Below are 57671 nucleotides of genomic sequence, written 5' to 3' on the forward strand. Positions count from 1 at the left end.
GTTTGGTAGAGAGCGGCGATTCCGTTATCTTCCTCAACTTCCGTCCTGACCGTGCGATCCAGTTGTCGCAAGTATTCACCAACCAGGATTTCCGCGGTTTCGATCGTGGTCCGAAGTTCCCTGTAGGCTTGCACTTTGTATGCTTGACTTTGTTCAGTGAGACTGTTGAAGGTTATGTGGCTTATTCGCCGAAGAACCTCGACAACACGCTGGGTGAAGTTCTGGTACAAAACAATAAAAAACAACTGCGTATTGCAGAAACTGAGAAATACCCGCACGTTACCTTCTTCTTCAGCGGCGGTCGTGATGTGGAGCTTCCGGGCGAAACTCGCGTACTGATCAACTCACCAAAAGTTGCAACGTATGATCTGCAACCAGAGATGAGCGCGTATGAAGTGGCTGACGCATGTGTTCGCGAGATCGAAGCAGACAAACATGACGCCATCATTCTGAACTTTGCTAACCCTGACATGGTTGGACACTCCGGTATGCTGGAGCCTACCATCAAAGCGGTTGAGGTAACAGATGAGTGCATGGGCCGTGTTGTGGATGCAGTACTTGCCAAAGGCGGCGTTGTACTGATTACTGCGGATCATGGTAACGCGGATATGGTGTTCGATGAGCAAGGACGTCCGTTCACAGCTCATACAACGAATCCAGTTCCATTCATCGTTACGGATGCCAATGTAACCCTGCGTGAAGGCGGAATCCTGGCAGATATCGCGCCAACGATCCTTGACCTGATGCAATTGCCTAAACCGGAAGAAATGACAGGTACATCCGTCATCGCTACCCGTAAATAAGTTACGCAACAACATATATGAAATTGGGAAGTTTGGAGTTTACCCCCGAACGAAGGAAGCAGAAATTGTCCGAAGAAGCAAAGCGTTCGCCTTTATCACATGATTCCAACTTATGAAAATAAGTTCAAAGGAATCAGGGGATAACAGCGATCAGAGGACGATTCTGCTGACGTAGTGGAAAAGGGAAAACACAAGTGGTCCTAATTTATAATAAATTTAAATTTAAAGGAGATTATCACAAATGACTATTATTTCTGACGTGTACGCTCGCGAAGTCCTCGACTCCCGCGGTAACCCTACAGTAGAAGTTGAAGTATACCTGGAGTCCGGCGCAATCGGACGCGCAATCGTTCCATCTGGTGCATCCACTGGTGCCCACGAAGCAGTTGAGCTTCGCGATGGCGACAAATCCCGTTACCTCGGTAAAGGCGTTCTGCAAGCTGTTAAAAACGTAAACGAAACAATCGCTCCAGAAGTTATCGGTATGGATGCATTGGATCAACTGGGTATCGACAAATTGATGATCACTTTGGATGGTACGCCAAACAAAGGTAAACTGGGTGCTAACGCAATCCTGGCTGTATCCATGGCAGTAGCTCGCGCAGCTGCTGACGCTCTGGACCTGCCATTGTACGTTTACCTGGGCGGATTCAACGCTAAAGCACTGCCAGTTCCAATGATGAACATCATCAACGGTGGTGAGCATGCTGACAACAACATCGACGTTCAAGAGTTCATGGTTCTTCCAGTTGGAGCACCAAGCTTCAAAGAAGCTCTTCGCGTAGGTGCAGAGATCTTCCACAACTTGAAATCCGTATTGAGCTCAAAAGGGTTGAACACAGCTGTAGGTGACGAAGGTGGTTTCGCACCGAACCTTGGTTCGAACGAAGAAGCAATCACTACAATCATCGAAGCTATTGAAAAAGCTGGTTACAAACCAGGCGTTGACGTATTCTTGGGTATGGACGTAGCTTCCACTGAGTTCTACAAAGATGGTAAGTACACACTTGCTGGCGAAGGTAAATCTTACACTTCCGCTGAGTATGTTGACCTTCTGGCTTCATGGGTTGAGAAATACCCAATCATCACAATCGAAGACGGTATGTCCGAAGATGACTGGGATGGTTGGAAATTGCTCACTGAGAAATTGGGCGACAAAGTACAACTCGTTGGTGATGACCTGTTCGTAACAAACACTGAGCGTCTGGGCAGAGGTATCGACGAAGGTATCGGTAACTCCATCCTGATCAAAGTTAACCAAATCGGTACATTGACTGAAACATTCGATGCAATCGAAATGGCTAAACGTGCAGGATACACAGCTGTAATTTCTCACCGTTCCGGTGAGTCCGAAGACAGCACAATCGCTGATATCGCTGTTGCAACAAACGCTGGTCAAATCAAAACGGGTGCTCCTTCCCGTACAGACCGTATCGCGAAGTACAACCAATTGCTCCGCATTGAGGATCAACTGGGTGAACTGGCTCAATACAATGGTCTTAAAGGATTCTACAACCTTAAAAAATAAGCTGGATATCCAGCTTTTACAGGCAAGCCGGGTAACCGGCTTGTCTTTTTTATTGCAACGAAGTAATGGGATACGTAATGATCACGCAGATGGTGAAATTTAGGGCATTGTATAAACTGTACTACTTGTAGTACAACCATAGCTATGTTACAATTAAAGTAACTGTTTTTATGGTGAGATGTATGCCCACATGGGTAGGAGGTGGAAAGAATGGATATTGCTTTGAAATTGCTGCTCGTTGTTTTCTCGATCGGTCTAATCACTGTAGTATTGCTGCAGCACGGGAAAAGCGCTGGTTTGGCGGGTGCCATCTCCGGTGGTGCGGAACATCTTTTCGGTAAAACGAAAGCGCGCGGATTGGATCTCTTCCTGCAACGTGCAACGGTGGTACTGGGTGCAGGATTTATGATTTTGTCTATTATTGTTACGGTGGTTTCCAAGTAAGAATTGGAACTGCTGTTCAATGAATAGCTCTAAGCTAATGGCTTAATTGATAAACCTTCGTTTCGTGTAGAAACGGGGGTTTTTTAATAAATTCTTACGCGTCCAAACTTTTCCAACAATCTAATCTATAGACTCCATGATTTTCGGTCTTCTTCTCACTTCTGGTCGGTTTTCCTTCCTTAACATGCAACACACCCCTATCATGTATGGTATGTCCCTCGCTTATTCGTTACGCGAACTCACTCCCTATAATGAATGTCATGTGTACAGAAAATTTTCGGATGTAGTCCTTTGCCAGATGCGTACAGCACGTGTATCGCATAAAATGTCTGTAGAGATCCGTGAAAGCGTGATTTTAGAGGAGCGCCCGGCAACTGTGGTTTTTTTGCGAGGTACGGATGGGCTGGATTGAATTCGTGTATACTAGGGTATGAGATAGTATGGTTGCACTACTACGCTCTTTACAACAGTGAAATTGCATTGCATGAAAATGGTAATAATTCCGATACATAAAGAGATGAGACTTGCTTACACTTTTATGTTTCCCGAGGTGAATATACTAATGATAACAGAACAACAACTGCTCGACTTCATGCGGGAAACCGCTTATAAACCTATGACTTATCAGGAGTTGGAACAGCACTTCGCTATTGAAGATGCAGCTGATTTCAAAGCCTTTTTGATTATGCTTAATACGCTGGAGGAATCCGGTAAAGTTTTGCTGACCCGTAACAATCGTTATGGCATGCCAGAGCGAATGGATTTGGTACGTGGACGTTTACAGGCTCACGCCAAAGGTTTCGCTTTCCTTATCCCTGAGGATCGGGAGCACCCGGATGTGTACATTCACGCCAATGACATGAAGAGTGCGATGAATGGTGACACGGTACTGGTTAAAGTCACATCTCAAGGACCTTCTGGCGGTCGCCTGGAGGGTGAGATCGTTCGTATTGTTACTCGTGCTGTGACACAAGTCGTGGGTGTGTTCCAAAGCCATGAGGTGTACGGATTTGTCATTCCCGATGACAAACGGATTAATCGCGATATTTTCATCCCGCGTACCAATTTTGCTGGGGCGGTTGATGGACAGAAGGTCGTGGCAAAAATCGTCAGCTATCCGGAGGGCCGTGCGGCGGCTGAGGGTGAAGTGATCGAGATTCTCGGTCATAAGGATGAGCCGGGTATTGATATTTTGTCCGTTATTCGCAAGCATCAGCTGCCTGAAGCTTTCCCGGATGAAGTGGTAGAAGAGGCGGAGAAAGCACCCGACTCCATCACGGATGAAGAGATTGTACAACAGGGTCGTCGTGATCTGCGCGGACTTAACATTGTCACGATTGATGGCGAAGATGCCAAGGATCTGGATGATGCTGTTAACGTTGAGAAGCTGCCTAACGGTAACTATCGTCTAGGTGTTCATATTGCCGACGTTGGCTATTATGTACAGGAGAATTCCAAGCTTGATCAGGAAGCCTACAACCGTGGATGCAGTGTGTATCTGGTGGATCGGGTTATTCCGATGTTGCCACAACGTCTGTCCAATGGGATCTGTAGTTTGAACCCTCAGGTAGACCGCCTGACCCTGTCTTGTGAGATGGAATTTAATGACCAGATGAAGGTTGTGAAACATGACATTTTCACAAGTGTGATCAAAACCAAAGAGCGGATGACATATTCCAACGTCCGTAAAATCCTTGAAGGTGAAGAGCCGGAATTGCTCGAGCGATATAAGGATCTGGTTGATGATTTCCATCTGATGAAAGAAATCGCCTTGAAGCTGCGTGCTATGCGTATGCGCCGTGGTGCGGTTGACTTTGATTTTGAAGAATCCAAAATCATTGTGGATGCAGAATGCAAACCGGTAGATATCGTGAAACGGGAGCGTTCGATTGCAGAGCAAATCATTGAGGAATTCATGTTGGCAGCGAACGAAACCGTGGCAGAGCATTTCCACTGGTTGAAGGTTCCGTTCATTTATCGTGTGCACGAAGATCCGGATCAGGAAAAACTGCAAAATTTCCTCGCCTTTGCGGCGAATTTTGGACACCAGGTCAAAGGACGTGGCAATGCGATTCATCCACGGGCGCTTCAATCGTTGCTTGAGGATATCAAAGAAACGAAAGAACAAACCGTGATTAGTACGATGATGCTCCGTTCCATGAAACAGGCGAAGTATGATTCTGAAATGTCAGGTCACTTTGGCCTCGCGGCGGAATTCTATAGTCACTTTACGTCTCCAATTCGTCGTTATCCCGACCTCGTCATTCACCGGGTGATTCGCGAAGTCATTGAAAATAATGGTGCTTTGCCGGAAAATCGTCAGGAGTATTTGGCAGCACGTATGGCCGATATTGCGCAGCAGTCTTCGGAACGTGAACGTGTGGCGGTAGAAGCTGAGCGGGATACGGAGAAAATGAAAAAAGCCGAGTACATGCTCGATAAAGTAGGCGAAGAGTTCGAAGGCATGATCAGCAGTGTGACCAGCTTTGGTATGTTCATTGAACTGGAGAACACGGTTGAAGGCCTGATTCGCCTGAGCGCGCTCACGGACGACTATTACCATTTTGACGATCAGCATATGGCTCTGATTGGTGAACGTACCTCGAAAGTCTTCCGCATCGGTGATGAGGTGAAGATCCGTGTGGCACGTGTAAGTATGGAAGAGTATACGATTGATTTTGAAATGGTGGATATGAAACCTCGCGCTGAACGTCCTGGCGGCTTCGGTGGCGGACGTGGCGGTAAAGGTGGGCGTCCTGGTAGCGGCGGCGGACGCGGCGGTGCCAAAGGTGGACCAGGTGGATTCAGCGGTTCACGTGGCGGCAAAGGCGGCTCATCTGCTGCAGGAGGCAACCGTGGTGGCAGATCAACGGAAGAAAGCAGCAAAGCTGGACGTGGCGGTCGCAGTGGAGCAGCGAGTGCAGGCGCAGGCTCATCCGGTGGCTACACAGGTAAAGGCGGCGGCAAGCCTAAAGGTGAGCGTCGTGCTGGTGATGCTGGCGGATCAACTGGCCGGGGCAAAGGCGCGGTGAGCTTTGGTTTCGGCTCAGGTAAAGGCGGATATAGCTCTACATCGGGTGGATCGGATACTAGTTCAACCGGTGGACAAGGAAGTGGCCTGAACAGCGGCAGCGGTCGCGGTGAAGGAAGCTTTAAGTCCGGCAAGGGCGGCGGTAAAGGTGGCAAAGGCGGAAGTGGGCGCAAAAACACTTCGCCGAGCGGCGTATTTATTGGAGAGAATGCAACTCCTGGTGGCGCTCAGGAAGGCGGAGCACCACGACGCAAGCGGAAGAAGAGCAAAGGTGCAGCTGGTAACGGCACGGCAGCTTTTGTACGGAAAAAGAAAAAATAAAGCTAACGTAACTTGAAGAGATGGATTACAATTCGTTCCTCCAGGTTAAGTGTTGGAGAAAATAGTCACTTAAGCCGGTGTGATGTTTCGCACAGTCTGAAAGTGGTGTAATGAGGAGGGGCGGCAGAGGTCGCCTCTTTCTTGATTTTAACAGCCGTACTTGCTACAATTAAGGTCTGGCACGTGGTACCTTGGTGCAACATTGGGTGCGCTGCTATAGAGCATGGTACCGGCTTATTTTACGGAGAAGGAGTGAGGACATGGGCAAGAATGATGGACAGAGTAAAGTGCTCGCACAGAATAAAAAGGCTTCCCATGACTACTTCATTGAAGATACGTATGAAGCGGGCATGGTGCTTACCGGCACGGAGATCAAATCTCTTCGTAACGGCCGTGCGAATATTGGTGATGCATTTGCCACGATTCGAAACGGTGAGATTCATATTCACAATATGCATATTAGTCCTTTTGAACAAGGGAACCGAAATAATCCGCTCGATCCGACGCGTACACGCAAGTTGTTGATGCATAAAGTGCAGATTCACAAGCTGCTCGGGCTGTCGAAACAGGATGGGTACAGCATTGTGCCACTGAAAATCTATATCCGCAATGGTTATGCAAAGCTCTTGCTTGGATTGGGTAAAGGTAAGAAGCAGTATGATAAACGGGAGACTGCCGCGAAGCGAGATGCACAACGTGATATCCAACGGGTACTGCGCGAGAAGCAGAAGGTTGCGCGTTAAGTGGAGCGCTGGGCGTGAATGCTTTACTTTTAAGTGTATAAGTTAGTTGTTGTGATGGAGTTAGGAAGATTTATGTACGAGTTAAGGAGTCTCAAGGTTTGTCCTGCAATGGGCAAGATTGAGGCTTTTTTTATTTTTAGTGGAAAGGGGATGTGGTGTGAGTTGGTGTGAAGTGTATTGTGTGGTGATTTCCTTTGATATGTGTTGAAGGGAATTCGGTAGGAGCATGGAGCTTGGCGCGTTGATGAATTTAAATTTTTAGCCTTTGCGTAGTTTGCCTGAAACGTGGGTAAGATACTTAGGTACCGTTGTTCGTGAGCCGATCTGGGTAAACTTTACTTCCGATTGGTGACGCGGTATAATATGTAGACGATTGAGCCTGTTGTATTGGATAACCTTGTACACATGCTCAGCCTGCTGGAATGTCTTCCAGCAATCTGTACTATTTCGGTGATGTGTCCTGTGTTATGATTACTCATGTAGCAGACAGGAATGCCGAGTTTGAAAGAAGCATCTTTTTACCTTGGAGGAAAAAGATGTGCAGCACCTTTGCTCCGTATTCACGGATTAATCCTGGAGCCCTTCTTCATTGAGGGGGCGTTTATGGATTCGACGGGGATAGTTCGAGCATGGGTAGCGGGTAGTGGGGACGCGTCCGCTTTATCAACGCTAAAGCCTATTAAACGGCAAACAACAAACAAACTACGCTTTCGCAGCCTAAGAAACTGTGTGCGTGCTTCTACCCTGCATCGCCCATGTGACAGGGATAGGGGCTAACTAGTAGTGGGATACGCTGTCACATCTCCGCCTGGGGTGTGCTGAAGAAGACAATCAGGCTGACCCAACGTATAGCCGGTTACGGGGCGATACTCGGGTGACATCAAAACTGTGACTACACCCGTAGAAGCTTATGTGCCGTTATCTTCGGACAGGGGTTCGACTCCCCTCGCCTCCATTATTAGTATCAGAAGAAGCACCTAGGAGGTGCTTTTTTTCTTTGTTCTTATACATGGTGGTTTGAAAAACCCTATAATTACTGGGGTTTTACCAGCAACTATAGGGCATCAGAATTATTTTGTTTGATTTAAGGTGTGGTAGCACAACGAATCAAAACTTATTTCCATTCGCTCACCATTGTTTTCTCATACATAACCTTATCATTCATAGTCAGTTGTAGACTCAGATAGATCTTTTTAGTGTCTCTGTTGATGTAAAGCTTCGAGATATACTTGCTAGCTAAAGCATGCAATAACTGTGGATTGGGCACTTCTTGATCTAGTAGACTAATAAAGGATTGATATCATATCGGATACCTGCAATATACTCCTCAGACACATGGAATTCGGACCAGTTAGCTGTTAGCCGAAGGTATGACTCTGACTTCTCCCTCAGCTCATTTTGCATCTCTGCAAGCATTTCCTGATGGTAAGGCTTTGCCTTTCCTGTAGAGATGTCATCTTCGATTAATTCTATTCGTTTTTTCAAAAATTCCAATTCGTTTTCCATAATTGTTTTCTGAGTAGTATGTTGTTGATTACTCTCGGTGTAGAATTGACGCATTTCTTCAACTAGATTATTCCCCATGAGCAGACTCATTATATGGATGCGTAGACGATTAGAGACAATCTCTTCTATCCGTTCCTTATTCCATCCAGCATATGGACAGAAGTCTTTACCTTTTCTAAGGTAACCGCCGCATACATAGTATTGTTTTTTTCCACCTTTCATTTTACTTGATGTGGAGTTACCTACCATTCGTGAACCGCACTTTTCGCATACCATAACTCCTCGTAGCCAGAAAGGGGAGGCTAGTTTGTTATCGAAAGGCTTGTGTGTCTCTCCACCGCCAGTATTTCTTTTCTTCGCGTTCTCCTGGCACTTGTTAAATATATCTTCCGATATAATTGAAGGGTGGGCATTTTCAGTAATGATCCACTCTGAACGGTCACGCCATTTCTTACCTTTGGTTTGATAATCTTGCTTATTCCAGCAACGCCGACCAACATAAGCCTCGTTAAAAATGAGGGCTCTAATTGTGCTTGATGCCCATGTTCCGCCTTTCTGGGAGGGGATTTGTCGGCGGTTTAGTTCAGAGGCGATCTTTGTGTAACCCATTCCTTCATGAGCATACTGGTTAAAGATCCATTTTACGATATCTATCTCTTCACGTGGGCCATGTATCCACACTGCCTTGGTTTTATTATTCCCTAGAGCAATATGTTCTGTACGATATCCATATGGAGGCGTACCACCATTGTTATACCCTTGCTTAGCGTTCTGCGTCATACCCTTACGTACCTCGGTAGCCAAGTTTGCGTTAAAGAACTCTGAAATGACCTCTAGCATTCCTTCCAGTAGCATGTCTTGTGGTGTCTCTGCTTCTGTCTGTTCCGTGACTGATATGACCTTCACACCACTTTGATTCAGTAATGCTTTGTAGATAACATGGTCGTCCCGCTTACGAGAAAACCGATCAAACTTATGAACAACAACCGCATCGAACGGTCTATTTGAGCGTTTAGCTAATGCTATCATCTTCTGAAACTCTGGACGGTCATCTGTCTTTGCAGATTTCCCTATTTCAATGAACTCGTTGACGATGATGTATCCGCGCTCTTGGCAATATTGCTGAATGGCTTTTACTTGAGCGGGAATAGACAGCTCCTTTTCCGCTTGACGGTCAGATGATACACGTGCATAGATGGCTATTTTCAATGATGGACAGCTCCTTCTGTAATGGTTTTTGGACATAAAAAAGCAGGTGCACCACTTGGGCACACCTGCGTTAAAATTTTGGAATAATCGTCAAAATGGTAAATTGATTAAAGTTAGTGTTCTTTGAATATCGGCCTCTGATTGAGATCGGAGGGTAAATTGAGCGGTACGTAGAATGAAGCTTTTTAGTTCAGAATATGCCTCGTCTGTGTATTCATCGTCACCATCCCGTAAACGATTGAAGTGACCCATTATCCAGCGCATAAAATATCCTGGGATAAGTATGTCGGAGATGTCCTCCCATCCAATGTTGTAATGTCCCATCTTTTCATACTTACGTAATAGCTGCTCATCACATTTCCCTTTGCATGCCCAAAATACAGCTGTATATTTATTTGGTGTGTTTGGGTTATAGTCATCGTCATTGTTATCCGCTTCTAAGAAGCAAATGATACCAGTCCGATCAGCTAATAAGTCTTTTCCACAACACTTACATTCTAGTGGTTCATACTGATAAAATAAATTGGCAGGTTCTCTGTTTGTCTGCTCCCATTCTCTATACGATATTGGAAAGTATCGCTTTGCAATTTCCCTACCCTTTGAGGAACTTAACAACATAGTTTCTATTGTAGTGGGATAAATAATGTTGAAATCAAGTAAGCTTCCAGTTTGTTTTAAGCGTTCTAGTTTGTTGTTCAGTCCAGAACTAGGTACTGTGGAATAAAACCCAATAAATCCTTGCGCACCAAATGATGTGACTCTATCAGCAATATCGGTCTCATCGCCTAGTAGAACAGATTGTCCTGAATGCGCTTTGTGTTTACAACTCACTAACCATTTGAAATCGGCGTTTCCTAATATGCCTGATCTTGTTTCATTGATGAGCAGATCTCTTCCCCCATCCTGACCACGATCAGGACCGACTAATATGGTCAATCCGATGAATTTTAAATATTCATGTGCGAACAATTCAAAAGTATCCTGTTTACCTTTTGCATCATTAGCTTGAGCAATCTCTAAAAAGTCCAGTGCGGGCAAAATGATGTCCTCCTTTTAAGCACACTTATTAATAAACACTGTAGCAAAATTATTTAAAATACTAAATACTGAGATTCTTTTTCCTTAGACTAAGTTGAGATTGAGCTCTAATCCAAAGGTCATTTTCAATTATAGCAGGATGACTATTCTCTGAAACTATCCATTCTGACTGTGGTCTATTGCGGCTGCCCATCTCCATTTTCTTATTCCATACCCTATTACCGAGATATGCTTCGTTATTGAGTATGGATAAGATGGTTGAAGGGAGCCATTTGCGACCAGTAGGGATACCTTGTTCATTAAGTATACGGGCAATCTTCTTCCCGCCCATCCCCTCAGCAGCCATGCGGAATATCTGTTTGATTACTTTCACCTCCTCATCAGGACCGAGTTCATAATTCACCTTACGTCCAGTTCTAACTAAGCGATATCCGAATGGAGCGCGGCCGCCACAGTGGAATCCCTGAATTGCGTTCTCTTTCATTCCCTTGAGTGTTTCATGCTTGAGATTGACGTTGTAGAATTCAGAGATAACCTCCAACATTCCTTCTAGAAGCATTCCGTGGGGAGTATCAGTTTCTGTGGGTTCAGATGCAGAAATGACGCTGATACCCAGCTTTTTAAGCAATGCTTTATAGATGGTGTGATCAGCGCTACTACGGCTGAATCGGTCGAACTTATGGACGAGAATAACCTGGAATTCTCTATATGGCTTTTTCGCAGCGTCAATCATGCGCAAGAAATCAGGACGATCATCGCTCTTGGCAGACTTGGCTTCATCTAAGTATTCATCGACGATTTGCCAACCACGTTCGGATGCATAGCTTTCTAGAGCTGCTCTTTGAGCTGGAATGGACAATTGGCGTTCTGATTGCTGTTCGGATGATACTCGAAGGTAAACAACTACTTTCAATTGGAACTACTCCTCTCAGCTATGGATTAAAGTAATGTTTCTGCCTATCCTCCTTTCTTTGTTCCAGCGCATCTCACCACTAGTTTCTTCGCTGTAAAGCCCTAGAAACGCAAAAAAGCCCGAATCCAGCAAGGGATTCAGGCGGGTGTGGAAAGCTATATAAATGCCATTGCGGCTTATGTTGAAGCGTGGAAACGTAAGTCTGTCAAGATCGCGTAGCGTTCATTTCAATCTTGACGGGCGGTTGTTATTGCCGACACTTATCCTATCCCCTTGCCTAATGGCTAAGGGGACGGGCAATGCTGAGTGGCGGGGTGCAGGGGTCGTGATCCCTGCGTCTCCCCCTTGGGGACGGAAGGGGGTCTTTATGTTAATCTATTCTCTTCTTCAATGAGTGGAAATAATTCGTTGATTATGGAAGCTAAGCGTTGCTGTTGTTCTTCAGTTGCAGGTGGACAATTCGATTCCTGTTCTAGCTCGATGATCTTCATCCGTTGGCGTAATTCCTCAAGTTCTTCCTTTGTTAGTTGGCTCGCTTCGATTTCCGATTTCCTCTTCTGAACTTGTTCCTTCTGTTCTTGATTGCGCTTGCGAAACTCTGACTGTCGCACGAGAAGTTCTGAGAGAACGGCCCTTAAATCCAAACTGCTGAGGAAGGTATCCCTTATGTAATTAATGTCATTAAGGAGCATTTCGGTCGTCTGAGTCTTCTTTGCAACACGGTAGTATTCGACATCAAGTTTTTCCTTCATGCCAAAGCTGTATAATTGCTTCATTTCGTATGCAATAAGTTTATGTGGGATTGAATTGGCGCTTGGATCAATTTCACGGTAGGCCATCAGTTTCTGCCTATAAAAAGTCGTCCAGATGTCACGTGCTTTTTGGTCATACGCAACGGCTTCTTTACCAATAATCCATTCATCGATGAATTTATCGCCGACGAGCTTTGATCTCTTGACTCGATGTGTTTTCGTGAGTGAGCTCGATGCAATATATCCATTCTCATGCAGGAAGTTACGGATGCGAGTGCAAGTAGTTTCCGCAGCCTTGAACTCAACCCCGTGTCTAAAAGCCAGTTCGGTATATAGTTCAACATTGAACTTTACATAGCTACCATCGCTGCAATGCATGATGTCTCGGTCACTCATTATCATCTCGATATATTCTGCACCTACGGGACTATACCGCATTCCATCTATTAATGACATTCGATAGAACCCAGAGTGAATGCATATAGTGTAATTCGCCCCCCTACCTTTACCATCTACATTGACGACTTCTGCACCCATATCCTCAAGTCGTTGTTTGCGTGCACTAGATGTCTGCTTTAAGCAGTGACCGTTGGTCCATCCAGTAAAGCTAAGGTATTGCTCATGATTCAAGGTAACTGTATCCATATAGCGTAACTCTCCTTCATATCGAAATGTAATTCCGCCTTCAGCTGTATTCATAATTCTTTCTACTAAGTGTTTGATCGTAACTTTTTGAGAATCCCCCTATATTTGCAGGTTAGTAGTATTTAGAGCTGCTTGCTATGTTACACCTATTATATAATAACCTGCATTTTGAGGGGGATTAATACTCATGCATGCATTATTTCTGTAGCTCCAGATATCTGTTTCCAATTGCTTATGCATGGGACGGTGATCATTAGAGTCTGCATGGTCGCAACAGTCGTATTCCAGATGTACAGAAATGTTTCGGGGTCTGCACCCACTTAGCGGGACTAGTTGGAAACATATCACTACCTCCTAGTATGAATGAATCAGATTTCCGAGAATATCTTAATACTAATGCTTATACATAGTGGGGTTTTATCCATTCCAAGCATTCTGGAAAATCTCTTTGTCTCTTTTATGTCCTAAGTTAATCTTGGGTTGTTCTCACGTAGGGGGTATGTGTTTTTAGCATACTGAGGATTAGCTATTTGGTAGCTAGTCCTCTTTGTATTAGCTAACTGAGAAGAGTGAATCACATATAGCCTCTCTCTTTTAATGAAACATAGCTACCATCGCCTATGATCATATGATCCAACAAGGGTATACCAATGAGATCTCCAACTTCAACCAGCCGTTTGGTAAGAACAATATCTTCTGTGGATGGCGTAGGATCGCCACTAGGGTGATTGTGAGCACAAATAACAGAGGCACTTGCCCTTTTTATAACTGAGCGAAACAATTCCCTAGGGTGAACTATGGCAGGGCTAAGACTGCCTATTGATATGATTTCTTTGGCAATCAAGCAATTCTTAGTGTTAAGAAACAAGCAAACGAATATTCCCTATTTTTTAGAGCAAGGTCATTGTGCAATACTTCATACGCGTCTTTAGGAGAGCGAATTATAGTCTTTGCCTGTCTAGGAGTGTTAAGCATCTTGACTATCTCTATTGCAGATATAATCTGGCTTGCTTTGACTTTGCCTACACCGTGTATTTCCATCAATTCTTCTTGAGTGGTATCGAGCAAATCATGTGGTGTTGAGAATCTTTTAACGAACTGATTTACGGTATTACTTTCTATGTTCTCACGCAAAGTTCTAGCGATGAATGTTCTGTACAGATGCGCATTGTGTTCCATTGATTGTTAATCCTCTGTTCAAGAATCAGGCATAGTGCTTTTCTTGCATGCATATTAGTGATCAACCTTTAGGGTCGCTGTGTGAAGCGATCCTTTTTATATCTGCTTGTCAGACTGACAATGATGTTTGGCTACTTGAGAGGGGAAGTATTTAGAAAAGTATCGGGAGACATAATAAGCAGAAAGCTGATCATCGAGTTTCCAAGATCGTTTGAAGTATACATAGAGAACTGTCCCAGCCATCTGGATGTGTCCGTTCATTACAAGTTGTCGCAGTGTAGTTATTAGGTTTTCAGGTAAACCTTTCTTATCATTCAATAGATTCACGCTCCTTTTATGGACTACTCTCACTCATCCTATTTTCTCTGTATAGCAAAAAGGCCATTCCTCTAGTTATTAGAAGAATAGCCTTTGTTTTTTGGATTTAATTTCTCTGGGATTTTCAGTCCTCTTAACGCACCGTAGGCAGTTGTTAACCTCGTTGCTCGTGAAACATATTTCTCTGGATTTTTCACTGGTAGTGGTGGCGGCCCCTCGAGTTCTATTTGTGTCTTTCGAAGAAGTGTCTTCTCAGCAATTTTCCCAAAGGGGCTTTTCCAATGATTGTTGCACCAAGTCAAAGTTTCCTCTTTCACAGTGCGATAAATCAGATTTCGATCCAGTATAGGGGAACGACATAGAAGATTACTTAGATAGTTAACTTCGTACTGTTGGCAAGATAATGGGCCTAGGTCCCATTCACGAAACTCTAGTTCACTTCCATATCCTGTTTGTCTAATCATTAGCCCATAAGTTTCAATGAGTGTGAACCCATGAAGCAACCCGTATTTTTTACTAGAGAAAGGAGGTACATAATAGTTTATAGGCTGTCTGTACAGAGTTATATTCCATTGAAGATTATCATTACTAATGTGCTCTTTTACGAACAAAATCTCCTTTTGGTTGACCATTTACTACACTCCTTCATTGTTATTTGAACTTTTAGTCTTTGAATCTCTGTCTTAGTAGTATTACGAAACATATTTTCTCTCACCTCCTTCCATGTAAAAAGCAGTTTCCCTGTGCTGAGAGAAACTGCTCTATTAAAGCTAATCATTCCAACTGAGGACAAGTTGAAGAAGTTCGAGTGCCTTTTGCTGGTCTGTTTCAGTTCTATTCTGAAGCAGTGCTAGGATTTTCGCTAATGTGTATGGAGCGGGCATATCTTCATTGCTTATTGGTTTAATGTGTTCGAATAATTCTGATATAGGCATGTCCAATGCTGTGGCGACCTTCTCAAGGCTCCGAACCGTAATGTTCTTCTCTCCTCGTTCAATCTTACCAATATAAGAAGCGTTAAGCTCGGACAACTCTGCTAGACGTTCTTGGCTTAACCCTTTACTTATACGTGATGCTCTTATTCGGGCTCCGATTACAACGAGCCAATCAGACATATTATCACCTCTAGAGCCACGTTAACGAAAAGATAAGAATGGTTCTAGGGATTATAAGAACAACAAAACATTTTAATATACCTTTTAAGGACTATAAGTGATATAAATAAGATATATGAAAGGGACCAACCTTTAGATTGATTAGAAAATAACAAATTAGAATGCTTGAGTAAGAGGAGAGGAGGAAGTATTGGAATATATGCTGTAGGGGGACTTTACTATGATAATTGCATTATTGATTGGTCTAATTTTTATAATAGGGTTATTTTTCTCTGCGAGCACAAAGAAGGAAGCGTTCAAGTATGGGTGTCTAATTATTTTCATATTATTGATTGTCATTGCTGCTGGTATATTCAGCTTACTTCTATTGTTATAGGTGACAATGGCAGGAGGGGGTGGCCGATTCTAAATGAATCAATAATTTATAATGATAAGTAACTAGGGTTGGAAAAATGTTGATTTTTAGCCTGGTAATAGAGGATTTATCACGTATACGATCATATTATGCAATTGGCCCCCCTATATTAGTCACTTGTATCGTAGAAATCCCCAATATATGATATCAACCTCGAAACGCTGTTCTAACAAGCTTTGAAAACAAATTAGCGAACATAATGTGTAATGAATTGAAAATCTATATATTATATAGGATCTGCACCTAAAAAGGAGATGTCAAAATGATAAGAAAAATTACTGCTGCATTGTTGATTACTTCTATGTTGGTAATGGGAGTATCCTCATTTTCCTCGGTTTATTCTGCAAGTCCTGTTCAGATACAATCAGCGTATACTGCTCAGGCAAATTTTGCGAAAGAGTTTCAATTAGATATCAAGACTGTCTCAAGCCCAATTTTCTATGATATCAATAATGATAATTCTGATGAGATTGTGATTACAGCTACAAGCAAAGATCAAGGGAACTGGATTATTGGTTACATAGGTATCTACACTAAAGACGGAAAGAAAGTAACATCTAAGAGTGTAGAAGGACAGAATGTTGTTGGGATTAAGAAAATTAAAAATAAATCCTATAAAAACGCGTTAGCTATAGTTTATAGTACTGGGAATGGTGGCGTGTCCGTTGATGTCACGGTACTTCAATCTGGGAAGTTGAATAAAATTTACAGTACAGGAGCACTGGTAAGAGAGGATGCCGTCATTAAGGATTCAGATAAAGACGGAAGTGATGAGATTTATGGTTTGCAATATTATGATGCTCTAGAAACGCGCTCTCTCTCCAAAGCAGATGGTATTTACGATAAGATGGTTTATAAATGGGATGTGAGCAAGAAAAAATACATTAAGGTCATCTATGGTCAGGATGGTATTGAGGATACTAAACGGAAAAAAGTAGATAGTATCACTTCTAAAACGGCTTTGAATCTTCTGCAAAATGCTCGTACAAGACAGGTGTCGATGTCGGTTCCCACTACCCTTAATAATTTCAACAAGAAGCTGGAGCCGCTTTTTACGTATAATTTCATAGCTCGAGTCAATGCAGAAGGATTGTTTTTTGATAGCGAGGGTCGCGCGACTCCCCAATATTTGGGTAGCGATGATTACACTTGGCTCCTTCCTGCTTTCAACTCGAATAAAAAAGCAACGTTCAAACTCTCATCCAATAAGCAATCAGCTACTGTGACTCAATCTATTATTGAGAATGTAGAAGGTGACTTGTATACTGTAACCTATAGTGCAACTCTGGTAAAAACAAAGTATGGTTGGAAAGTGGATGATTTTAGAGCGATCTATTAGATGAAGTATAGCTATAGAGATAGAGATATAATTCCATGGGTACCCTAAAAAGGGTACTCTATTTTTGTTGAGTTTATATTTTATGGTAGAGTATGTCTGAAACTATTGTTGTTAGCGTAAAACCCCTGAATATATTATAGAGGAATATTTGTTCTTATTATTTTAGGATTTCCAACACAACTATTGATTTCTGAGGTAAAATAGCTGTACGATGTATTGTTCAATATTGATTTAGGACTAAGGTGAGGGTAGAAATTAAATTAAATTTTATTGACTTATTCGCAGGTGCAGGTGGTCTATCGGAAGGTTTTGTCAAACGAGGATACAAGCCATTAGCACATGTAGAAATGGATAGATATGCAGCCCAGACGTTGCTTACCAGATCAATATATTGGGAACTTAAGAGTACAAACAGATATTCCATTTATCTAGATTATTTGGAAGGTACAATTACAAAGGAAGAGTTCTATTCTTACTTACCTCCAGAAATGTCTAATATAGTAATCAATGCAGAGATATCTGAGCAGACAATTGATGGGATATTTAATGTTATTGATAACAATATGAGATTACTTGGTGAAAATAAAATTGATTTGATTATTGGTGGTCCACCATGTCAAGCGTATTCACTCGTTGGACGAGCCAGAGATCCTGAAAGAAAGGAGAATGACCCCCGAAACTACCTTTATAAACAGTATATTAAATTTCTAGAAAAGTACGAACCAGACTTATTTGTATTTGAGAATGTTCCTAGTATCAAAACTGCTGGAAATGGTTCTTTCTTCCAATCTATGAAGGATGATATGCAGGCACTAGGCTATACTTTAGAGAGTGCAGTAGTCGATGCTTCTAACCACGGAGTATTACAACAAAGAAAGCGTGTGATCCTGATCGGCTGGAAAGCTGAATCAAATATGCGTTTCCCTGATATCGAGGTTGTTTTAGGTGATTATCGAGTGTCAGATTTACTTGATGATTTACCAGATCTTCTGCCAGGTGAAATTATGGAGAAATGTAACTACACAGCTAATGCAAGTGAGTATTTAATACAGAGTGGGATAAGAACAGATGACTTTGTTACACAGCATATTTCAAGACCTCATAATGAACGTGATAGAGCTATATATCGTTTAGTTATCGAAGCTTGGAAGAATCAGGGAAATTGGTTGAAATATACTGATTTACCAGCTGGGCTTAGGACACATAAAAATTTGCATTCTTTTTTGGATAGATTTAAGGTTGTTGCTGGGGATTCGGCCTATTGTCATACAATGGTTGCGCATATTTCAAAAGATGGACATTACTATATCCATCCAGACATAAAACAAATACGATCATTATCCGTTCGTGAAGCTGCGAGAATACAGTCCTTCCCAGATAATTTCTATTTTGAAGGACCTAGAACTTCCATATTCACTCAGATAGGAAATGCAGTTCCTCCGATTCTCTCTGAGAAAATCGCGATAGGGATTGAACAGCTTTTTCGAACAGCCATCAATAGTCAGCAGGGAGTAGAAGGACATGCCTAAGCCAATTTTACTGCCCCCAGGTGCAAAAAGAATGATGGAATCAATGAGGGATGTTGGTTATGACCTCCCAACATCAATTGCTGATTTGGTTGATAACAGTATAGAGGCTGGAGCAACTATGGTTGAAATTGATTTTGTTTATAATGAGGGTGATACTTATGTTCGTATATTTGATAATGGAATAGGTATGTCCAATTTTCAAATACTTGAAGCACTTCGTTATGGAACAAGGCGCCAATATGTTGCGAATTCTTTAGGGAAGTTTGGTTTTGGATTGAAAACTGCCTCATTGAGTCACTGCCGTAAATTATATGTCGCAAGCAAACAATCAAAATCTTTGTCCATTATGATGTGGGATATGGATCATGTGGAGATAGAGGATAAGTGGGAAGCCTTAGAGCTGTCCCCTAAAGAGGTAGATCCGCAGTTGTTGGTCAAATTAAAGCCAACTAGCAGCGGGACCTCAGTCATGTGGAAAGAATTAGACAGGGTATCTACTGGGAGTATCGATAAAGAAACTTTTATTTCAATGTGCCGATTTGTTGAGGAACACTTATCTGTCGTATTTCATCGATTTCTTGAACAAAAAGCTCGGCGTAAGCTCCCCTTGAAGATATTAATAAATGGGAATGAAATTTTACCATGGGATCCGTTTGCTATTACTGAACTAGAGACTAGGGCTCTTCCTGGAACAGAGATAAAGTACCAGTATAGAGATAAATCTCTTAAAGCAGTTATACAACCTTATATACTACCTCCAGAACAATTGTTCAGCAGTAAGGCAGCCCATGCTAGGGCAGCTGGTCCGAAGAAATGGAACAGAGCACAAGGATTTTACATTTATCGAAATGATCGTATTATTCAAAATGGCGGCTGGAATAGGCTGCGATCTTCTGATGAACATACCAAGCTTGCTCGAATTGCGATTGATTTTGTTTCTGAAGCGGATGAATCCTTCAAAATTGATATTGCTAAAATGGCTGTTCAAATACCAAGACAAATCAGGACGGAACTAGCTAAGTTTTCTGCAACTATAACATCAGTAGCAAACGCTATTTATCGAGCAAAGCTAGACCCAAGTAAACCTAACACACCTGTTAAATCAAAAATAACAACGCTCAAAGCCAACTTAGACCCGTACATAAGCAAAGCACAAGTAGCTACTGATAAGATTTCTGATTCAACATCTACGATAAAACCTTCTGAACATAATTCTATTATTGAAGGAGACGATCTAGTTAACAGTGTAATCACAATACTTAAGAGGGAACTAGCTGATCAACCAGAGCTTTTAAATCAAATCATTATTTATATATCAGAGGTCAGACCAGATTTGAAAATTACCTTAGGGGGATAAAGGATGAGTGTTAATAAATATGTGCGACTAGCTCGAACAATTATGGATACTTTGGGCTTAACTGCGGAAGAAGCAGTTAGAAATGAGGCTATACCACCAGAATTCAAGGAACTAGTGCGAGCTGAACTTGAAAGTGAAGTTTTTGAAGTGCGCGATTTGAATTTTGTCGAGGACAGAGCGAGAGATCATCAAGTTTGGTTACCAAGTGCTGATCGGAATCAATGGTATTACTGGCCGAGATTACGCTCGTATTTAATAGATAAAAAAGGACGTTCAATTAGTACAGCACGTTCAATTGACGATGCGACAGATAAAATTCTTGGTAAAATGGAAAACCCATTAAGACATGAGTTTGATACGCGTGCACTAGTAGTTGGTTATGTTCAAAGTGGTAAAACAGCAAATTATACTGCACTTATTGCAAAAGCTGTCGACACAGGTTACAAACTAGTTATTGTTCTGACTGGCATGCAGAATACTCTACGTTACCAAACGCAAGTACGTCTAGATAATGAACTTGTAGGTGTATTGAATAATGCATCGGTTGGGGTAGGTAGACCGTCCCCTGACAAAGAATGGAATACTTTCACAATGGCACACCCAACTTCAGGAGATTTTGAACCAGGAAATGTAAATGCTACAGCGTTGAGTTCATCTAACCCTGTTCTTATTGTTACCAAGAAGAACGGACCAGTGCTAAGGAAGCTCATCGGGTGGTTGGAAAGAACTCAAGAGCAAACAAGAAGGAACCTTCCTTGTCTAATCATCGACGATGAGGCCGATCAAGCGTCAATTAATACTGGGGGGAACAGACCACCCGAAGCTGATTGGGATGATATTCTTGAAACTGCTGACAATCAGGATTCACCTAGCACAATCAACGGATTAATTCGCCACTTGTTAGATTTATTCACTAGGAAGGCATATATAGCATATACAGCAACTCCTTTTGCGAACGTTTTAATTAATCATGAGGCTCGGGATTCAGAAGCAGGAGGCGACCTTTATCCCAATTCATTTATTACTGCATTGCCGAGACCTGATGGTTATTATGGTGCTCGTGAAATTTTTGGTACTGCTGATGGTGAGTTCCCAGCAATGGATGTTCTACGTCGAGTGGAAATAACCGAAATTCCCATGCTTGTTCCAGCACGGCGAGATGAAGTAGACGATTTTGAACCTTCTATACCAAAAAGTTTAGATAAAGCGCTAAAAGATTATATTTTAGCTGGAGCTGCTAGAATCGCCCGTGGAAATGGAGAGGAACCTACAGCAATGCTAGTCCATACTAGCTACCGAACAAGTATTCAGGTGAAAATGGCTAAGTTATTACGCGAAAAATTTGGATTCTATCGCGATGAATGGCGGTATATGAGAAACGATGATGAAGGCTTAGCTAAAGAGTTGCGTAAAACTTGGGAAGGTGACTTTACAAGAGTAACACGAACTATAGATGTACAGCTAGACATGTCCTTCGAGGAGATTCAAGAATTTATAGGTACATTTTTGGAACAAGTTACTTTTAAAGAGCTGCATGGTCAATCTGAGGATGAAATTGATTACGAGAATGATCCCCAACAGAAGATTATAGTCATTGGAGGTAATCGGCTTTCACGTGGACTAACATTGGAAGGACTACTTGTTAGTTATTATGTTAGACCAACCCCGTATTATGATACATTAATGCAAATGGGGAGGTGGTTTGGCTACAGGGAAGGATATGTAGATTTAACTCGTATATACACAACTAAATCACTGGAAGATTGCTTTAAGAGATTGGCGAGAGTAGAGGAAGATTTACACGGGGATATGGCTAAGTATGAATTTGAAAAACTAACTCCGATGGAAGTAGGAGTGCGCATTCGTGAAGATCCTTCTATGCTTGTAACCAGCCCTTTAAAGTCACAGCACTCTCAGCTAATTAATATATCCTTAGCTAATCAAACACTGCAAACGATAACATTTCAACTTGGCGATTATGACTGGTTAAAAAGCAATCTTATGGCAACCAGGGAATTCTTATCTGCATTGGGAGCGCCAACCATGATTGAAAAAACAAGTATGCCAGTGTGGTCAAGTGTGGAATCACATCACATAAAGGAATTTTTCAAACAATATAAGACAGATAAGAATGCAACCACAGTTAGAGCAGAACAACTAAGGGATTACATCGAAAAACAAAATAAATACAATGAGTTAACAACTTGGGTTGTAGCAGTTATTGGCCGTCAAAATTATAAGGACCAACTAAAAACGATTGATCTGAATATTGAAGGGATTAAAGAAATCAATTTAATTAATCGTTCAAAACTGACTAATGTTATGTCGCTTAAAGCCATTGCATCAGCTGCAGATCAGCAGATAGGATTAAACGATGTTCAGTTAGCAGAAGCAAAAGCGATCCAACAGAAACTTAATATTAAATTAGCTGAATCACAAAGATATGTTAGACCTCCTCAGGAAGGATTGTTACTTATTTACCCAATCAGTAAGTATTCGACAGCTCGTGATGATGATTCAGAAAACGAAGAAAACGGAAGAGAAGCGCTGTTTTCCGATCCTGAGTCTGCAGAACATGTCATTGGTATAGCCGTTGTATTTCCACATTCTAAAACTGCAGCAACAGTACAATATCGTGTAGGCACAGTGGGGATATTCAATAGTTGAGAAGATGGCTTTTCCTCCTAGGATTAGACATGATTTTAGTTCCGACATCATGCTATTGAAGCCAAGTGAACTGTATAAAATAAATTTTACAGATCAGTTGCTTCTCTAGATGACGAGGAGATGCTGTTGTTTCTCTGCGATTGGTAGAGTAACATTCAGAAGAATACGTTATCCTTGGTACAAAAACGAAATGAATTAAGTCCTTGCTGGATGAGACCAAGAAGTCAGTGGATCAATTTGATTCTTTTTTTGACGATGGCTGGATATTCCTCGTTAATAATGGGGGATATCCAGAATATCGACATCAGCGTAATATACAATCGGTTAAATCCCTCGCTCAACTTATATAGTCCTAGTAGTGTGACGAATGATAGTATAGTGGAAGTCCAATACCAGTGGATTAAAAATGTCGTTTTATTATAAAAATGACGTTATTATGATTCGAGAGTAGGTGAACATACCTGAAAGGGATGGCTTAAAGTGAAGTGATACTCCTTAATAAGAAATTCACTTCATATAATAAGATAAATGAACAGCTTCCTAACTTGTTTATTGGTCTTCTTAATGCAGATATGCATCCATTGAGCACTCTTACTAGAGGCAATATTCAGAAAATCCTTGGAAAAAAGCATGCTGTTCAGGCGTAAATTTAATGATTGAAATGGATGATACACCAGTCATATAGACACTCATTTTAAGCTTTCACGGGATAAACTCTCCAAACAAGATGGATTGAAATTAATTCATCCTGATTAACCTAGGCCTTTACTTCTTATAAAGTATTAGTAATTCAGTCTTTCACATCAAATATCTATTTTATCGATGCCGAAATGCTCAATATTAACGAAGTACCGCCATTGCTGGTAGAGAATATTGGCGATAAAATAATAAATTATCGAATGAGAATAGCACTATTCGTAAAAAATAGAGCTATTTCTGAAACTGACAAAATAGAGGATGGAAGTTATGAAAAAGAAAATTAAACTAAATACAAACAATTTTCCTGCTCATCCAAGTTTGCTAAAAGATCCTAATAAGCCAGATTTTCTAGATAACATAGATATTGATATAAACAAACTTGCACATCATATGTTTATAGATACGTATGATAAGAGTCCAGCATACAGTATCAATCCATTTTTCCTTCAATACCAGCAAATGTTAACAGATGATGACTATTTTAAATTTCTACCAAACGGTTATGGTAGTCACAAAGAGTCAAGGATATTTTTATCTAACCTATTGGGTAAGGCAATGTGTAGGTTGTTTTTAAGCGAATATGCTGATATAACTTATTTCGCTCACATGGATCACATGTTCGACAAGACAATGACTTACAATAGTTCACTAGGAAAAATTAGAATTGAAAGATGTCAGAAGGGTGATACACCAGATTATTTTTGTGCTACTGCTAATAAAGAACCATACTTAGCAGAAGCTAAGGGTAGAAAATCATCTATAAGTTTTAAAAACAAAGTATTTGAATCATGGAGAGATCAATTTAACAGGGTACAGGTTGTAGATAGCACTAACTCTAATTTAAAGTATGCGTTGAAGGGATACATAATTGCTACAAGATACACTGACGAGACAAAGATCCAATCATCAATACATGCCGAAGATCCATTTACACCTGGTGTGAAGGAGTATGACTATCGAATAAAAATAAGTATCGGAGAAGAAGTTGTCATCCATCATTATAGTGACATCGTCAAGATACTTGGATTCCCAATGATAGAGCGTGCTTTAAGAGAAAACCTCACTATAGAGGATTCTGAAATAGAGGTAGGTATTTGGAAATCACCTTATTTAAGTGAAATAGAATTTGTGGGTTTCTTTATACCAAGGCATGTTGATAGCCTAACATATTTCTTTCCTCCCCACTTTCATCGAATAGTTTACTATGAAGAGAATCTTCACTTTTTTGGTGTAGAAAAAAATATTTTCAAAAACATTCTTAAAATTGCCAGAGAAGGCAGAGAACACATAAAAAGAGTTGAGAAATTCCGTACTATTGATGATATCCCTGAATCAATAGTATTTCTCAGAGACGGATCAATATCTGGTCCGTCTGATTATTTCAAATTTCATAATTTTGAACTATTATGATAGTTATTTGAGTAGAAACTGTATGAATGAAATTTGGGGTGAAATATTAAAGAAAAGAGAGATTAATAGCATAAAAATGCAAGTAGACATGATGTAAGACATCCCCTTCAACGTATAATGTTTGGAGAAAATCAGGGAGATCTTCAAATTGCAGAAAATACATTGTATGCCCTTGACTTGGTGTATAAAATTAACCCCGACTGAATTAAGAGTCTCAAAAGTCGGCTGCTCAATATTAGAGATTTTTATCATGCATCCTCTGCTCTTGCTGAAATTAGGGCTTACAGTTCTTTAGTTGCTTGTGGAGTAGAAGTTGTTTGTAAGACAATTAGAATTCAACGAGTGTGCAATTAATGGAGCGTTATAAGTACCGTAAGAAATACTCAATGGGTAAACCTTACAATGATCCAGATAATAAAGAGCTCAAAGAGATGGATTGGTGAGTTGATATGGTTGCTTCAAATATTCAATGTGATGACCCTCCCCGAAGGAAATAATAAGAAGAGAGGTACTTAATATGCAATCCATCGAAAAGATCGCAGAGGTTGTTAAAAAAATGTATTTTAATTATTATGTTGTATTTAAATCAAATAACAACGATTTATTGAGTGTTAGCCCTATAGTAAATTTTACAGAATTCCGCAAGGATCAATATAAAGAGACAATGCACATGTTAGATCCCAGTTTAATTAATATTATGCCAGCTGTACACTATGCTATGCATTTACCTCGTACTGGTTTTGATGTCTTAGATTTGGATGAAGAAATGTTGTTACAATTCTATGATCAACCTAATAACATTATCCCCTTTCCTTCCGATTTTACTGGAGGGCTGGAGTCTATTGATATGCCACATGCTACTCTAATCATCTATGAAGAGGGATGTGAGGAAAGTGCTAAAATAATTGAAGCAAAATTAGGATCAGAACTTGGGATAATTGGAGCAGCTGATCTTTCTACAGAGACTTTGAAAAAGCATTGGAATTTGCTTTGGGAAGCAGTAAGGAAAGAAAATGATAAAAGTGTCATAGATTATGAAAATTTAGAACTTTATGATATTAATAAAATTGATATATTACCACTTGTGTTTTACTGGAATCAATTTAGAAGGTTGAAAGAAGTTATTAACGCGGTAAAGTTGTCCAAAGATGTTTTAAATAAAGTTGCTGCATTCCATTTTAAAACACACGCTACACTGGCAACATGGAGAGAGATGATTGATAATGCAAATGGAGATCCTCAAAATATTGTCGAGTCAAGTTATCCCTCAATATTTAAGAAAAATCTTCAAAGTGTGGGAGTACCTGTTGTTATTACAATGCCTGGTATAGCCACGCCGCAAGTTAGTCATCATGGTCGATCCAGTAAACTTCCAGATAATGAGAGTCAAATGATTAAGCTGCTAGGTACGCATAGAGCTATTGCTAGGAATGCTGTTCATATTGAATTAGACACTGTTCCAAAAAAATTGTTTGATGTCCTCAATCAGCTTGAAATTAACTGTAAGCATCCGAATGGAACAAATAGTAGATATGTATGGAGAACATTAAGGAATTTAGGAAAAATTCTATCAAATCATCTTACAAAGGTTCAAAAAGATATCATTTTGAGAGCTAGCCATATAACTGTATTTTCTGATTTTCCAATAGGATTGGCTATTTTTGAGGGGGCTTCTGCTCCGTTGAGTTGTTATAAACCAATTTCGTATAGACCGCTAACTCCTTTGACAAGGGCTTTTCAGTTTGAAATGTCCAAAAAAGGTCAATATTATATAGGCAAGAAACTAAAAGTTATTGTAGCAGAATGTTTAGAGAAGAATGATGATATAAGACCGTATTCAGATAATATTTGGTCGGAGCTTCAAAAGCTCGGTAGTCAATACGAAACTCTCGAAGTGATTTATAAAGAAACTGAAACCATCCAAGAATTAAAAATTTTTCTGAATGAGCATAGGGATGCTGGGTGTTTGATAATATCCGCCCACGGAAATTATGATACTAAAAGTAATATGGCGGGTTTATGTATAGGCGATGATGTATGGATGGCTAGTGAAAATGATTTCACGGTTCCCCCAATAGTTTTACTGAGTTCTTGCCATGTTAGTCCACGGGGAGCAGGAGCAGTGTCTGTAGCTGATTTATTTCTTCGCAATGGTGCTATGGCAGTTTTGGGTACATTTATTCCTGTGAATGTTCACAGAAATGGATTATTAATGGTTAGATTGTTTTTGTATATTGCTGAAACTCAAATAGGCATTTATAAATTTAAAACGCTAGATGAAATTTGGTCACATATTATTTCATCAAATGCAATAAACGAAATTATTGAATCTAATCCATCTTTGAAACGCTGGGCTATGCCTCGCAACCTTAGAGAAGAGTTTCCTTTAAAAGAGTTCGAACAAGTGAGAAGTGTGGGCAAGCTGAGATACCCTCATATTTATAAGGATACATTAAAGGTATTATCGGAAATGTTGAAAGGAGAAAGACTGGAAAATCATCTTAATGAAATTAAAAGTTTAGATAATTATTTTCCTGAATCTGTTTTTTACCAATTCATTGGGTACCCTGAAAATGTTCTTATAGATAATGAGGTGTTCAAGAAAGCAATGGAACCCTAAGAAACTGTGTGCGTGCTTCTACCCTGCATCGTCCATGTGACAGGGATAGGGGCTAACAAGTAGTGGGATACGCTGTCACATCTCCGCTTGGGGTGTGCTGAAGAAGACAATCAGGCTGACAGTAGGCTATTCGAGGAATAATTTAAGTTTCTTTTGCACTGACAGGAGTCTTTCTTGCTTTGCACCAAGATATGGAGGTATTATTATTTGTTCATATGTAAAAATTGCTTAAAAGATAAATTTCTTAAAGATTACCTTCGAGATTATCCCCAGAAGGGGAAATGCATCATTTGTAGAAGTGAGAGCCATACAGTTACTGATATTGAGGCAGAAGAATTTCAAAATTTATTTAAAGCTGTAGTGAGGTATCATTACGCAGAGTATCACTACAACAACCATTGGGGCGGTGCTTTTGGGATAGAAGGCATACTGCTTAATGAGAACGCTATAATTGAGCATCGATTTCATGATGAAGGAGACTCAGATTTATTATACACTCTACTTCCAAAAGATGTTTATGCCCGAGATGGAAACGGTGTTTCCCTTTATTATGGATTTGATGAATATATAAGAGGGTTATTTACTACCAGTCTTCAAAAAGAGAACTCAAAAATGATATCAACTTTTGAGAAGGAATTGAATGAAAAGAATCATTATGTGGTTGAGGAAAAAGCAAAATCATTACTTGAACCCTTAGCTAGTCAAATAGAGAATAAGATTTCTATCGGAAAAAGTTTTTACAGAGCTCGAATTGGTTTTGAGAAAAGATATGCTGACTTATTGAATCCAGAATACGATAAAATAACTTATTATTATGAACCATATAGAGAAAAAAATATTCAAGCTCCCCCACCACCAAAAGCTAGTGCAGGGCGATTGAACCGCCAAGGTGTCTCGTATCTCTACTTATCTTCTGATATAAAAACTGCAGTTAGTGAGGTTAGACCTCATCCTGGGCACCTAGTATCAGTGGGGAAATTTATTTTGTCTCGAGAGATAAGAATAGCAGATCTAGAGAGTATTAATTTACGGAAGTTCTGTACAGATGATAAAATTAAGGAATTTATATTTTTAAATAGTATTGGGAAAAAATTTTCAATGCCTATAACTCCAGAAGAAAGAGAGCAGTATCTTATAACTCAATTATTTGCAGATACTTTCCGTTTGTTGGAGTTTGATGGTATTAGATTTAAAAGTTCTGTATCTGATGGATATAATATTGTATTGTTTGATGCGAATCTTTGCAAATACACTAATGAAGAATCAGACGTGTTGTTATGTGAAGAAGTGAAATATAGCATCCGTGGAATTAATGAGGGTGTGGTTTTTGACAAAGAGGATTTTGAGGAGTACTAGTTGGTGTTACGGGGCGATACTCGGGTGACATCAAAACTGTGACTACACCCGTAGAAGCTTATGTGCCGTTATCTTCGGACAGGGGTTCGACTCCCCTCGCCTCCATTAGTAGTATCAGTGACAGCCACCATTCGGTGGCTGTTTTTGCATGTTTGGATATGTGGTGGTAGGGTAAAGCGCTTTGGCTCTAGGGCTTCGGGGTTCTCTGACGTCAATTACGATATATCTCTGATGATGTACATGGCGGTACCCTCTGTAAGTAGCAGTTTTGATGTCACCTTAGGTTGCCCCCGCAACTGGCTTCTACTTAGTTCAGCTTATTATTTTCTTCTGTTCACCTCAGGCATAGAGGAGATAGCGTATCACCTCGCTAGCAGAAAAAAACGATTTTTGAAGTTTCATAGTATCCTGTTAAGTATACCGCTGTGATTGTAGGAGATAAAGTAGGCTAATTAATGTTGAAACGGTCGTGGGTTTGGACAAGTCTCTCGCATAAAAGCGTCTTAATTCGTATAGTAGAATTTTGAAGGAAACTACACAAAGTGTTGAATTTGAGTGACCCAGAAGAGGAGATTTGATTCACATTGATGATGAGTCGGACGAAATTGCTAATGGTGCGGTTGATGTAATGGCTTATAGTCTGTTTGAATATTCACTAAGAATATATTTTGTTATAATTAAATATGGGACTAACTATTATCTCAAAGAAATGGAGTCTAATTATATGCACTTACTGGATAAAAGCCAACGTGTTCTTTTAGGGGACGAATGCCTTTGTCAGTGATTAGAGGTGAACACTTACTAGTGGAAGGTGGAGTAAGTCCGTCTTACAGTGGTTGATACAAAACTTGAAAATCAATCGTGGTCCGGATCAAAAGATGAAAGATGCTTTTGTGAAGTAGGAACTAGAAGTAATCGTTTTGCAAAACAAGACGGTGAATTTGTCACTTCCCTTTAAAAGCCTGAAACTATCTTGTGATAGGAAAACTAAACGGAACCCTTTCTTCAGATGAAATAATTCATCTTGGAGGAAGATACGTTGAGTAGAAAAACTGAAAATACAAGTTTCCGTTGTGAAAACTGTCATGCATATGTTGAACCATTAACAAACGGAAGCTTTAGAAATCATTGTCCAATTTGCTTATTTTCTAAGCACCTAGACAATAGACCAGGCGATCGTTTAAGTAGTTGTAAAGGATTAATGAAGCCCATTCAACTCGAATATTCTAGTAAAAAAGGATATCAAATTGTACATGAATGTACAGCTTGCAAAAAAATGCAGCGTAATAAAATCGCTGTTGATACGAAACAAGAAGACGATATTTTAAGCTTCATGGCATAAAATATTCCATATTAGAGTATTAGATGATGGTTAGTCCCACCCCTTTTAGATTAAGAACTGAAAGGGGGATTTCTATTGGAAATCTTTTGACCTGGATAGTGAGACAGACAAGTGTAAGTATCAACGGTAAATCGCAACGGGGTGATACAACGACAGCTGATCCACGCAGTGAGAATTTAATCTCAGGGTCTTTCATATGAAAAACTAATTTATAATGTTTAACATTAAATATCATATTGTTGATGCTAACTGAGTAAAGGAGTAGTTATTTTGGATCCGTACTTGAAAGAAGCGGGTTCTAACTTTATTGAGGGAAAATATGATGGAAACCTTCATATCTACAAAGAAACCACCAATGGTCAGTGGGAGGAAGTTATACCGCAATAGTTTGCTACAGCTTCTATCCACCACTAACCAGTGTTCTGGTTGGTGGTTTTTCTGTTTATGATATAATAAGCATAAATTTAGATTGGGGGACTCAAGATGTTTGAAAATCGAGAACAGCTCCAAGAAATTTTAAAAAAAGCAAATCAACATGCACGGAAACAAGCTAAAGAATCAGGTGCCTCTATTTATTATATAAAGAATAATAAACGCGTTCGTGAGGATGCTGCGGGTAATAAATTCGAAATTATATTTGATGCTACTGGGAAACGCCAGGAGTTTAAATATCATGAGTGAAATCAGACCAGTCATGACTGTGTTTGCGGGTACAAATGGAGCAGGGAAAAGTACACTCAGCATGCAAATGAGAGAGTGGCTTGGTGAACTTGTTGATCCAGATCAAATTGCAAGAGAGTTGAAGCCAGAGAATCCACGCAGTGCTGACCTGTCTGCTGGCAGGGAAGCTGTAAAAAGAATCCGATCACTCATTAAAAGTGGTGTAAACTTCGCTATTGAAACGACATTGTCCGGATCATTTGTTTTAAAACATATGGAAATAGCAAAAGAAAACAATTATGAAATTGTCGTTTATTATATCGGTCTTGAGGATGTTCAAATGCATATAGATCGTGTAGCCTCTCGTGTTGAACAAGGTGGACATTGGATTGCAGAAGAAGACATTCGTTATCGATATGGCCAGTCATTGAAGAACCTTAAACCGGCTCTAGCCATCGCAGATCGGGTTATCATCATTGATAATACATACGAGCCTTTAATTGTTGCGGAAATCATGCAGGGTAATTTGATCTATTGTGTTGAGTCCATACCTGCGTGGGCTAATCCTGTTCTTGTGGGTTACTGATACTCGGCTGACATCAAAACTGTGACTATACCCGTAGAAGCTTATGTGCTGTTATCTTTGGACGATTGTTGACTCCCCTCGCCTCCATTAGAGTCAAGAAACCATCAACCAGTAACCTGGTTGGTGGTTTTTCTGTTTATGCTATAATATTTGTAAAATAAGCTGATGCAAGCCCGATATACTCTGTAATCTCCCAAAGGAGGCGAAAAAGCATGAGCCAAACGCAGCAGCAGATCGGCGAGTTTGTTGCAGGGGTACAAGCGTATGTCTCGCCAGTAAATGTGGTTAATCCTTGGAGAGATTATGTGACGGGCTATGATATCGGCCCCGAAGCGGTGAAGATTCGTTCTGAACATTTGGTCAGGTATTTGGAACCACGAATGTCCAAGGCTCGGTATATTTTTATTGCTGAAGCCGTGGGATATCAAGGGGCGAGGTTCTCCGGCGTACCTTTGACGTCCGAGCGAATGGTTACCGGGAATCACTCGCTGGGAATCACCAGATGATTTTTGCAGGTGAGCCGGGTGTTCGAACAAGCCTGCCCAATATCGCCAAACCTAACCAGACTCAGGCACTATATGGATTCGCAGAGCCGACAGCATCTATTATATGGGGTGAAGTGTTATCCAGTTCAAGGTGGAAACCAACGGACTTTATATTTTGGAACATCTATCCCTTTCATCCTTATCACTCTTCTGAAAACAGGATGGCGAATCGAACACCGACTTTGGCAGAGTTGGAGGATGGTTTGCCATTTGCCAGACAGCTTATGCAACTGAATCCTGATGCTCAGATCGTGGCTATTGGCAGAAAGTCAGCAGACACGTTAAGCTCCCATCTCATTAAACATCACCATGTTCCTCATCCTGCAAATGGAAGGGCAGTACAATTCCAAAAAGCAGTAAGGTCAATGATCTAGCCCATTTTGAACTGGAGGAGTGTAAGGCTGAGATATGAACTCTTATCGTCTAAGTGTCCGCACATAACGTAATGCCCTATCATATAAAGATTGGTTGGTGAAGCTAAATGAGTGAAAAATACTGGCTTGTGGTGCAATATCCACTGAAGAGCGCGCAGGGCAGCAAACGAGATCATTGGTTGAAGGAAAAGGTGATGGAATATCTGAAAACCGTTCTGACCCAGGCGGATTTGGGGGAGGTCGATGGATGTGATCTGGGTAGCCGTGTGGCTGATCCAAAGGAATATGTAATGAACATTTTCTGTGTGGTAACGGACGAGGATCGGAGCATAGCGCTAATTAAAAAAGTGCTCAGAGAGAGTCGGCTGGATTACACCCGCATCCAAATCGCTACGATGCCATATGGCACAGAAGGAAGCTACACGCTAAAATATACCTCCAAAAAAGGAGTTACCGAATTCTCGCTTTGATCACGATTCGCTGTATCCTACCATAACTAACTCTGTGCTTGTCCTGCCCGAGGCAGGATGCCCCGACATTTTCCCCACTTCAATTCATCATACGAGAAAACGATAATTGGATTTCCCCAACCTTAACCACTCGATCAACACACTGTCAGTAGCAAGAATTATGCCCGTAGATATCTTAATCTTGCTCAAAAGTATGCGCATATCAAGGTAGACGTTTATCATCGTCTTTTGTATATTCAGACCCTCCGCTTCTCCCCCGCTTCACTCTCCATCCGGCACCAAACCACAACTTATTATCTGGACCTCCAACATTTTATAAAGCAGTACTCCTTGCGGCTCCAATTACGGGGACCCCCACTCACAGCATTTACAGCAATCGTCTTCCCAAAGCCTCATTCTACTTCACTCAGTCAAGCCATCCGTAAGCGATAAAAAGAGTTGAGCCTCCTCCATACACCGTCCTATAATATACAATTGTATAAAATCCGAGAGAGTGGTGGATATCACAACAAGGTCATCCGATCACAACCGATAAACCCATCACACATCGGAACCAAAGGAGGGTCACAGTGAATCAAAGAGCAAAAGATGCAACAACAGATGAAGAAGCAAGAGAAGTAACAGAGGGAGATGAAAAATAGAAGTGAAAGCAACGACCCAATCAGATATTGAGACCGATGCAAAAGTAAACGCAAATGCAAAAGCGAACACCAGTGCAATGAAGAACAATTGGACGCCCCGTTTCAAAGAGTTTATCCAACGCAAGCCCAAGACGCTGGCTTTTAAAATCCCGTTTGCTTACTTTGTCATTATTCTGCTAACGGTGGCGTTCAGTGCGTTGGTGTTGAATCGAATCTCGGAAAATGACGCGCAGCGAAAGATCAATGAAGCATCATTGCAGACGATTACATCCATTGAGACCAACGTTAATCTGATGATCGAGAACGTGAACAATTATTCGAAAATGATTTTCTCTGATCCCAACTTGCAGAACCTGCTGCGGCAGGGCAATGTATACTCCAATCTACAGACACAGTCCAAGCTAAGCGCGTATTTGACCAATCTTATGCAAGCGGTTCCAATTATCGATTCAGTCTATATTTATGATAATTCGGGGCATCGATTCTCGGTTGGCACACAGGAGTGGCCCACCTTTATGGAAGCAAATGTGAAGGAAGCGCCGTGGTACGAACAGGCACTAGAGCACAACGGAAGATATCTGCTCAGGCTGAATGGTGGCAACAACGACAGCGGAGTCTCGGCGACAGGGGAGAAAGATGGGCAAGAGGTGGTCTCGTTTATTCGCCTCATTCGGGATCTGGATGATACGTCTCCGATTGGATTTCTGGTCATGAACATCAAGGGCAAATCCATCGCTCAGGCCTATGCCAACTTGTCTGCACCGGATTCATTTCAGGTGGCCATCCTGGATGAGCATCAGCGGGTGATTGCAACCAACGCCACCGATGGAAAGAAGGCCGTGCCTGCTGTATCCGGCGAATCCATATCTGCGGCTTCTGGACAGGAAGGGATGTACGAGATGTTAGAGGCCAATCGGGCCAAGTTAGCACAAACATTTCAAGAGCAATTCTCCGGCTTCATCACCTTGCAATCGGGTGGTCAGGAATATGCTGTGACCTATCGTTCAGCTGGTGATGATCAGTGGAAATTCATCAGCATGAGCCCATACCAGGCTACCGATACCCGTAATAAATCTATGGTATTGCTTGCGCTGATCCTACTGGCGGTGAACGGGACTGTTTTTTTCGTCAGTTCGTTTATCATCTCCCGCAGCGTCATTAAGCCGATTCACAAGCTACTTCGTTCCATGCAAAAAGCGCCAAGCGGCAACTTCCGCAAAGTGACGGTTGAGCTAAACAGTTACGAGTTCGCACAGCTATATGGAGGATACAACCAGATGATTGAGCAGATTGACCAGATGTTGAAACGCATCATTCAGGAGCAGCAGACGATCCGCCGAGCAGAGCTGAATACACTTCAGGCGCAGATCAAGCCGCATTTTCTATATAACACACTTGATTCCATTACCTCCCTGGCGATGTCGGGCATGAACGATAAGGTATGTGAGCTGTTAGAAGCGCTTGGAAGTTACTATCGCTTGAGTGTCAGCAAAGGCCGTGAACTGGTTACGCTGCACGAGGAGGTTGAGATTGTACGCAATTATCTGACGATCCAACAGGTGCGCTACCCCGGTGTGTTTGAGGTGCAGTACGATATTGCTCCAGATTGTGAGCGGGTGATGATTCCCAAGCTGGTGCTCCAGCCGCTGGTGGAAAATTCTCTGTATCATGGTATTCGTCCAAAAAGCAGCCCAGGCACGATACGCATTCAAGCTCGTCGATCCAAGGAGGGAGTAGTTCTAACGATCACTGACGACGGAGTCGGCATGTCCGAGGAAGAAGTGAAGCAGATTCAACGCACAGAAATGAACAGGTCTAATCGCTCGAACTCTTCTAACACTTCTGATACTTCTAATCCTACCTATAACGCTAAACACAATCCAAGCTTTGGCTTATGGGGAACGATGGAGCGGCTTCGCATTTTCTATGACAGAGAAGATGGACTCAAGCTGCAGAGCGAGGTTGGAAAAGGAACAACCATTATCATAACGATCCCGAAGGGAGCCGATGAATCATGGAATTAACTGTGGAACCATTAAAGGTATTGATTGTGGATGATGAATACCTCATCCGAAATCTGCTGCGCATGCGTATCGATTGGGAGCAGCAAGGCATGACCATCGTTGGCGAGGCCTCCGATGCTGAAGAGGCTTTGGATCAGGTTGAGCTGTTGCGTCCAGACATCGTGTTCACGGATATATACATGCCGAAGATGGACGGCATTGAACTGAGCGGCATCCTCATGGAACGTTACCCGAACTTAAAAATCGTGGTTGTGACGGGACATGATGAATTTGAATATGCTCGTCAGAGTGTGAAGCTGGGCATATCCGATTTTATTTTAAAACCCATTCGTGCTTCTGAGTTATTACAGGTTACGGTGAAGCTGCGAGCGGCAATCGAGCAGGAGATCGGGCGCGAGTACGAGCTGAAGAAGCTGCGGGAGGAAATGAAGCAGAGCTTGCCTTATCTCAGGGAGCGATTTGTGAATCAATGGTTAAGTGAAGTGATGCCTGAGGATGAACTACAAGAGAAGGCGCGATTCTTTGGCATTCCCATCTCTTCAGGTAAACCAGGGTTGCGCATCGCAGTCATGGAGGTGGAGGTTGCTGTACCGCAAGCGAAGATAGCTGCACCAGAGGTATATCCACATCTATCCGAACCATATTACCAAACACACAAAGCCCAACAAGGGCCTCAGCAACAACAACATCAACAAGGTCAGCCCCAATTAAGCCAGCATCAGACAGAAGCCCATCCACATACTGCCGAGGAAATACATATTCTGCTGCGAATGGTAGGCATGAAGCAGGTGCAGGCTTTTTATCCGGAGGATTCGCGAACCATTATCGTCATGGACCCGCATAACCGGATAGTTGTGCTCTCGCTTGGTGCGGATACGGAATTTACCGTTCAGGTACAGCAGCTTCAGGAAGAACTTCAGCACTCGCTTAAGCCCGAAGGGTGTGAAGTTGATGTGACCGTAGGGATTGGGCAATGGCAATCAGGATGGGGAAAGGCCTGTGTGGGATACCGGGAAGCTTGCCGTGCACTCGATTATCAGGCGTTTGTGGGGAAAAATCAGGTTATTTGCTTCGAGGATCTGGTCATCGAAGGCGGGATAAGGCCGTACCACTCGGATACTCAGCTGCTCCAACAACTGCAATTTTACGTCAGTGTTGGTGCGGGGGAAGAAGCCGTGTTGTTGCTGGAGCGTATGCTGTCGGTGCCGTTCTCGGACGTTTCACAGTTTCGGATGGCAGCCATGGATGTGGTTACGGAGTGCCAGCGTGCTGCCATAGAGCAGCAGATTGAGGGAGAGCACGCATTGAACAAAGAGGCCATTGCGGCCATTTTTACAGCAGGTCATCTGCCTGAACTAAAAAGCATGCTGGAGCAGCAAGTCCGCACGGTATCGGATGTCATACAAGCCAAACGACAGGCCAAGGAAGGCAATCTGATCGACCGGGTGATGGCTTATCTTGAAGAGAACATGGGGAGTGCGGAAGTGGGGCTTTCCAGCACCGCGGCTGCTTTTTACGTAAGTTCGGGCCATTTGGGGCGGCTGATGAAAAAAGAAACCGGGCAGACATTTGTGGAATATCTGACCCAACTCCGCATGAAGAAGGCTGAAATGCTGCTGAAACAGACGGATATGAAAGGATATGAGATTGGGGAGCAGGTAGGCATCCCGGACCCACACTATTTCAGCGTCTTGTTCAAAAAACATATTGGCCGATCCATGAATGAGTATCGGAATGTAAAAACCTGAAAAACGAGAATGCAAAAATGGGGAGTGTGGGGGAGTGCAGAAATGGTTTGAGCGTAAACGCACTTCCACTTCCAGTTCCACATATGTTCGAATATTACAAATCGATGCCTGTTTTCTAAATGGAGAACAAAGCACAGTTTGCCTAAAATATGGGCTAGAACCAACTAAAACGCATAGGGAGGTCCATAGAGATGAAAGCGCTATTAAAAAAATCAGCAAGTCTAATTCTGACTCTGGGCATTGTAGGCAGTCTGGCGGCATGTTCATCCGGTTCGTCCGGCGGAGCACAGGGGGAAAGTAACGGCAAGATCAAGCTGACGCTGTGGGATCAATCGGTCGGCAATACCGATCCTTCGGCCAAGTTACTGCCCGAGATTGTTGAGAAATGGAACAGCGAGCATCCGGACATTCAGGTTGAACGTACGGGCACGACAGGAGAACAGTACAAAACCAAAGTCAAAACATCGATTGCAGCTGGTGAAGCGCCAGACCTGTTCTATGGCATGGGTGGCGGCAGCTTCATGCAGCCGTACATCAAATCCGGCAATGTGCTGGAAATCTCAAGTTACCTGACGGACGATATCAAAGAACGAATGGGGCCGGGTATGGCGGAGGCCATCAATATGGACGGCAAAATCTACACATTGCCCGTGTATACCCATATCGCCAACCTTTACGTGAATACGGAATTGTTCGAGCAGGCGGGTGCCAAGATTCCGACCACATATAACGAACTGTTGGATGCAGTCACCAAGCTGAAAGCGGCAGGAATCACCCCGGCTGTGATTGGGGAAAAGGATCGCTGGCCAGGCATGTACTGGTACGACATTATTGCGATGCGTCAGGCAGGCAATACTGCGGTGATGGAAGCTTTTAAAGATTCGTCAAAGTGGAATTCGCCCGACTTTGTTGCCGCCGCGACCAAAATGCAGCAGCTTGCACGAGCAGGAGCGTTCAACAGCAGCATGTTCAGCATGAGCTATGACGAGATGCTTGGGGCATTTAATGCAGGTAACGGGGCAATGATGTTCCAGGCCAACTGGGTGAATGCAGGAATTGAGGACCCGTCCTCCGCAGTCAAAGGCAAAGTGAAAGTGATTCCGTTCCCGGTATTTGAAGATGGCAAAGGCACAAATACCGAAATCTTCGGCGGAGCCGTCGATGGTTTCTACATCAACCAGAATACCAAACATCCGAAGGAAGCCGTGGAATTCCTCATGTATCTGAGTGAGCAGCTTGGTACACAAGGTTTTCTGGCTGGAGCGGGTCTGCCAAGCTGGAAAACCGATGCACTCGACACATCCAGCCTGTCCTCCCTTGATCTGTCTGCGGCAGATATTATGAAAACGGCGACCTCATTCATCGCCTGGTGGGATAACATTCTGCCTGCGGAGTCTGCCGAAGCGCACAAAAACCTGATTGCCCAGCTGCTTGCAGGCGATGTAACACCGGAGGAGTTCTGCAAACAGATGGCACAGCTCAAACCAACAGAGCTAAGTCTATAGAAAACAGGTAGGCGGTATACGTGCGTGCAAGCTTACAAGCTTAAATGCTTACAGGCCCTAGGTCCTTACACTACAAGTCTTTGCAAATTACCTGTGAATATCTTGCGCATAGACCTTGTGACCTTGCAATGCTACCGCTTCTAACCATGAAGATGAACCCAAACAAGGCGTGGTCCGGCATATCCCGGTCACGCCTTTGAGAGGAGAACAACAATGAACTCTGTATTTTCCAATAAAGGCACGATAGCCGTCTTTGTACTGCCGACGCTGCTTCTGTTCTGCGGCATTGTGCTTATTCCGATCTTTGTCTCCAGTTATTACAGTCTGCTGGACTGGAACGGCGTGGGCAGGGGTACATTTATCGGCCTGGACAACTATGTAGAGATGTTTAAAGATACCCGTGTGCTGAATTCGATCAAAAACTCCCTGTTATTCGCGGGTGCTTCGGTGTTCATTCAACTGCCGATCTCGCTGGTGCTCGCACTGATTCTGGCGTCCAACGTCAAGGGGGAAGGGTTCTACCGGACCGTGTATTTCATCCCGGTGTTGATCTCAACGGTGGTTATTGCCCAGTTGTGGTCAAAAATCTACAATGCCGATTATGGCCTGCTGAACGTGCTGCTGCAAAGTATCGGCTTATCCAGCCTGGCACAGGACTGGCTGGGGCAGAAGGACACCGCGCTGGCGGCATCGTTTATTCCGACCTTGTGGCAGTACGTAGGGTATCACATGCTGCTGATGTATGCAGGAGCAAAGTCCGTGTCTCAGGATGTGCTCGAAGCTGCTCGAATGGATGGTGCTTCCCGTATTCGGACGGCGTGGTCCATTATGATCCCGCTGATGAAGCCGATTCTGAAGGTAAGCCTTGTTTTTTCAGTCATCGGTGCATTCAAGGTGTTTGACCTGATCTATGTGCTGACGGGAGGCGGACCGTTCTACACCACTGAAGTGCCGAGCACACTGATGTACGCTACCATTTTTGATACGTTTCGGTACGGATATGGGAGTGCGATCTCGGTCTTTATCATTGTGGAGTGTCTGGTGTGTACGATCCTCATTAATTCATTGTTCAAAACGGAGTAGAGGGAGGCATAAGGCATGAGTACCGTAGAAGTCATGTTGCAAAAAAAGCCCAAGCCGAGGTCCATCTCCGGATCGATCGGGAAAGTGTTTCTGCAAGCGTTTCTGATCCTCGTTGCGATTGTGCAGATCTACCCGCTTATCTGGCTGGCGCTGTTTTCCCTGAAGGATAACAGTGAGATTTTCAGCGGTGATGTAGCCGGGCTGCCCAAAGCATTTCTGTGGAGCAACTACACCAAAGCAATGTCCGACGGCCATGTGCTGACCTATTTTATGAATAGTGTGCTCGTTACTGCGGCCTCCATTGTCTTGGTACTGATCTTGTCCTCCATGACGGGATACGCAATCACGAGAATGAACTGGAAGCTCAGCGGGTTCACGATGACGATCATTTTGCTGGGCATGATGGTGCCGATTCATGCGGCACTGCTGCCATTATTTATTATTTTGAAGAATCTGAGCCTGCTCAACAGCTACTGGTCACTGATCATTCCCTATGTGGCATTTGGCATTCCGATGGCGGTGTTCATTCTGGGCAGTTTTTTCAAAGGTATCCCGAGAGAGATGGAGGAGTCGGCGGTTATCGACGGCTGCGGCATATACCGGACGTTTTTCTCCATTATCCTGCCGCTTGTGCGTCCGGCCATATCAACTGTAGCGATCTTCACATTTCTGTCCTGCTGGAATGAGCTGATGTTTGCGGTCACGTTTATCAATAACACGGCTTACCAGACATTGACGGTGGGTATGATGTCGATGGTGGGAACGTACATTACGCAATGGGGTATCATTGGTGCTGGACTGATGATTACGACGGTGCCAACGGTGGTCATCTATCTGCTGCTGAACAAACAGGTGCAGAAGAGCATGATCGCAGGTGCAATCAAGGGTTAGCTGGAGGCTGGACTGGGGGGCGTGGCGGTAGAAGGCTCGATGCTTGCTCGCTGTACTCTCTTTCTGGTAGATATCGGCTTGATTCGGGATTTCGCAAGGTGTGATCTCTGGACTGGACCGCGGCGTATAGACATGGAATAATAAGGGGTATGTAGCCAGTCAGTTGCAGAGAGGGGTCATTATTTATGGTCAATATCGCGATGGTAGAGCAGGAGTCTGTTCGGGAAAAGGTTGTGGCGTTCACATTTGATGATGGACCGCATCCGGTGTATACACCTCAAGTGCTTGAGATTTTCCGCCGTGCCGGTGGGCAGGCAACGTTTTTCATGATTGGCCAAGAGATGGAGAACCACCCGGAGATTGCGGCGGAGGTGCACCGTGAAGGGCATGAGATCGCCAACCATACGTACACGCATCCAGATCTGACCAAGTTGACGCTGGAGGAAGCCGGGGAGGAGCTGCAACGTGCAGAACGTCTTGTTCAAAAAGTTACGGGGCAACCTGCCCGCAGCTTCCGACCGCCGTATTTTGGCGTAAACGATGATATACTGTCTCTGGCAGCGGAGCGTGGATATCGCACGATCGGTGCGGTCAACGGCGATGCGAAGGATTGGGACAATCCCGGTATTGAACACATCCTGGAGCATACCCGGTCGGCGGTGAAACCTGGCAGCGTGCTCATATTCCATGACGGGTACGGGGATCGTTCCCAGACGGTGGAGGCAGTTCGTGTGCTGGTGGATGAGCTGGTCGCGGAAGGGTACCGTTTGGTGACGGTGAGTGAGTTGTTAGACATTTCTCGTGAGCATGATATAAAGACGACATAATCAAGTGGGACCCATCATTCTTTGAATGACAGGGTCCTTTTTTAATATATATAATGCATAGGAAGAACGGAGCGGGAGCACAAACTTTGCTTGCCCTCTCAAACTACTTTATAATAATAGGCTAAACTAGATTATGTCAGGAGGAAACAATGGATTTTATCAGAAATCAACTAGAAGAAATCGGCATGAGTGAACCCTCCATTGGATACCTTTCGAATGTGATTATGATTATTTTTATCGCGCTAATCTCGGTACTGGCGAATGTTATTGCCAAGCGAGTGGTACTGAAGACGGTGCATCGTATCGTGAGTAACAATCGTTTCAAGTGGGGCCACATCGTGGTGCAGAAAAATTTATTTCAGAAGCTTTCACATCTCGTACCGGCCATTATTATCTATTATTCTGCTTATATTTTCCCGCCTTATCAGGCTTTGATTGAAAAATCAGCTATGACCTACATGATTGTTATCATGATTACGGTTCTGAATGCTCTGCTGAATGTGTTCGATGATATCTATCGTACCTATGAGGTGTCGAAGATTCGCCCAATCAAGAGTTACATTCAGGTAGCCAAGATTGTCCTATTCATTATCGGGGGGATTATCGTCATCTCCAGCCTGATCGGACAGAACCCGCTCATTATCCTCAGTGGACTTGGGGCGTTATCGGCCGTATTAATGCTCGTATTCAAAGACTCGATTCTGGGTCTCGTGGCCGGGGTACAGCTATCGTCGAACGATATGGTGCGTGTCGGTGACTGGATCGAGATGCCAAAGTATAATGCGGACGGTGACGTCATCGACATTACTTTGAATACGGTAAAAGTTATGAATTTTGATAAAACCATTACGATGATTCCAAGCTACGCCCTCATTTCGGACTCGTTCCGTAACTGGAGAGGCATGCAGGTATCCGGCGGCAGAAGGATTAAGCGGAGTATCTATATTGATATCAGCAGTATCCGTTTTTGTACGGAAGAGATGGTGGCTGAATTTGAGAAAATCCACTACCTGACTGATTATGTCACGGCAAAATTAAGGGAAATTCAAGCATACAACATGGAGCACGAGGTGAATACCGAAAGCAACGTGAACGGCAGACAACTGACAAACGTCGGTGTATTCCGGGAGTATATCCATCAATATTTGAGGAATCATCCAAAAATCAATAAAGATATGACGATGATTGTGCGCCAATTAGCACCGGAAGATCGCGGGCTGCCTCTGGAAATCTATGCATTCAGCAATGATATCAACTGGGGGGTATACGAGAACGTTCAGGCGGATATCTTTGACCATATCTTCGCGGTGGCGCCAACATTTGGACTGCGGGCCTTCCAGAATCCAACCGGACATGACATTGTGCAACTGAAAGAAAACAAACAATATTCGAGCGGATATTGAGATCCGAAGCACCGTAAAGGTGCTTTTTTTATTTAAAAAGTGACATATTTACTATTTACAAAAATGGAAATTATTTATAGTATGTTTATATGGGTTTGATTTCCATATTCTATTTTTTCTTTATCTTCTCAATCATATGGATATACAATGTACCGCTTTGATTATTGGAAAATTTGATGGAGGTGAGCTTCGTGGCACGTGTGTTAGTTGTGATGATGCCTGCAGAAGGGCATATCAATCCGTCGCTCGGGTTAATCAAGGAGTTGATAGAGAGCGGAGATGAGGTCGTCTATTGTTGTACTGAAAAATACCGGACGAAGATTGAAGCGTTAGGTGCTCAATTTAAAGCTTACTCCTTCAACGAGGCAACCCTGCTCAACAACCCCAATATGAAGCCATTTGAAATCAAGCATCCGTACCAATTCTTATATATGATTTTGAAAAAAATAATTCAACGGTTTATTCCGGATGTTCTGAATCTGATCGAAAATGAAACCTACGATTATATTATTTTTGACTCCTTAATCGGCTGGGGCGGACAAATTTTGGGCGAAAAGCTGGGGATACCCACGATCTGCTCGACCAGTACCTTTGTTTTTGTAGAGCCTCTCGGGTCAGGTAGTCATAATCTGAAGGATGACAATGAGGAGGTCCAGGAGCTATATAACGGCATTATGGAAATGTCTCAACAATTAGCTTCCCGGTTCAATGTGGCTGCGCCTTCTCTGGCGGAACTTTCAGGGCATCCAGGACAACTGAAGATTGTCTATACAAGCCGCTATTTTCAACCCATGGGGGACAAGCTGGACGACAGCTTTGTGTTCACTGGCCCGTCCATTATTCCTCGTAAGGATGCGCCAGCTTTTGCAAATGAATCTCTGCATGCTCTTTATAAGCAGGTCGTTTATATTTCGATGGGAACCATTTTAAATAAAGATCTCGAGTTTTATAAGCTTTGCTTTACGGCCTTTCGTGATTTGCCTGTGCAGTTTATTTTGTCTTCTGGGAAGAATACCGATTTGGAGCCCATTGCTGAGCTCATTCCTGATAATTTTATCATCAGGCCCTATGTCCCCCAACTGGAAGTGTTGCAGTGTGTAGATGCTTTCCTGACACATGCAGGCATGAACAGTGCAAGTGAGGCTTTGTATTACAATGTACCGTTGATCATGCTCCCGTTAACCTCGGATCAGCCTCGTGTAGCAGGCCGGATACAGGAGTTGGGCGCGGGAGTAATCTTGGATAAAAATAACCTGACGCCTGACATACTGAGAACCGCGGTGTTAGAGGTGCTCAGCAATGATTCCTACAGGGAACATGCAGGAGTGATTGGGAACACACTGCGTGATGCTGGCGGGTATAAGCGGGCGGCTGCTGCCATCAAAGAATTTTTGGGCAATCGACCTTTATCAGCCACGACTATCTCTTCCCTTGAATGAAGAGGCGACTTTCCTCTTATTAGAGAGGTTGACTTACCGTGTGAACAGAGCGAGAGGTCGAAGGGATTCTCGATGATGGTGTACAATTGATTCAAGCGCTTGAGGAAAGGTTAGAGATAACCGAGAGCACATGTCATTTTGTCGCATTAAAATAGGAAGCAGACCTTTCACAAAGGAGAGTTCCCACATGAATCATACAATCCCTGGATACACATTGAACGATGGCTTGAAAGTACCGGCAATTGGATTTGGTACCTATAGTTTAAAAGGTGAAGAAGGCGTTAAATCGATCGCGTCCGCAATGGATGCGGGTTATCGATTAATTGATACGGCGTATAACTATGAGAATGAGGCAACCGTGGGCAGAGCAATCAAGCAAAGCTCCATCGCCAGAGAAGATCTGCTCATTTCCTCTAAGCTGCCGGGGCGTTATCATGCTCATGATAAAGCACTTGTGGCGATCCAGGAATCCCTGTATAGAGCGGATCTGGATTATTACGACCTGTATCTGATTCACTGGCCCAATCCGAAGAAGGACATGTATGTCGAGGCATGGCAAGCGCTAATCGAAGCCAAAAAGCGTGGATATATCCGATCCATTGGAGTGAGCAACTTCCTGCCTGAGCACAATGAACGCCTGATCAAGGAAACGGGGATAGCGCCGAGTCTGAATCAGATTGAGCTGCATCCGTTCTTTGACCAAGCCGATCAGCGGGAACAGGATACGAAGCATGGCATCGTGAACGAATCCTGGAGTCCGATTGGACGTGGCAATGATGCCGTACAGGATATTCTGAAGGATGAGAACATTCTTCGGATTGCGGAAACGCATGGCAAAACGCCAACCCAGATCATTCTGCGCTGGCATGTTCAGCTGGGTTCCATTCCCATTCCGAAAGCCGGCTCCTTGCAGCATCAGCAGGAAAATATCGATATATTCGATTTTGAGTTGAGCACAGAAGAGATGCAGGTCATCTCTGCATTTAATCGTCCGGATGGACGTTTGTGGGATCAGGACCCAAGCGAGTACGAAGAATTTTAAAGAACGACAAATGAAGGGCTGCTCTCATGTCAGATATGACAGGAGGCAGCCCTTTGTTGTTGAAGCATATTAAGCAATGTTGCAGTTTTTCATGTTGCGTAATTTCTGTTTACTGTTCCGCAGGGATACGGAAGGTCAGAATCTCATAAGGTTTGATATCAAAAGAAATCCGACCATTTTCCACGGCGCATTCCGCTTCGTTATTCTCGAGCAAATCACAAGCGTACGCCGTAGCACCTGCTCCTTCAGGCAATTGCAGGGAAGCACGGCTGCGACGGCCGTGTGCTTCATAGAGACGGATGATCATATCATCGTTGTTCTCGGCTTTTTTAATAACCTCCAGCACGACATTATCCTGATCGACTGATGCGAGTGACCACAACCCAGGCAACGTGCCGGTTTGCGATGCAATCTCACGAGCAACCAGAGGACGGTTGAGATCATAAGCGGCTTGGATGACACGTCCTTCACGGAAGTCGCCCTGATGCGGATAGAGGGCGTAGGTGAATACGTGCTGCTCTTTGTCGGCATTTTCATTCGGGTACGTTGCGCTCTTGATCAGTGATAGTCGCATCACCGAGTTATGAATATCATATCCGTATTTGCAGTCGTTCAGCAGAGCAGCACCGTACCCGTTCTCCGCCAGATCGGCCCACTTCTGCCCGCATACTTCAAACCGGGCTTGATCCCAGCTCGTATTACGGTGGGTAGCACGCTCAACGTTGCCGTACTGGATTTCGTAGACTGCTTTCTCACTCCAAATATCAAGCGGGAAAGCGGCTTTCAGCAGCAAATGCTCCTGCTTCCAGTCCACAAACGTACGGAAATCAATCCGGCGCGTATGCGCGTAGAAGATGATTGTCTGCTCAATGATCGAGTCCAGGAACTGTCGCTTCACTTGAAGCACGGAACGTACCGGCCCGCTTTCAACCCACTCCAATGACTGCAGATCATTAATCTCCCACATATGCTGTTCATAATAATCGTCAATGTTCCATGCCTCGTATTCCGCAGGTCGATCCTCGAACACTTGCAGCACGTTACCACGCTTGCCAGACTGAAGCAGCTCACGACCCTCCAGCTTGTCCCATACGGATGCGAACTCGGCACTTTCATTCAGGTGAATATCGTACCAAGGTGTATGGATATGGCGCCGATCAGCTTCCCACTGTGCAACCGAAACTCCCGCGACAAGCTCGTCTGTGAGATCCGGTGTGATTCGGAAAGATTTATACCCGGATGCAGGCACGTTCTCTGCAAGGAATATAAGTCCGCCTTCGGGAGTCCGCTGGCTTGGTACAGGGCGATCTCCATCGTAGACGGTTACTTTTCTTGCAAAAGCAGGCAGTTCAACCACATCCGTCCGTACAAATCCGGTGGTGTTAAATACCACAATGGCTTCGCCATCAGATGTAATTCGGCTTGCAATGCCGTTCAGCGCGCTGTCTTTCAGCTCATCCGTGACACGCAGGACTTCTTCATATTGCTCCTGGGAATCCACATATACCTGCTCAATGGAGCTGCCCGGGAGAATATCATGGAACTGGTTCAGCATCGTCAGCTTCCATGCATGCTCCAGTGCATCGGTTGGGTAGGCCGCCTGTGCATTCGCCTGACGATGAATCATGGCATACAGCTCGGCATCAGCCAGCGCAAATTCGCTATGACGGTTGTACCGTTTGTTACGCGCCATGGAAGTGTAGGTACCCCGGTGATACTCCAGATACAGCTCACCTGACCAGCGGGGAACGGAAGGAACATCCGCCAGATTTTGCTCCAGCTTCTCGAAAAACTCGCGTACAAAGGTACGTTTCACCGCAGGTACACCCGGCAATCCGACATCAAGTCGTCTGCCATGCTCCAGCATCTCCTCGGTTGGTCCGCCGCCGCCATCCCCGAATCCGAAACATTGCAGGACATCTGCATTGATGTTTTTGTTCTGGTATCGCTGCCACGTACCTTTTACTTGCGAAGCATTAAACCGTCCATTATAGGTCGTTTCAAATCGGCGCTGCCTAAAATCGGGATGTTTGTCATAGTCTGTGGCTGTGATGAAATGGGTCAGGACCTCTGATCCGTCGATTCCTCTCCAGTACATCGTATCGTTCGGAATCTGGTTTGTATCATTCCAGGCAATTTTGGTTGTCATAAAATAATCAATGCCGCTCTTGCGCATAATCTGCGGCATCGCTGCACTATAACCAAATACATCCGGCAACCAGAGCACACGGTTCTCCACACCGAACTCTTCCTTGAAGAAACGTTTGCCGTAGATAATCTGACGGATCATGGACTCACCCGAAATCAGGTTACAATCGGCCTCCAGCCACATCGAACCTTCCGCTTCCCAGCGGCCTTCGGCCACCTTTTCCTTGATTTTCTCATATAGGGATGGGTAGTCTGCTTTCAGGTATGCATACAGCTGGGGCTGAGAGGACATGAAGGTATACTCTGGGAACTTGTCCATCAAGTAGAGTACACTCGCAAAGCTGCGAATGACCTTCTCCCGAGTCTGATCCAATGTCCACAGCCATGCCACATCGATATGCGTGTGTCCGATACAGTGCACGGTAGGGATGTGATCATCAGCAGGGCGGATATCACCATAGACATGATCTTGCAGATATCGGCGTGCTTCCAGTACCGACGCATGGAATTCTGCGCTGTTCTCCTGACGCAAATCCAGCAGATTCACGGCTTTATTCAGATGTTCGACCAACTTCAGCCGCTCCAGATCATCCTCACGCAGCAGATCCGCAGCATCCAGCGCAGCCTTGAGATCGTAATATAAATCGGAGACTTGCTGATGATGCTCGGCAATATATACATTCAGAAAAACATCCGCGGCAGAAGTACTGCAATATGCATATAATGCCAGTTCGAATTCATCACCTTTTGCCGCAGCGGGTGTCAGGTCGATCTCCGTATGGTTCACATCCAGACCGCAGATCAATTCCCCATTGAGGAATGCCAGAAATTGCGGATTATCGTAATTCCAGATGTCATCAGCGCCAGTGACGATGGCACAAACGACCTTTTTTCCTTCCAGATGATCCGGGATTTGAATGCGGGTTTTGAAGCAACTGTGTACGTCTTTGCCGCCCCAGCCATCACCTTTACGGAATACGTTCCAGGAGGAAGGGTCCTCATGCACCAGTTCCCAGGAGTGGTAACCACTTTCTTTATGATAAAGCTCAGGGATATATGTCTTTGAGGTTAGTCGTGCACGTTCCAAGTGTTTAACAATGGTATGGATTCGAGTATACAAGGAATTCATTTTCATGTTGGTTTCCCACCTTGGTTTGTAGTAAGTACAGGCTGTGGTCGTTGTTGGAGCGAGAATACTGCAAGCGCTAACATATCAACTTTATCATAACAAAAGAGAAATGGCCGAAACTACGTATTGTATGCTGAAAACAACGTCTTTTTATTGCATTTCATGCTAAAATAAACTCATTAGAACCAGGATGGGGGCATGTTCATGACACAATCGGTTTTGGCATACGAGCAGGGATATGCGGTCCATGTGAACCAGCCTGGAGATTCGCTCTTTTATCATCTGGATTATGACGAGCGTTCTCATGATCTAAATATGGAGTTTCAGCATTTCCATGATTTCTATGAAATCTGTATTCTTCTGGATCGCACGGCTGCCCACATCATTGAAGGCAGTTTGTACGAGATTCAACCTTATGATATCGTTCTGTTGCGGCCTTCCTTACTACACAAGACGCAATATCCGAAGGGCGCCCCACCGAAACGATTGATGATCACCTTTGCCATACCACGCAATACACCTGGTCTTGAGAGCGATTACAATGAGCTATTTTCGATTTTTGATGAACCCATCCCGATATTCCGATTTACAGAAGAAAGACGAAAGGAAGTCCTCGCGCCGATCAATGATATTTTTGCTATATCGCAGCAGCCTTCTGCACTTCAATCGGTAATGATTCATAGCAAGTTCGTGGAGTTTCTCTGTGCTCTTCATCGTTACTCACCAGAGAACGGGTATGTGCGTGAAGAGACTGGATCAACGATGTCCAGGCGCATGTATGCCATTGCCTCTTATATTCACAGCCATTATCAGCAGGATTTATCTTTGGACGAGGTATCCAAGCGTTTTTATGTAAGTGCCCATCACTTGTCTCGCCAATTCAATAAGGTTACAGGCTTCACCTTCACGGAGTATGTGCAGATGACCCGTATTCGGAATGCCCAGCAATTGCTGCTGAATTCGAGTGAGAAAATCACAGATATTGCTGCACAGTGTGGGTTCACAAGCTTTTCCCAGTTCAATCGCATCTTCAACAAACAGAACGGAATGTCACCAAGTGCATATCGCCGTAGCAGACATTCACAGTGCGAACGTGAAGTGATATCTTTGGGTAGGCCTGAGCGCTGACAGAAGACAGAGATGATCTGGGGATGTCAGTGGAGCGGTGCTGCATGAATGGCAACAGCCACAGATATATGGAGATATACAAAAAGGCAAACCCTCTAAGTTACAAAGGGATTGCCTTTTTCCTTCTATTATATAGATTACGTCTACCTAGTGATGGTGGCACAACCAGAACTACTCTTGTGCCCCGTATAACGGCTACTCTTAAACTTGATCCTTTGGCGCCAGCTCAATGGCAGAGCGGATGGCAGCCAGCATACTTTTATCATCGGCGATATTTTTTCCGGCAATATCAAAGGCTGTACCGTGGTCGACAGACGTACGGATGATGCCACCTTTCAGACCAACGGTGATGTTCACGCCTTCCTCGATACCCATTACCTTGATCGGTGCATGGCCTTGGTCGTGGTAGCAGGCAACAACGATATCGAAGTCACCGCGACCAGCGCGGAAGAAGAGTGTGTCCGCCGGGAGTGGACCAACAACGTTAATGCCTTCCTGCTGTGCACGTTCGATGCCGGGCTGCAGTTTCTCTTCTTCTTCACCATTACCGAACAAGCCGTTCTCTCCGGCATGAGGATTGATTCCGCATACGGCAACGCGCGGATTCTCAAAGCCTGCTTTTTTCAACGTATCATGAGCAAGCTTCACGACGGTGTAGGTTCTTTCCGGGTTAATACTCGCAATGGCATCGATCAGACCCATGTGTGTTGTCAGGTGAATAACGCGCAGATTCGGCGTGGTTAGCATCATCGAGAAGTCTTGTGTATCCGTCAGGTCTGCCAGAATCTCGGTGTGCCCCGGATATAGGTGCCCGCCCTGATGCAGAGCTTCTTTGTTCAAAGGCGCGGTGCAGATGGAGTGAATCTGCTGTTTTTTGGCAAGATCAATGGCTTTGGCGAGAAACTGGAATGCTGCATCCCCAGCCACGGCAGATACTTTACCGTATTCCAGATCCGCAGGAACGAGGTTCAGATCAATCACATCCACAGTACCGAATTCATACTTGGCTTCGGAAGGCTCTTGAATCGCGTTGACGTTCAGAATTGAGCCGATGACTGGCAATACACGCTCCAGAATCTTTGCATCACCGATAACGAGTGGATTGCACTGATCGTACATCTCTTGATGACCCAGTGCTTTCATAATAATCTCCGGTCCAATACCTGCTGCGTCGCCCATTGTAATTCCAACTGTAGGTTTCATACGAGAATACCCCCTTTTAATTTTTGAATCGCATGAATAAAGACATCCGGTTTGCCGAATCCGCCTGCTTTGGTAATCACATGCAGATCATCAATCCCGATAAACTTGGAGATCGGCACGCCGATTTCAAGCTCATCCAGCAACTCGAAGCCGCTAATATTCCATTTCAGACAGATTTGTTTAGCTGTATCACCGCCGGTCATGGATACCCCTTTGAAAAGTCCCTCTTCCAGCAGTCTGGCACAGATCTCACCCATCGCAAGTACAATCTCGTTGCTGACTTCCGTGTGATTGAGACCACGAACTTCGCCCGTTGCCCGTGCGAGTTCGATATCCACCTGTTCAGCGGTGGAGTAGAGAACAACATCTTGTCCTTCCAGCGCTTTGTCTCGGACCTCCTTATAGACACGTTCCATCTCTTCCGCGCGGTCTGCGGTTGCGGATACCGCTTTGAAAGAATGGAAGGAGACTGAAGCTACGCGGGAGTTGCGCATCAAGCGATGCAGCTGCTCACGTGAGTTTTTGTTCACGCTGCCTACCACTGTTAGGATTGGACCGGAATTCTCCGGGATATCAAGTGACGCAGCCCTGGATTCCAACTCGTAATGTGCGGGGAGGTAATTGGCAATACCCGCCGAACCTGCCCAAGTAAAGGTATACTCCAACTCGCGAGTCATCTGCAGAATCAGTTCCAGATGTCTTTCTTCGGTGGAGTCCACCATTACATAAGGGATGTTATTTGTTTTCAACTGTTCTAGCTTGGTGCGAATATGATTCTGTCCGGCTTCCAGATCGGCGACGGTGATCTCGCCAACTTCATACTTGGTCTGTTGTTTCAACAAGTCGGGAAGGTAGGAAATCGTTACAGGTGTCTTCGGATCATGGGCAATTTCAGTATCTGCCAGCGGAACGCCGTTCAGGTAATGAATTCCTTCCAATATCGTCCGGTTATTTTTTGGATAACCCGGGGCAATCATCATAAAGTCCGGCTTTACGACATCATATACAGCATCAATCTCGATGCCGATATTACCGCGCATGGTGGAGTCCATTTTTTTGAAAATCGTCTTAAATCCGTTGTTCGTCAGCAATTCAGCAGCCCGATATACACGGTCATACGCTTCCTGCGGGGATATGGAACGACTATCTGTATCAAAGACGACGGCATCGTAACGTGTAAGAGGGCCTTCATCCATATTAAAAAGAACACTGGTCTTCAAGCCATGACGGGCAAGCTGCACCCCGCTGTCATTGGCACCGGTCAAATCATCTGCAATAATGGCTAATTTCATGCAGTCATCCCTCCTTGTAAGCACAATTTAATAAAAAGTCCGTTCAGATCATCCATTAAGCACAGCTTAAGCAAATTAAATCATGTGATACCCATTTATGTGGTTGGTCGTTGATTGTATTTCTCGACTCCACCTGATTTCTCCAGTCGTTTGGAGAGGAACCCGATGAAGATCGGCAACAGGATGGCTGTTGTTACAACGCTCGCTGCAATTTGCACCGTAGCAATCTCGGCAATCGGGCCAAATGAAGCATTAGCAGCCACGATGGCAGCAGGTGTACCTACGGCATTCCCGGCAGTTGATCCTTCGGAAGCACCCACGATGGGGTTCCAGCCGATGGCTTTAAAGAGCAGGAAACCGATTCCGCCCGTTAATAACACGGTTAACACACCCAGTAAAATTCCGCTAAGACCACCTTGAATGATGGAGGAGAAGCTAATGTTCATACCCAGAGCAAATGCAAAGAACGGAACAAGTTTGTCGCTGCCTTTATGCAGCCATTCCGCCAGATTGCGGTCCAGATTACCAATAATGACACCAACGATGAGCGGAAGCAATACTGCGACAAAGGCCATAGGGGAAAACATACCGTTCGCAAAACCCATCGCACCAAAGACGGAGAGCGCTACCATGGTCAGGAAAGGACCATCACTGAGTGCCAGGAAAGGGTAGGCTGCTTTGTCGTCTTCTTTCCCGTATTGGCCGGCGAGAGCAATGTACAAACCTCCGTTGGAGTTAGTCATTGCAGCAATAATGGCAAGCGGGGCAAGACCGAGAAATAACCCGTTTGAATCCGCGAACAAAATAGCGATAAAACCAAGGGCTGCACCAATCCCCCATTTGAACGTAAGCAAGGTCAAACCTTTGCCGACAGAGGAACCTGCTGTTTTAAACGTAATCTGTGTACCCGCAATAAACAGGAACAGGGCAATCAAAGTACTGGCACTGTTGACAAAAAGGGCTTCCGTGAATCCGCCAATGCGCAGGGCATTTGGGAAGAATGTATTGATGGTTGCACCAAGTAACAGGGGAACGACCATCATACCGCCAGGGATGCGATCTAAAGTTGCTTTAATGTTCATAGTAGTAGCTCCTTATGAAGTAATCGTTTTTATGAAGCGCTTGCAGGGATTATATTATCCCATATCGTTTAATATAGCAACAATAAATTATTGTAAATTTTAAATACTTGGTTAACTGTTTAAAAATGCAACACATAAAAGCAATAAAAAAGACGCAAACTTAAAGTTAATCTTTAAGTTTACGCCATAATGTGGCCCGGTTAATCCCCAGACGCTCTGCGGCCTTCGATTGATTGTTATTTTCCTCCTGAAGCACAAACAGAATAACTTCCTTCTCAATCTCCTTCAGCGTACCGTTCAACTTCATTGGGCTTGAAGAAGGTTGCTGATCCAGCAAGCGGGATAAGGTAGCGGTGGTTATTACATACTCCTGTTCATTGAGTGCAGCCTGCTTGATCAGATGTTTCAGCTGGTTGACATTCATATGTGTGATCTGATCTTGGATCAGCTGTAGAGCATCTTCTTTTATTCTGACCGCAGTAGTTCCGTATTTGTGGTAGTAACCTGTAAGGAAATGCTGCATCAATGGAGCCAGATCCTCTGGTCTATCCGCAAGATTTGGCATCATGATTGTATTAAGCTCCAGATCGAGTGACCACTGCGGGTTCAATATCTGTTCCCCGAGTATAAACACCCCAATCTGATTTTGAAGGCAACTCTGGATAAAGGCGAGCAACTCCGGATCTTCCATACGTGTTTCCATGTGGTTAATCTCTACATTTCTAACCTTGGCGAGTGGTATCTTGTGCAAATGACCGGGCGGAACTTGCGTGAGATCCATCTGTAATAACAGTCCACCACCGGAGTACATCTGATGAATATGTTTGACCAGAAAAGATTTACCGGAATCCGCTTCACCTAGCAGATAGATCGGTTCATGATTCTCGTAAAGTGCTCGAATGTTCTGTAATACCGCCTGCATGGCAGGGGATTCGGCAACGATAGGCTCCATCGATGCGTCCGTAAACGTTGTTATGCCGAATTGTGCAAAGGCATAGGGTTGTCCTTTTTCCAGCATATATACCTTGTAGTTCTTATTGTCCAGGGTCGTTTCATAGGCGTTAACCGTGAGCTGGTAATCGTCCACCATGAACACATTTTGGATGTGGGATTGATGGAATTCCAGACTGGTATTTGTCAGATATATGTGATTATCGGTCAGCGGATTTTTCTCAAAATCAGTCAGGTTCTCGAATACAACTTCATTCCGTTCATTTAAAATAAGTAAATTGGGATGTTCCCGTGTAACCAGGTCATTCAGGATGATCGATATCGCATGATTTTTGCTCAAATAACGGTAGACCAGCTGTGCATCCTCCATCGCTCTAAGGATGGATTCCTGGCCAGATTGGATTAATAATCCCTCCAGACCATAGGTCTTCGCGGTGTTGACGGTGATCACATCTCCAACAATCTGTCGGTACCCGGAAGCCTTCAACTCCAGGAGCAATCGTGCCACATCTTCCGAGCTATGTATGGTATAGACCTTGAGGGGCAGATCCATCAGATCAATAATCGATTGTGCACCAGAGGTGATGTTGGAGAAGCCAACAATGGCTGTTTGGCCGTTAAACTGGCTTGCCAGGGTAAGTGAACGAATCATATCATAGCCCGATAACTGCACATCAATGACGGGAATAGTCACTGCTTTTTTAATCAATTGGGCGGTTCCACCGCGGCTGATGATAATCTCTGCACCGTTTTTCTCTGCTAGAGTTGCTAATTCCACACCGTTCGCCAAATCGCCCACGTCCGTCTGAATGGCTAACTGGGGAAAACGAGGAATGCACTCTTGTATGATAGGAATCATCGATTCGTAGGGAGCAATAAAGTGAACTCGTGTACGCATATTTTTCCTGCCTTTATAGAAAACTTTGATCCCCTTATTATAGCCAACTTGCGAAGGAATGGCACCTATGGGGGAACCAACACGGTTGTGTCTGCAAAATGCCTGTGTGATATGCCTTCATAACTCTCCCGAGTGGAATGTGATGAAGTACACTGAATCGAATCGTTACGTATTTCAAAATTAATGCATAATTGCACACGATAAGTATAGAGAAATGAGGAGATTTCATATGGGAGACATTCATAAAGTAGCTGAGCCGGATCACATCATTAAGGATGTTGTCGGGAAGTTCCCGTGCAGGGTGCTGTGGAGTGAGGGCCGTCCATGTCTGGAGTATCAAAGGGAAGAAGGATTAGGCCAGATCGAAGAATACGTCCGCACGACGTATAACGTTGAGCTGTTGGATGTGTTTTTCACAGCGGTGGAGAGCCTTCCGGTTGAGCCATAGATTAGGTAAGGATTTGTGGAATGCGGGCAAAGGGTTAGTACTTACGTTTTTGTGTGTTTATGCAAGGTCATGAGGCGACACTATAGGTGCTCGTCTTTTCTTTTATTACTCCATTACTATCTGACTTTGGATCGTATGGACTCCACGTGCCAACGTGAAATGTGAAACGTATGTGGGCGTATTCATGTATTATAGTATACATATGAACTTTTCGGAGGAGGAACAAGTAATGGGAATCTTATCGAGGTTTAGAGACGTGATGAAGGCCAATGTGAATCATATGCTGTCTCGGGTGGAAGACCCGGAGAAAAGCGTGAATGAGTATATGCGCAACTTGAGTAGTGATCTGGGTCAGGTGAAGGCTGAGACAACAGCGGTGTTGTCAGATGAGAGCCGGGCGAAGCGAGCATTGGATGAGTGCAGCGCCGAGGTCAAGAAATTGCAGCGGTACGCTGAGAAATCAGCGGAGTCGGGAGACGAAGACAAGGCACGTGGTTTTCTGGAGAAGAAAGTGAAGCTGGCTGACAAATTGAACGAATTACAGGCTGCCTATGAACGTGCTTCCGCCAAAGCCAAGATGATGAAGCATATGAACGATAAACTGGTTGCAGATCTGGGGCAATTGGAGGCGCGGCATGCAGAACTGAAAGGTCGCATGGCAGATGCAAAGGCGCAGCAACAGGCCAACGAACGGAATGCATCTGCGGGCAGAGCCGAATCTGCATTGAAGGCCATGGAAGACAAAGCGAACCAGGCGTTGAACGAAGCAGAGGCTTTGGCAGAACTCCGCGCTGGGGCACAGGAAGATGATCTGGACGAATTAATTGCCCAGCTCGAGAGGGACATGAACGCGGATGCGGGTAATAATGAACATGCGTCGCCAAGTGCGGAGGAAGAACTCGCAGCAATTCAGGAGAAGCTGAAGAAGTGAGTTTAACTTGTACACTACAACGTAGAGAGCAGAAATAAGCTGAAGAAGCGGAGCTAAAAGCTTTCTGAAAGAAAGCTGCATCGGAAGCAAACACTTCGCCCTTAAGAGCGATCGGAAGGTTGTTCTGCCAGCGAAGTTATACAGTGTCAATTAGAATCATATTTCGTTAACATTGAGGTGAGCAGATGCCGGTTATTGAATATAAATGTCCAAACTGCGGCAGTGGTATGATCTTTGACAGTGTGTCAGGTGCACTATCCTGTCCCAGCTGCGGCCGCCAGGACAACATAGAGCAGATCCCCGATCCCTTGAAGAGACAAGTATTCACCGAAAATGAGGTCAAAGAATACCACTGTAACAGCTGCGGAGCTGACATTGTCACGGAGCCAGAGACCAGTGCGACGACATGCAGTTTCTGCGGTGCGGCGGTTGTACTCAGTGATCGGCTGACGGGCAATCTGGCCCCCGCGATGGTGATTCCCTTTTCGATCAACAAGGATCAAGCCAAGCAGGCTTTCAAAAAGTGGTGCAAAAACGGCCTGTTAACACCAAGTGGTTTCATGTCCGCCGATCGGATTCAGAGCATTACCGGCATGTACGTGCCGTTCTGGTTGTATGAGTTACATAACAAAATCGAAGTGCATGGTCGTGGCACCAAGGTCAGATCCTACACCCAGGGTGACTACCATTACACCGAAACACAGCATTTCGATATATACCGCCGAATTCGGTTGAATTACGTGAATCTGCCCATTGATGCGTCGGAGAAAATGAAGGATGAACTGATGGATAAGCTCGAGCCTTTTCCATATAATCAGCTGAAATTGTTCAAGACCCCGTATCTGGCGGGGTACATTGCGGAAAAATATAGTTATACGGACGAGGAACTTTTTCCACGGGCCAAGGATAAAACGAGATCGTACATTGATTCTTATATTGCCTCA

At 43.8% G+C, this 57671-nt stretch carries 44 protein-coding genes, 1 other RNA gene and 1 other annotated feature (2 of these 46 running past the window's edge); of the genes, 32 read left to right on the forward strand and 13 right to left on the reverse strand.

All coding sequences use genetic code 11. The features are described 5' to 3' along the window. From gpmI to ssrA, 6 genes are all read left to right on the forward strand, one after another. On the forward strand, positions 1-803 hold the 3' portion of the coding sequence (gpmI, locus tag MHI14_RS27935; RefSeq protein WP_076333468.1) for a 2,3-bisphosphoglycerate-independent phosphoglycerate mutase. Its footprint begins 742 nt before the window's first position; 803 of the gene's 1545 nt are visible here — the last part of the coding sequence; the start codon falls outside the window, past its left edge; it ends in the stop codon at positions 801-803. A gap of 241 nt (positions 804-1044) precedes the next feature. Beyond that, positions 1045-2331 carry a phosphopyruvate hydratase gene (eno, locus tag MHI14_RS27940; protein ID WP_062837741.1) on the forward strand — a complete coding sequence of 429 codons (1287 nt, stop codon included), beginning with the start codon at positions 1045-1047 and terminating at the stop codon, positions 2329-2331. Between the two features lie 210 nt (positions 2332-2541). Continuing rightward, positions 2542-2775 carry a preprotein translocase subunit SecG gene (gene secG / locus MHI14_RS27945; protein ID WP_062837740.1) on the forward strand — a complete coding sequence of 78 codons (234 nt, stop codon included), beginning with the start codon at positions 2542-2544 and terminating at the stop codon, positions 2773-2775. 562 nt (positions 2776-3337) lie between these two features. After that, positions 3338-6127 carry a ribonuclease R gene (rnr, locus tag MHI14_RS27950; protein ID WP_341131797.1) on the forward strand — a complete coding sequence of 930 codons (2790 nt, stop codon included), beginning with the start codon at positions 3338-3340 and terminating at the stop codon, positions 6125-6127. Between the two features lie 260 nt (positions 6128-6387). Continuing rightward, complete coding sequence (gene smpB, locus MHI14_RS27955; RefSeq protein WP_036674736.1) at positions 6388-6870, forward strand: SsrA-binding protein SmpB; 483 nt, start codon at positions 6388-6390, stop codon at positions 6868-6870. A gap of 593 nt (positions 6871-7463) precedes the next feature. Further along, positions 7464-7828: a transfer-messenger RNA gene (gene ssrA / locus MHI14_RS27960) on the forward strand. A gap of 317 nt (positions 7829-8145) precedes the next feature. Here the strand turns inward: ssrA and MHI14_RS27965 are convergent. The 8 genes from MHI14_RS27965 to MHI14_RS27995 all read right to left on the reverse strand — a co-directional run bounded on the left by MHI14_RS27965 (position 8146) and on the right by MHI14_RS27995 (position 15545). Next, positions 8146-9585 carry a recombinase family protein gene (locus MHI14_RS27965; RefSeq protein WP_341131798.1) on the reverse strand — a complete coding sequence of 480 codons (1440 nt, stop codon included), beginning with the start codon at positions 9583-9585 and terminating at the stop codon, positions 8146-8148. Positions 9586-9675: 90 nt separating this feature from the next. Next, positions 9676-10623: a hypothetical protein gene (locus MHI14_RS27970; protein WP_341131799.1), complete on the reverse strand. Its 948-nt coding sequence runs from the start codon at positions 10621-10623 to the stop codon at positions 9676-9678. Positions 10624-10684: 61 nt separating this feature from the next. Next, complete coding sequence (locus tag MHI14_RS27975) at positions 10685-11536, reverse strand: recombinase family protein (protein ID WP_341131800.1); 852 nt, start codon at positions 11534-11536, stop codon at positions 10685-10687. A gap of 365 nt (positions 11537-11901) precedes the next feature. After that, positions 11902-12933, reverse strand: coding sequence for a hypothetical protein (locus MHI14_RS27980; protein WP_341131801.1), 1032 nt, complete (start codon positions 12931-12933; stop codon positions 11902-11904). 574 nt (positions 12934-13507) lie between these two features. Continuing rightward, complete coding sequence (locus tag MHI14_RS31170) at positions 13508-13801, reverse strand: JAB domain-containing protein (protein WP_445670381.1); 294 nt, start codon at positions 13799-13801, stop codon at positions 13508-13510. Then, positions 13774-14112 carry a helix-hairpin-helix domain-containing protein gene (locus MHI14_RS27985; protein WP_341131802.1) on the reverse strand — a complete coding sequence of 113 codons (339 nt, stop codon included), beginning with the start codon at positions 14110-14112 and terminating at the stop codon, positions 13774-13776. Before MHI14_RS27985 ends, MHI14_RS31170 begins: the two co-directional genes overlap by 28 nt. Before the next feature lie 389 nt (positions 14113-14501). Next, positions 14502-15062: a hypothetical protein gene (locus MHI14_RS27990; RefSeq protein ID WP_341131803.1), complete on the reverse strand. Its 561-nt coding sequence runs from the start codon at positions 15060-15062 to the stop codon at positions 14502-14504. A gap of 138 nt (positions 15063-15200) precedes the next feature. Next, on the reverse strand, positions 15201-15545 hold the full coding sequence (locus tag MHI14_RS27995) for a helix-turn-helix domain-containing protein (protein WP_341131804.1): 345 nt from the start codon (positions 15543-15545) through the stop codon (positions 15201-15203). 677 nt (positions 15546-16222) lie between these two features. Here MHI14_RS27995 and MHI14_RS28000 point away from each other — a divergent pair. The 22 genes from MHI14_RS28000 to MHI14_RS28105 all read left to right on the forward strand — a co-directional run bounded on the left by MHI14_RS28000 (position 16223) and on the right by MHI14_RS28105 (position 45517). Then, a complete protein-coding gene (locus tag MHI14_RS28000) occupies positions 16223-17299 on the forward strand; it encodes a hypothetical protein (RefSeq protein WP_341131805.1) in 1077 nt (358 codons plus the stop codon). Positions 17300-17541: 242 nt separating this feature from the next. Then, positions 17542-18828 (forward strand): DNA cytosine methyltransferase, encoded by a 1287-nt coding sequence (locus tag MHI14_RS28005; protein ID WP_341131806.1) that lies wholly within the window; start codon positions 17542-17544, stop codon positions 18826-18828. Further along, entirely contained in the window at positions 18821-20185 is a 1365-nt protein-coding gene (locus MHI14_RS28010; RefSeq protein ID WP_341131807.1) for an ATP-binding protein, read from the forward strand. Before MHI14_RS28005 ends, MHI14_RS28010 begins: the two co-directional genes overlap by 8 nt. Positions 20186-20188: 3 nt before the next feature. Beyond that, positions 20189-22852 (forward strand): Z1 domain-containing protein, encoded by a 2664-nt coding sequence (locus tag MHI14_RS28015; protein WP_341131808.1) that lies wholly within the window; start codon positions 20189-20191, stop codon positions 22850-22852. Between the two features lie 966 nt (positions 22853-23818). Continuing rightward, positions 23819-24961: a hypothetical protein gene (locus MHI14_RS28020; protein WP_341131809.1), complete on the forward strand. Its 1143-nt coding sequence runs from the start codon at positions 23819-23821 to the stop codon at positions 24959-24961. A 517-nt stretch (positions 24962-25478) separates the two neighbouring features. Further along, positions 25479-27581, forward strand: a complete 2103-nt coding sequence (locus MHI14_RS28025) for a hypothetical protein (RefSeq protein WP_341131810.1) — start codon at positions 25479-25481, stop codon at positions 27579-27581. A gap of 207 nt (positions 27582-27788) precedes the next feature. Beyond that, the gene (locus MHI14_RS28030; protein WP_341131811.1) at positions 27789-28937 is read left to right on the forward strand and encodes an RES family NAD+ phosphorylase; all 1149 of its coding nucleotides are present in this window, start codon (positions 27789-27791) and stop codon (positions 28935-28937) included. Between the two features lie 784 nt (positions 28938-29721). After that, positions 29722-29896 (forward strand) — a sequence feature (16S ribosomal RNA rRNA prediction is too short). An 80-nt stretch (positions 29897-29976) separates the two neighbouring features. Further along, on the forward strand, positions 29977-30279 hold the full coding sequence (locus MHI14_RS28035) for an RNHCP domain-containing protein (RefSeq protein ID WP_341131812.1): 303 nt from the start codon (positions 29977-29979) through the stop codon (positions 30277-30279). Between the two features lie 483 nt (positions 30280-30762). After that, positions 30763-30960, forward strand: coding sequence for a hypothetical protein (locus MHI14_RS28040; protein ID WP_341131813.1), 198 nt, complete (start codon positions 30763-30765; stop codon positions 30958-30960). Beyond that, positions 30953-31525, forward strand: a complete 573-nt coding sequence (locus MHI14_RS28045) for a zeta toxin family protein (RefSeq protein ID WP_341131814.1) — start codon at positions 30953-30955, stop codon at positions 31523-31525. The genes MHI14_RS28040 and MHI14_RS28045 overlap by 8 nt, the downstream gene beginning before the upstream one ends. 212 nt (positions 31526-31737) lie before the next feature. After that, a complete protein-coding gene (locus MHI14_RS28050) occupies positions 31738-32031 on the forward strand; it encodes a hypothetical protein (RefSeq protein ID WP_341131815.1) in 294 nt (97 codons plus the stop codon). Next, entirely contained in the window at positions 32028-32444 is a 417-nt protein-coding gene (locus tag MHI14_RS28055; RefSeq protein ID WP_341131816.1) for a uracil-DNA glycosylase, read from the forward strand. The genes MHI14_RS28050 and MHI14_RS28055 overlap by 4 nt, the downstream gene beginning before the upstream one ends. Positions 32445-32551: 107 nt before the next feature. Beyond that, positions 32552-32914, forward strand: a complete 363-nt coding sequence (locus tag MHI14_RS28060) for a hypothetical protein (protein ID WP_341131817.1) — start codon at positions 32552-32554, stop codon at positions 32912-32914. 643 nt (positions 32915-33557) lie between these two features. Then, positions 33558-35579 (forward strand): sensor histidine kinase, encoded by a 2022-nt coding sequence (locus MHI14_RS28065; RefSeq protein WP_341131818.1) that lies wholly within the window; start codon positions 33558-33560, stop codon positions 35577-35579. Beyond that, positions 35570-37327: a response regulator gene (locus MHI14_RS28070; protein ID WP_341131819.1), complete on the forward strand. Its 1758-nt coding sequence runs from the start codon at positions 35570-35572 to the stop codon at positions 37325-37327. The genes MHI14_RS28065 and MHI14_RS28070 overlap by 10 nt, the downstream gene beginning before the upstream one ends. A gap of 191 nt (positions 37328-37518) precedes the next feature. Further along, a complete protein-coding gene (locus tag MHI14_RS28075) occupies positions 37519-38832 on the forward strand; it encodes an extracellular solute-binding protein (protein WP_341131820.1) in 1314 nt (437 codons plus the stop codon). A gap of 213 nt (positions 38833-39045) precedes the next feature. Further along, entirely contained in the window at positions 39046-39915 is an 870-nt protein-coding gene (locus MHI14_RS28080) for a carbohydrate ABC transporter permease (protein WP_017691225.1), read from the forward strand. 15 nt (positions 39916-39930) lie between these two features. After that, positions 39931-40806, forward strand: a complete 876-nt coding sequence (locus tag MHI14_RS28085; protein ID WP_341131821.1) for a carbohydrate ABC transporter permease — start codon at positions 39931-39933, stop codon at positions 40804-40806. 185 nt (positions 40807-40991) lie between these two features. After that, complete coding sequence (locus tag MHI14_RS28090; protein WP_341131822.1) at positions 40992-41633, forward strand: polysaccharide deacetylase family protein; 642 nt, start codon at positions 40992-40994, stop codon at positions 41631-41633. Positions 41634-41782: 149 nt separating this feature from the next. After that, the gene (locus tag MHI14_RS28095; protein WP_091038664.1) at positions 41783-43036 is read left to right on the forward strand and encodes a mechanosensitive ion channel family protein; all 1254 of its coding nucleotides are present in this window, start codon (positions 41783-41785) and stop codon (positions 43034-43036) included. Positions 43037-43227: 191 nt separating this feature from the next. After that, the gene (locus MHI14_RS28100; RefSeq protein ID WP_341131823.1) at positions 43228-44475 is read left to right on the forward strand and encodes a macrolide family glycosyltransferase; all 1248 of its coding nucleotides are present in this window, start codon (positions 43228-43230) and stop codon (positions 44473-44475) included. Between the two features lie 187 nt (positions 44476-44662). Beyond that, positions 44663-45517 (forward strand): aldo/keto reductase, encoded by an 855-nt coding sequence (locus MHI14_RS28105; RefSeq protein WP_091038668.1) that lies wholly within the window; start codon positions 44663-44665, stop codon positions 45515-45517. A gap of 109 nt (positions 45518-45626) precedes the next feature. On the opposite strand, the gene MHI14_RS28110 is transcribed toward MHI14_RS28105, so the two are convergent. Beyond that, positions 45627-48800 (reverse strand): alpha-mannosidase, encoded by a 3174-nt coding sequence (locus MHI14_RS28110; protein WP_341131824.1) that lies wholly within the window; start codon positions 48798-48800, stop codon positions 45627-45629. Positions 48801-48998: 198 nt separating this feature from the next. Here MHI14_RS28110 and MHI14_RS28115 point away from each other — a divergent pair, with 198 nt between their 5' ends. Then, positions 48999-49922 (forward strand): AraC family transcriptional regulator, encoded by a 924-nt coding sequence (locus MHI14_RS28115; RefSeq protein ID WP_341131825.1) that lies wholly within the window; start codon positions 48999-49001, stop codon positions 49920-49922. Positions 49923-50123: 201 nt separating this feature from the next. On the opposite strand, the gene pdxA is transcribed toward MHI14_RS28115, so the two are convergent. The 4 genes from pdxA to MHI14_RS28135 all read right to left on the reverse strand — a co-directional run bounded on the left by pdxA (position 50124) and on the right by MHI14_RS28135 (position 55348). Continuing rightward, positions 50124-51125, reverse strand: a complete 1002-nt coding sequence (gene pdxA / locus MHI14_RS28120; RefSeq protein WP_339311679.1) for a 4-hydroxythreonine-4-phosphate dehydrogenase PdxA — start codon at positions 51123-51125, stop codon at positions 50124-50126. Beyond that, on the reverse strand, positions 51122-52417 hold the full coding sequence (locus MHI14_RS28125) for a four-carbon acid sugar kinase family protein (protein ID WP_339311681.1): 1296 nt from the start codon (positions 52415-52417) through the stop codon (positions 51122-51124). The genes pdxA and MHI14_RS28125 overlap by 4 nt, the downstream gene beginning before the upstream one ends. 95 nt (positions 52418-52512) lie before the next feature. Then, complete coding sequence (locus MHI14_RS28130; protein ID WP_341131826.1) at positions 52513-53499, reverse strand: 2-keto-3-deoxygluconate permease; 987 nt, start codon at positions 53497-53499, stop codon at positions 52513-52515. Between the two features lie 166 nt (positions 53500-53665). Next, the gene (locus MHI14_RS28135) at positions 53666-55348 is read right to left on the reverse strand and encodes a sigma-54-dependent transcriptional regulator (RefSeq protein ID WP_339311685.1); all 1683 of its coding nucleotides are present in this window, start codon (positions 55346-55348) and stop codon (positions 53666-53668) included. A gap of 229 nt (positions 55349-55577) precedes the next feature. Here MHI14_RS28135 and MHI14_RS28140 point away from each other — a divergent pair, with 229 nt between their 5' ends. The 3 genes from MHI14_RS28140 to MHI14_RS28150 form a co-directional block, all read left to right on the forward strand. Then, positions 55578-55796: a hypothetical protein gene (locus MHI14_RS28140; protein ID WP_341131827.1), complete on the forward strand. Its 219-nt coding sequence runs from the start codon at positions 55578-55580 to the stop codon at positions 55794-55796. Between the two features lie 229 nt (positions 55797-56025). Continuing rightward, the gene (locus MHI14_RS28145; protein ID WP_249913681.1) at positions 56026-56727 is read left to right on the forward strand and encodes a PspA/IM30 family protein; all 702 of its coding nucleotides are present in this window, start codon (positions 56026-56028) and stop codon (positions 56725-56727) included. A 185-nt stretch (positions 56728-56912) separates the two neighbouring features. Then, positions 56913-57671, forward strand: the 5' portion of a protein-coding gene (locus tag MHI14_RS28150; RefSeq protein ID WP_047841485.1) for a hypothetical protein. The gene runs 273 nt beyond the window's last position; the window shows 759 of its 1032 coding nt (coding positions 1-759); its start codon is at positions 56913-56915; the stop codon falls past the right edge of the window.

The organism is Paenibacillus sp. FSL K6-2393 (assembly GCF_038002545.1).
Lineage (GTDB): Bacteria > Bacillota > Bacilli > Paenibacillales > Paenibacillaceae > Paenibacillus.

Coding starts and splice junctions, on each gene's coding strand:
- eno (WP_062837741.1), top strand. CDS start 1,045: ATGACTATTATTTCTGACGTGTACGCTCGCGAAGTCCTCGACTCCCGC.
- secG (WP_062837740.1), top strand. CDS start 2,542: ATGGATATTGCTTTGAAATTGCTGCTCGTTGTTTTCTCGATCGGTCTA.
- rnr (WP_341131797.1), top strand. CDS start 3,338: ATGATAACAGAACAACAACTGCTCGACTTCATGCGGGAAACCGCTTAT.
- smpB (WP_036674736.1), top strand. CDS start 6,388: ATGGGCAAGAATGATGGACAGAGTAAAGTGCTCGCACAGAATAAAAAG.
- MHI14_RS27980 (WP_341131801.1), bottom strand. CDS start 12,933: ATGGATACAGTTACCTTGAATCATGAGCAATACCTTAGCTTTACTGGA.
- MHI14_RS27985 (WP_341131802.1), bottom strand. CDS start 14,112: ATGGAACACAATGCGCATCTGTACAGAACATTCATCGCTAGAACTTTG.
- MHI14_RS27990 (WP_341131803.1), bottom strand. CDS start 15,062: ATGGTCAACCAAAAGGAGATTTTGTTCGTAAAAGAGCACATTAGTAAT.
- MHI14_RS27995 (WP_341131804.1), bottom strand. CDS start 15,545: ATGTCTGATTGGCTCGTTGTAATCGGAGCCCGAATAAGAGCATCACGT.
- MHI14_RS28000 (WP_341131805.1), top strand. CDS start 16,223: ATGATAAGAAAAATTACTGCTGCATTGTTGATTACTTCTATGTTGGTA.
- MHI14_RS28010 (WP_341131807.1), top strand. CDS start 18,821: ATGCCTAAGCCAATTTTACTGCCCCCAGGTGCAAAAAGAATGATGGAA.
- MHI14_RS28015 (WP_341131808.1), top strand. CDS start 20,189: ATGAGTGTTAATAAATATGTGCGACTAGCTCGAACAATTATGGATACT.
- MHI14_RS28020 (WP_341131809.1), top strand. CDS start 23,819: ATGAAAAAGAAAATTAAACTAAATACAAACAATTTTCCTGCTCATCCA.
- MHI14_RS28025 (WP_341131810.1), top strand. CDS start 25,479: ATGCAATCCATCGAAAAGATCGCAGAGGTTGTTAAAAAAATGTATTTT.
- MHI14_RS28040 (WP_341131813.1), top strand. CDS start 30,763: ATGTTTGAAAATCGAGAACAGCTCCAAGAAATTTTAAAAAAAGCAAAT.
- MHI14_RS28045 (WP_341131814.1), top strand. CDS start 30,953: ATGAGTGAAATCAGACCAGTCATGACTGTGTTTGCGGGTACAAATGGA.
- MHI14_RS28050 (WP_341131815.1), top strand. CDS start 31,738: ATGAGCCAAACGCAGCAGCAGATCGGCGAGTTTGTTGCAGGGGTACAA.
- MHI14_RS28055 (WP_341131816.1), top strand. CDS start 32,028: ATGATTTTTGCAGGTGAGCCGGGTGTTCGAACAAGCCTGCCCAATATC.
- MHI14_RS28060 (WP_341131817.1), top strand. CDS start 32,552: ATGAGTGAAAAATACTGGCTTGTGGTGCAATATCCACTGAAGAGCGCG.
- MHI14_RS28070 (WP_341131819.1), top strand. CDS start 35,570: ATGGAATTAACTGTGGAACCATTAAAGGTATTGATTGTGGATGATGAA.
- MHI14_RS28075 (WP_341131820.1), top strand. CDS start 37,519: ATGAAAGCGCTATTAAAAAAATCAGCAAGTCTAATTCTGACTCTGGGC.
- MHI14_RS28080 (WP_017691225.1), top strand. CDS start 39,046: ATGAACTCTGTATTTTCCAATAAAGGCACGATAGCCGTCTTTGTACTG.
- MHI14_RS28085 (WP_341131821.1), top strand. CDS start 39,931: ATGAGTACCGTAGAAGTCATGTTGCAAAAAAAGCCCAAGCCGAGGTCC.
- MHI14_RS28090 (WP_341131822.1), top strand. CDS start 40,992: ATGGTCAATATCGCGATGGTAGAGCAGGAGTCTGTTCGGGAAAAGGTT.
- MHI14_RS28095 (WP_091038664.1), top strand. CDS start 41,783: ATGGATTTTATCAGAAATCAACTAGAAGAAATCGGCATGAGTGAACCC.
- MHI14_RS28105 (WP_091038668.1), top strand. CDS start 44,663: ATGAATCATACAATCCCTGGATACACATTGAACGATGGCTTGAAAGTA.
- MHI14_RS28110 (WP_341131824.1), bottom strand. CDS start 48,800: ATGAAAATGAATTCCTTGTATACTCGAATCCATACCATTGTTAAACAC.
- MHI14_RS28115 (WP_341131825.1), top strand. CDS start 48,999: ATGACACAATCGGTTTTGGCATACGAGCAGGGATATGCGGTCCATGTG.
- pdxA (WP_339311679.1), bottom strand. CDS start 51,125: ATGAAACCTACAGTTGGAATTACAATGGGCGACGCAGCAGGTATTGGA.
- MHI14_RS28125 (WP_339311681.1), bottom strand. CDS start 52,417: ATGAAATTAGCCATTATTGCAGATGATTTGACCGGTGCCAATGACAGC.
- MHI14_RS28130 (WP_341131826.1), bottom strand. CDS start 53,499: ATGAACATTAAAGCAACTTTAGATCGCATCCCTGGCGGTATGATGGTC.
- MHI14_RS28135 (WP_339311685.1), bottom strand. CDS start 55,348: ATGCGTACACGAGTTCACTTTATTGCTCCCTACGAATCGATGATTCCT.
- MHI14_RS28140 (WP_341131827.1), top strand. CDS start 55,578: ATGGGAGACATTCATAAAGTAGCTGAGCCGGATCACATCATTAAGGAT.
- MHI14_RS28145 (WP_249913681.1), top strand. CDS start 56,026: ATGGGAATCTTATCGAGGTTTAGAGACGTGATGAAGGCCAATGTGAAT.